We start from the raw sequence: 57,671 nt of genomic DNA on the forward strand, positions 1-57,671 counted from the left end.
GAGCAAAATCCTGTGCACATTTACTCTACAGCAGGAAATTACACGGTCAGGCTTACAGTAAGCAATGTACATAATACGAATTCAACTTTCTCTTCAATCACTGTCCTGCCACCGTCTCCTCCTGCAGCAAACTTTACAACTAACCTCACACTCGGTTCGGCTCCATTAACAGTGCAGTTTATTGATTTCTCCGAAAATGCATCAGAATGGAACTGGGACTTTGGAGATGGATCAACCTCAACTGAGCAAAATCCTGTGCACATTTACTCTACAGCAGGAAATTATACTATTACTCTGACTGCGTTCAATGTAGATGATCAGAATGTAAAAACAGGTGAGATTTCTGTATCTAAACCTCTAGATAAAAATGGGGATAATAACTCTAGAACGGAAACAGAATAATGAAAGAAATAAAAATTCTCCAGATAGCAATTTTTCTGCTCATTATAGTTTTTTTAGTCAGTGCTTTAATTCCATTCTTTACAGGGTCAGAGAAACCCATGATTGTATTGAGTGGAAGCATGACCCCGATAATGCTACCTGGAGATATGGTTATTATAAGATCCGTAGATCCAAATGACCTTGTTGTCGGGGACGTTATAGCCTTTAAAGATCCAGGGGATAAACCCAATAGTTTCATCACTCACCGAATAATTTCCTTAGAAGAAGGAAAAAAGCGTATCTTCCAGACAAAAGGGGATGCAAACAATGTAAAAGACGATTTTAAGGTGCCTGCATCAGATGTTGTGGGAAGACTAACATTTGTTATCCCATTTGTAGGCTATCTTCCCGAGATCTCAAAAAATAATCATATTTTTCTCTTGACAATCATAATGCCTGCAAGTTTGCTCGTCATCGAGGAAATAAGAAATTTGATTCTGTACAGCAACCCTGCACGTGCTAGAAAATTCGAAATCGAACAGAAGAAAATGGCCAGGAGAATCTATTATATGATAAAAGGGAAAAGACTGGCAGCAATCATTCTTATAACCGGGCTTATTTCTACAGGGATAGTCATACCCAATCTGGGAACGAATGGATCTATAATTCTTGAGAGAGAAAACACTATAGAGAATTCCAGATCTCTTCCTATGGTATACGTTTTCACACCTGAAGATTCGGGACAGAGAATTGCGATTAATTCCTGGTACGGAGTGGTTACTCCGGATAATGAGACTCAGGTTATCGCGCCGGAAAACACACCTTCAACGATCAGCTCGGTACCTTATGTTTTGCCGGTCTTCTGGATAGTTAAGCTTGCAGAAATAAACCCTTACTTTCCTGCTATTACAGGGGTTGGATTATATACTTTTCTATCTACACTACTTTTAGTTCCCCTCTGGTACCAAAAATCGAGTATTGGCAAAAAAAGTAAAAAGAGAAAGCTCCGCCGTTTGGTCGCACAGTGGAAGATGGCATTCCATCTGGAATAAACCTATGGAATCCATGCTCTAATGGAATTTGACGCTTATAGCCTTGTGAGTAATATAAACTTACCTGTCTGCAGGAATCAAAACGTGTACACTGTAAAACTAAGGTATCGAGTAACGAAAGTTTTCAAGTGTATGGAAAATGTCGCCTATCAATGATGGAATATCTGCATAACACATATGGAATAATCACTAGAAGATGGTGGTAAAACGGTAGAAACTGTACTCTTTAAATTAAAAAACATTTTAATAGACAATGCGAATATGCTCATCTTTATATCTTTTTTGGGAATGATTCTTTCTGGTCTCTGGATGCATGAGGAATATACCAGGGCATCATATGAAGAAAAGAATGTAACTTCCTATACGCAGCTTGGCAGTTATACATATTCAGCCCCTGTAACAAAGTCCAACCCTCTCTACCCGAAAGGTACTAGGCTTGAAATGGGAAATCCGGCTTATTTTTATTCAGTATCTCCTACCGCAGACATTTCTTTCGTATACAGCATTGAAGCCGAAGATTCTGCCGATCTCAATGTAAAAGCTAAGACAATGATTGTGGCAAAATGTGGGGAAGGGTTCGGAGAAGAGCAGGAAATTTTCTGGCAGAAAAATTTCCAGGTTGGCGATTCAATAACCACTAAGATGAAAAATGGAGATTCTCTGACCTCGCATTTTACCATTGACGTGCCTGAAATCCAATTAATGGTAAAGGAAGTGCAGGATCAGTTGAACTATTCCTCAAGTCCAACGACAGAAATTGTTACCATTATCCAGTATGAAGGGAAAATAAACGAAGAAAACGTTAAAGGTGTGAAAAATTTTGCTATACCTGTCAATATCAGTTCCACATACTATCAGATGCCTGAAAATCTAAGTTTCAGCGAAGATAAGTATAAAAGTATCATGATTAAAAAACCTCCTTCACTATCAAAGATCAAATTTCCTCTGTTTTTATTTTTGTTAAGCGCAATTTTAGAGGGCATGCTCATTCCTATCCGGAAAATGAATAAAATTGATCGGGCATACATAGAAAAATTAGAAAAAGAAAGCAAAAATTCGTCTTTTAAAGAGTTCATCAGCAAAGGAGAACTCCCAGAAGACAGGAAATCTTTTCTTCAGATTAAGATTTCTTCACTTAAGGACCTTGTGGATGCTGCTGTAGATATGAATGAAAGGGTAATTCATGATGCAAAATCGGGAGAATATTTCATAATTCATAATGGTACATTATATATTTTCTTTGACACATCATCAGAATAAAATACCAAAATGAGTAATTCAAGCTTGATGCTGTGAGTTTACTTAAGCTGAATACCTGCAGTTTGCTGTGAGTAGAAACTTGCCTAAGAATAGTTGTTAATCTGCATTCGAGAGCAAGTATCTTTAAATTATTTTTTAAACCCATACTGAGTTTTTGACAAATAGTTTAAAAACAAAAAATTAAAAGAGTATATGTGATGGTATATAAACCAATCAAGATAGAATTCAAATTTCTTATATTTTTATAGGTGGTATGGGAAAAAGATAAACTAATTACAAATAGGTCTTACTTAACAAGTTTTCCAATCATTCAACTATTGTTGCGCTGGTAACTTCAAATTGGAGCCAATCTTACCCTTCCCCTGCTTATTTCAAGCCTGAATTTTTTGTTTATATATTCTTTTGCAGGTCCTTTTCCATGTATGAGAAGTTCTACCAGATCTTCGGGCTCATCGATATCGGTACCTGCGAAGAAAGAGTCATATATCTCAAAGTTCTGCTCGAATTCGGCTGCAATTGAACAATGATTCAGAAAACTCGAACCATAATACCTTACCCTATAGCTCGAGGGATTCTTTATAAAAAGAGCATTGGTACCTCCCCCTTTCCCAGGGACGATACAGATATCCTTTTTAGTCGAAATTATTTCTTTTACGTGCTCAGAAGAAAGAAGGGGAAGATCAGCCATAACAATCATAACCGGCTCTTCAGCCTGCTCAAGATACCTGTTAAGAGCCTCGTTCAGATCGTCTTTGTCAAGAAGCACATTGGCTTTCTTCATATTCTCAAGTCCATACATCGAAGGACTGAGAATATCGATTTTTTCTATACCGGCTTCCTTAAGGGTGTCTATTACCTGATTCAGCATCAGTTCCACGAACTCTTCTCGCTCTTTCCGAGTCAAGACAGGGGACAATCTGGATTTTGCACTGGATTTTTTATAGGGGATTACAGCTTTCATCTGAACTCCTGAAAATCTAAGTTAGAATAAGTAAACATAAACCTTAAATTTAATTCACTGAAATTTATATAATTGATTAAAACCCCTGTGGCCGAAAATTCATTTTTCTTCTGGTTCCGGCTTGCAGGCGATTTTACTGGCTCTGGCTCATTTTAGATCATTAAGTTTACTGAAAAGGGAACATGAAAAGTCAGTAACTTTACAAAACTTGCCATCTCAGGCAAATTAACCTTATTCTATATGTCAGCCTTCTTGGCTCAGCTTAGTATCTTTTCATTATAGTTCAGCCCTCTTGAGCGAACGAAGTGAGCGAAAAGGGCTCCGTCCTCCCGAGACGGGACTCGGGTGACGGAACTCGGGCGGCAACTCGGGTAGGTTACTCTTTACTGCCTATCTTTGTTTTTCCTAAACTGGGAAGGGTGCCTACTCTATTAGGGAAGTCTGGTTCTACCTTTCTGTAGAGAGTATCTCTATGCATAGGGATTCTTCCTGCCCCTTTTATCATCCATTCGAATTCGGCGGGAGACACATATTCTCCGTGATTTCCTCCGGACGCTGTTGAGATCTGGTCTTCCATAAGCGTGCCTCCCAGATCATTTGCTCCGCAGTGCAGGGCGAATTGAGCAAGTTTTTTACCGAGCTTAACCCAGGTGGCCTGAATATTGTTTACATAAGTGTGGAGGATTATCCGGGAAATGGCAATGAGCTGCAGGTCTTCAAGTCCTGTGCTTGCAAACTTTCCGGATGCCAGTAGTTTTTCTCCTATCCTGTTATTATAGGGCAAAAAGGACATCGGAATAAGTTCTGTGAATCCTCTTGTTTCTTTCTGGATTTCTCGAATAGTGAATACATGATCCAGACGTTCTTCGAGCGTCTCCACATGACCATACATAATAGTTGCATTCGTGGAAATTCCGGTTTTATGAGCGGTTTTTATAGTATCTATCCATTGCTGAGTATTTATTTTTCCTGGACAGATTATCTTTCTCACCCTATCTGATAGAATCTCGGCCGAGGTTCCGGTAAGCGAATCAAGACCGCTTTCTTTAAGTTTACGCAGAGCCTCTTTTACGGGCATGCCTGAAATTCCCGCCGCATAGTTTACTTCCATCGGGGACAGAGCATGAATGCAGATTTCAGGAAACTCGGCTTTTATTGACTCTACAATCTCAAGATAGAACTCCATGTCGATTTCAGGGATATATCCTCCCTGGATACAAACCTCGACAACCCCGGCTTTTCTGGCCTCACATACCTTTTCCAGGATTTCTTCCACACTCAGTATGTACCCTTTTTCAGTTCTGTAAGCACAGAATCCGCAGTTTCCTACGCATTTATTTGTGATGTAAATATTTTGGTTGGTGACATAACTGACGGTATCGCCTACGGCATGGGCTCGCAGGGTGTCGGCAAGTTCGAATAACTCAAATGGGCTTCCTTTGAGCAGGATAAGCGCATCCTCTTTGGTACAGTTTCCCTCATATGCCCTCTCAAGGACATCATCGGGTATTGCTGTCGGTTTTTTCATGTACATCCCGATCATTCCTGTTTAAGCTAATATTTCTACCCCAATGGATAAATTCTCATTTGGCTCTGCACCCTGATCTCTTCGGATTTCGTGAGACCAGCTCATTAACTCTTCCGTACAGAGTGTTTCTCTCTTTTGGAACTCTACCGGCTCCATAGATCATCCATTCAAGTTCTTCTACAGATATCTGTTCTCCATTAGAAGCTCCTGCAGATCTGGAAATGCTTTCTTCCATAAGCGTACCCCCAAGATCGTTAGCGCCGCAGTGAAGGGCGAATTGAGCAAACTTTTTCCCTAACTTCACCCAGCTTGCTTGAATATTATCTACATGTCCGTAGAGTAGAATACGAGAAATTGCATAAGTTTTCAGATCCTCAAGTCCAGGAGTGGCATATCGACCTTCTTTAATCATCTTTTCCCCTACTGGATTATTATAGGGCATAAAAGGCAGGGGCACAAATTCAGTAATCCCGCCTGTTTCTTTCTGGATTTCCCTTATAATCAACATATGATCGATTCTCTCCTCTAGGGTCTCGATATGCCCATACATCATTGTTGCAGTTGTTGGAATGCCTGCAGCATGTGCCTGCCTAACTACCTCAATCCATTCTGCTGTCTTTAGTTTCGAGGGGCAGATTATCTCCCGCACCCTGTCTGAAAGAATTTCGGCTGCAGTTCCTGGCATTGTGTCAAGCCCACTTTTCTTGAGCCTGAAAAGGGCTTCTTTTACCGTGATTCCACTATTACGGGCAGCGTGGTATACTTCCATTGGTGAAAAAGAGTGAATATGCATTTCAGGAAACTCGGCTTTTATAGCTTCTACAATCCCAAGGTAAAAATCCAGGCCTACCTCAGGAAGAAGCCCGCCCTGAATACATACTTCTGTAGCATTTGCCTGTTCTGCCTCTCTGACCTTTCCCAGAATTTCCTCAAGGCTGAGAACCCGGCCTGTATTTGTCCGGAATGCACAGAATCTACAGGTTCCTACACATCGGCTGGTAAAGTTAATGTTCCGGTTTACTACGTAAGTAACTATATTTCCTGTTGCAAGGGAGCGGAGTTCGTCCGCAAACCTGAAGAGTTCTAAAGGAGGGAGCTCCAGGAGCAGAAGCCCATCTTCTTTTGTGCTTTTCCCCTGGTATGCACGTTCTATGAGATCTTCGGGAATCCTGTTATTCATTTTTCAATTTCTCCGCGTGCCCTTTTCAGGGTTGTTTCCTGTAACCGTCAGTATCCGCGAGTAGTTCTATAAGCTCGCCTATTCTACCCATATACCACCCTTTTTTTACATACTGAGGATAAATTGGCAGGCGTTCCCTGAGCAAAATAGGACCAAGTTTCTCTTTCAGGTTCTTTACATCCGGCCATTCGGCTTCAGGGTTAATCCAGTCAATTGTCAGTGGGGATATACCTCCCAGATCACCTACCCCTTTTGCGATAAGGGCTTTTGGATCTATAAGGTTTGGGGCAACCTGCACTGCCACATCAGGAGGGAGAATCTGCCTTGCCAGGACTATAGTATCAATCATCTGCTCTACCGTAGGTGCGGGAAAGTTTTCCATTGCCGTTCCGGGTTTTGGGGCAAAATTCTGGATTATAACCTCTTGGATATGCCCGTATTCCATGTGGAGGTCCGCAATAGCCTTAAGGGACTCTATTCTGTCCTCCCTTTTCTCCCCAATCCCTACAAGGAGGCCTGTAGTATAGGGAATCTGGAGTTTTCCGGCTTCACGGATGGTCTCAAGCCTGAGTTCTGGAACTTTACCAGGGCAGTCTTTATGGGCGTCCAGGATTGCCGTGCTTTCAAGCATGAGGCCCATGCTTGCGTTGAGAGGCTTTAAAGCCTTCAGCTCCGAACGCGTCATGATTCCTGCATTCGTATGAGGGAGGATTCCTATCTCGATTGCAGTTTCACAGAGAAAACAAAAGTATTCCAGGGTGGAAGAATAACCAAGTTCTTCAAGCCACTTCCTGTATTCTGGAACTTCCTCAGCATCCTCTCCGAAGGTGAAAAGGGCTTCAGTGCACCCCGCCTTTACCCCATTTTCAAGCACAGGAAGGATTTCTCTGGGCTTCATGAGCCTGGCACCCGGTTGTCCGGGTTCCCGCCTGAAGCCGCAGTACCCACAATGGTTCCTGCAGATGTTGGTTACAGGGATGAAAACATTTTTCGAGTAGGTTACAAAACTGGAATTTTTTGGTGGAATGGTAAAACACCTGCTGGGGTTTGTTTCTGAAATTTCAGCCTAAGACTTTCTTCATGGTTGAAGCTACACCGAGAGTTAAACCTTCGACTTCGATGCCTCCTCTACCTTTGGCTCCGTCCCCTACAACGTAGAGCCCGGGAATCGGAGTTTCATTGCCAGGGTCGGTACCTGAGGCTGCCCTGTTTACCGGCCAGTTGTCATGGTATGACTGAATGAGCAGAACTTCGTATTTTTTGTCGGGAAAGATTTCTTTAAGATCCTGAAGCCCTAATTCTATTTCGGCTTCGAGATTTTTCACATTCTCTGGAGCTACGTATTGATGGGACATTGTAAGGTGCTTGCCAGGTGGAGCGAGTTTAGGATCAACATGCGTAACCTCATCGATCCCATTTACCCTTCTTGCGTATGGGGTCAGAAGGACACCCGAGTGCCCTACTAGCGGTTCGTCTGCAGAAAGGCAAATCTTTATGCCGGCCGAGGGTTTCAGGGTTTCAAGCTTTTTGAGGTATTCTGAGTCTTTCTCTACTGCAAGAGCTTCCCTGCAAAGACAGGCTGTTGCAACATGTCCCAGATTGCTGATGACCAGATCTGCTTTATAGGCTTCCTCCCCAATGAGCACGCCTGCAGCTTTGCCGTTTTCCAAAAGGATTTTTGAAACCTCAGTTTTAGTATGAATCTCTCCGCCGTTTGCAGTAATTACACTTTCCAGAGCATCGATCACTCCTTTGCATCCTCCAATAGGAATGCCTGGACCACCGAATCTGTACATGTTTTCGATAATCTCGAAGATTTCCTCTACAGGGACTTCATCACTTCTCATGCTCAATGCCCAGCCGCAGAACGAATCTGCAAATTTTACAAGCCATTCGTCCTTAAACTGGGTTTTGATCCAGGCCTGCAGACTGCTTCCTGTCGGGTGGTTCTTTCGTGTACTTACTATAAGAAGGGCGATCTTCAGGCGGTCTTTGTGTGAGAGAAGTGTGGAAAAATCAGAAAAAGAAATATCTTTGAAGCCTTTAGCATAATCTAGACTACCCTTTTTCAGGGGTACGCGCACGGTTGTTAAGTCTGATCTCACGATCTTCACATCAGCCCCAACCTCCTTAAGAAACTGGGCCAGAGGGCCTGAAGGTCCGTGAGGTAGGATATGGAAAGCTCCGCTTGAAAGCTGGAAGCCTTTGTAACTGAGGTTTGTAAATCTTCCTCCGGTTATAGGAAGCCTTTCAAAAACGTCTACCTGGTATCCTGCCTTTGAGAGCCTGGCAGCACTTAAAAGCCCTCCAAGTCCCGCACCAATTACAATCGCTTTCACGCTGACACCTCTATGGCCTTAACAGGACAGTAGAGAACGCAGATTCCGCAGTCTACGCAGGCGTCAGTAGCTCGTGCCTTTCCTTTTACCTCTATTGCTCCTTTTTTGCAAAAAGAAACACACTGGCCGCACCCTACACAATTATCATTAATCTTCATGCGATTCCACCAGCTTTTCTATCATGAAAGGACTTATTATAATGTATTGGTACTGTGTGTTCTCAGGATTATACTCAGCAGATTATATTAAGAAGTGTTATATTCTCTTTGCCGTAAGTGCGGCGACTTATTTCGTACTCGGTAACATAATTTTTTCTGTTTTTATACTATGTTGCTGCGGACTTTGCTATCAATTTTAATTATATCTCGCAATAAGTAAAAATGGACTCTTTCATTTCAGATTCTGTGGCAAGAGAATCTCGACTATTTTTCAACCTTTTATTATTTTTGTTTTTGGCGAGGCCTGAAAAGCTTTTTATTCTAGGAATTCTCACGATTATTCTTATTATATTACGAATGCTTTATTCAATTTAAAATAATTATAATGTATATATATTTAATTGTACACACATGGAGCCCACTTATATCTACTATATATTATATTTTACTATGAATTATATTTTATCTGTTATATTATTGATGTTTTGGATGTCTCGGAGGGAGTAGCATTTCTGTAATTAATATCTAACTTAGTAAGCGGACAGTGATTTTGCTCCAATTTTTTAAACATATCTATATTTTTAAAGACGAATTTTTAATTATTTATACTTAATATTTATATATTTATATATTATTCATTATCTAGCAAATATCTGTAGACAACGCCTTACTCATTTGCAGGACTAAATATGGAGTTCTGTAATCTTAATTATTAATCATATTAATTTCACTCAATTATACCTATGCTGCCTGATGCAGGATCTCTCCTGCACTTCTGGCAATTTATTCCATAATTTCCGGGCAAATGAACCTATATTTTCAGAGCCCGGAAGCAAATGTCTGTACGCAGGAATCCTGTTCATTAAAAATGAGGATCTGTGGATTCAGACATTTCTAAGGGCCTGTGTCTGGACTGAAAACGATTTTCCTCAAACCAGGGTGCTCGGACACAGTTTTTTGTCCAAACCCACAATCCATGTCATGTAACGCTTCAATTCAGGTTGCCACACTTTGACAGGTGATACTAATGTCTGGAATAATTGATAGCTACATACCAGTTGCAATATTTCTGGTCATTGCAATTCTCATGCCACCAATGACAATGTTTATGGTAAAGAAACTGAGCCCGAGGAGCAAGGCAGCTAGCAAATATACTACATACGAATCGGGCTCGGTTCCCACAGGAACTGCAAGGATCCAGTTCAATGTTGAGTACTACCTTTATGCGATTGCTTTTGTGCTCTTTGACGTAGAGGTGCTTTTCCTTTATCCCTGGGCTACAGTCTATAAGGGGCACGGGATCACCTCAATTGCATTAGTTGAGATGTTTGCCTTTATTTTTATACTACTATTTGGATATATTTATCTCTGGAAGAAGGGGGCCCTTACGTGGGTGAAGTGAAGGAGCAAAAAACGAGTACATCAGATGAGACCTCTGTAGAAGAAGTCCCTGGTGTTATCACAACGACGGCGAGTGCGATCAGTGACTTCCTCAAGAAAACTAAGGCTCAGGATCTTATCAATTGGGGAAGGAAAAACTCAATGTGGTTCATGACCCAGCCTATGGGCTGCTGCGGGGTAGAGATGATTGCTATGGGCTGTGCCCACTATGATACTGACCGTTTCGGGATTATTCCGAGAAACTCTCCAAGACAGGCCGATGTCATGCTCATCAGCGGTTACGTGACAAAGAAATACCTGCCCGCTCTGAAGAGACTCTGGGAACAGATGCCTTCTCCCAAGTGGGTCATCGCTATTGGAGATTGTTCGATTAGTGGTGGCCCGTTTTATGAGTCTTACAGTACGGTTCAGAACATTGATGAGATATTTCCAATCGATGTTTTCGTTCCAGGATGCCCTCCAAGGCCCGAAGCCATGCTCCAGGGCTTTGTGGAACTCCAGGAAAAAATAAAGGCCAAAAAAGACCTTGGCACGGAGTATTAAGGTCATTGAATTAAGGTTATTGGGTTTTTTCTGAAATTTCAGAATTAAATTTCAGAATTATTTGGGGGAAAATTATGGATGTCACAGAAATTCTCAAGTCATTAACAGGTAGATTTCCTGAGGCAATTTCCGAAGCAATTGTCGAATCCGAAATCCGCGCCAGGGCATACGTGGATAAGGACGGAGTAAAAGAAGTCTGCCAGTACCTGAAGGATTCTCTTCAATTTGATCATCTCTGCGTAGTCTGCGGGGTTGACTACATAAAAAGGAATGAGATCGAGGTTGTCTATCATATCGCTTCATACAATCATCCTGTCGTTCTGATGCTGAAAGCCATACTTCCGAGGGAAAATCCGGAGATCGAATCCATTGTATCGGTGTACTGGAACTCAAACTGGTACGAAAGGGAAACTTACGAACTTTATGGGATTGTATTCAAAAACCACCCGAACCTAAAGCCACTGATACTTCCGGAAGATATGCTTGGAGAATGGCCCCTCAGGAAAGACTACAAGGGCTTTCCGAATAAAACGGCCAGAAACTTGGTGTGAGGGTGAAAAATGGAAGAACGTCTTGAACCAAACGAGATGATAATACACCTGGGGCCTCAGCATCCCATGCAGCCCGGTCCATTCAGGCTAAACCTGAGGTTAAAAGGGGAAACAGTCGTTGATGCTGACATCGAACTGGGTTACATTCATAAAGGCATTGAAAAGATTCTGGAGAACAAGACTTACCTCCAGGGAATCACAATCGTGGACAGGATCTGCTACCTTGTAGCTCTTGTAAACGAAGAGTGTTTTGTAGGCTGTGTCGAGAAATTACTGGATATAGAACCGCCTGAGAGGTCTAAATATATCAGGGTTATTCTTGAAGAACTTACAAGGATTCAGAGCCACCTGCTGGGTATAGGGGAATTTGCAGAATTTATCGGTTTTGTCTCTATGTTCATGTACGCGATCAGGGAAAGAGAAAATGTCGTGGGCCTGATCGATATGGTAACAGGGGCAAGGATTACTCACAGCTACCTGAAGTTCGGAGGAGTACGCGACGATCTTCCGGATGGATTTAAAGAAAAAACCCTCTCTGTCCTGAATGGCCTTAAAAAAGAAATCGATAACTTCGAGCAAATGTTCCACACTGACAGGATCTACAGGGAACGTACTGTAGGAGTCGGGGTTCTGACTGCAGATGCCGCAAAGAATCTCGGGGTTTCAGGGCCTGTTTTACGTGCAACCGGCGTACCCTTCGATATCCGGAAAAACGAGCCTTATCTGGTTTACAAAGATCTGGATTTCAAGGTCTGCACCGAAACCGCAGGAGACTGTTTTGCAAGAGTTCAAGTCAGGCTTAACGAGATCCGGGAAAGTATCTATATCCTGGAACAGTGCCTAGACCAGATTCCAGAAGGCCCTCTCTTCCCGGAAAATAGTCTGTATGGCAGGAGAACACCTGTAATGAGAGTTCCAGCAGGAGAAGTCTTCCATAGAGTGGAAGACCCCAGGGGAGAAATGGGGATGTACATGGTATCTGACGGTTCGGATAGGCCTTACAGGGTAAAAATCCGGGGCCCTTACTATCCCACCCTTCAAGCTCTGCCTCCACTTATCATAGGCACGACTGTTGCCGATGTAGCATCAATCTCGGGCAGCATGGACGGCTGTACCAGTGAAGCGGACAGGTGATTCTTATGACAGTAGTAATTCCTGATTATATAGCTCCTTTAATTCCCTGGGTCCGTGGAATAATCGGCCTTGTTCTCATCGGAGCTATCTTCATCGCAGCAATGGGAGCTGTCTGGATCGAGAGAAAGCTTTCTGCCGATATCCAGTCAAGGGTGGGCCCCTGCCGCGTAGGAAAATACGGGATTTTTCAGCTTGTAGCCGATGCAATCAAACTCTTTACTAAAGAAGACATAAAGCCACAAAATGCTGATAGTTTACTTTTTAATAATGCTAACATTTTCATGATAGGCTCTGTTTTTCTTGTGCTTGTTGCTCTTCCAGTGGGTGCGGTCTTCATTAATGGGGTTGAGTATCCGCTTGCGGTCACCGAGATGGACATCAGCGTACTTTACATCGAAGCAGTATCTGCATTATCCATTTTCGGAATTTTCATGGTTGGTTACGGCTCGAACAGTAAATATTCCCTGCTTGGGGCTTTTCGAAACTTCGCCAGGATGGTAGGGTATGAAGTGCCTCTCGGAATCTCCATCATAAGTGTGGCTGTCATGACAGGCTCCCTTAACATAGTAGATATTACGAGTGCGCAGGGCTTGTACTGGAATATTTTCCTCCAGCCCCTTGGGTGCTTTGTATTCTTCGTATCCCTTATGGCTGATATGGGAAGACTTCCCTTTGACCAGAACGAGTCCGAAGAAGAGATCATAGCAGGCTGGATTACGGAATACAGTGGAATGCGTTTCGGACTCGGTTTCTTTGCCGAATATATGCATATGGTGCTTGGTTCTTTCCTCGTAGCCCTTCTTTTCCTTGGCGGCTGGAACGTACCGGGCTTTATTGCAAACAATTCTTTCCTTGGCCTTATTGCCCCGACAGGTTTCCTGCTTATAAAAACTATCTTCGTGCTTATGGTAATTGTAGGGATCAGGTGGGTTGTTCCGAGATTCAGGATCGATCAGGTTGTTGACCTGAGCTGGAAGAAGATGTTTCCGCTTGCTCTTTTAAACCTTGTCTGGGCAGTTGGACTTGGACTTTACCTGGGAGCGTGAAATCATGGTTCTTAAAAACATTAAATATGCTATCAGAAACATTTCAAGGCCTCCCGTAACCAGAATGTATCCGGAAAAACCCAGCGAACTTTCCGACCGGTTCAGGGGGCTTCAGATACTTGACAAAAGTAAATGCATAGGCTGTGGTATCTGCGCCAATACCTGCCCCAATGCCGCAATCAAGATCGTAAAAGCTCCGATTGGGCCAGGCAGTGAGAAACAGCGTTGGTTCCCTCAGATTGACATAGGGCACTGCCTTTTCTGTGGGCTATGTATCGACCAATGTCCGAAAGGCGCACTTTCAAGCGGTAAGGAATACACAAAAGGTCTCGTTAAATGGCACCACAAAGACATGCTTATGACCCCTGAAAAACTCGCCAGGGAAGTCGATCTTGAGAAAGGTGACGAGAGATGATCGGACTTGAAACAATCGGATTAGCTCTGGAAATGGCCGTATTCGGGATTCTTGCTATCGCTACGGTATTCTTTGCAATCTTCGTGGTAATTGCAAAAGATATTGTGCGGGCCGGGCTTGCCCTAATCATGTGCATGTTTGGAATTGCAGCTCTCTACATCCTTTTGAATGCCCAGTTCCTGGGAGTTATTCAGGTGCTCGTTTACATCGGAGCAATTGGAGTGCTCATTCTCTTTGCGGTTATGCTGACAAAGCACGAGATAGGAGGTGAACCCGGTGAGGATTAATCAACCTTTAGCCTTTTTCGTAGCTCTGCTCTTTACAGCGGTTGTGGTAGTCGGGGCTTTTGGGACCTCCTGGAACACAGTTTCCGAACTCCCCCAAAACCCGGCTGACCAGAGTAATATAGAGGGCATAGGCATGCTGATTTTTACTCATTACGTAGCGCCTTTTGAGGTCCTTTCAATTGTCCTGCTCGCCTCCCTCATAGGAGCGATTTACATGGCAAAAGGGGAGGGTAACCGGTGATTCCTTTAAACTTTTACTTGGGGCTTGCAGCCCTACTCTTCTCAATCGGGCTCTATGGCGTAATGACACACAAAAACGGCATCAGGATGATTATGTGCATTGAGCTCATGCTCAACTCCGCAAACCTAAACCTTGTAGCTTTCTCAAGTTACACGAACACACTTGACGGTCAGGTTTTCGCCATCTTTTCAATTGCCCTTGCAGCCGCCGAAGCAGCGGTCGGGTTTGCAATCCTGATGGCAATCTACAGAATGCATGATAAGATTAACCTTGATGAGCTCAAGATCCTGAGGTGGTAAAAACGGCTCTGGAAGAATTTGCATTATTAATTCCACTGCTTCCGGCACTGGCTTTTGTGATCACCTTCTTCTTCGGTAGGAAAATGCCTTCGGGTGGGGCAATAGTCCCTATACTGGCAATTGCCACCTCTTTCGTAATCTCTTTAATAATTACTCTCAGGTTGCTGGCAAACCCCAGCGAGGTTATAAGCCAGTCCTATTCCTGGTTTGCAGTGCTCAACATCGGAATATTAATTGATCCTCTGGCTGCGGTAATGCTGTCAATGGTTTCTTTCGTGAGCCTGCTGATCCATATCTACGCGGTTAGCTATATGTCCGGTGACCCGGGAGAGTCCAGGTATTTTGCAGAAACCGCACTCTTTACTGCGGCAATGCTTTCCCTGGCGCTTTCGGACAACATCCTTCAGCTCTTTGTTTCCTGGGAACTTGTAGGACTGTGTTCTTATCTTCTGATCGGCTTCTGGTACGAAAGACCCTCGGCTGCAGCGGCTGCTAAGAAAGCTTTCCTGACAACCAGGGTAGGAGACGTAATGTTTCTTACCGGAATAATCGTACTGACTTCCGATCTCTTGAAACTTGCAGGAGGATTTTCGGACGGAACGTACCTGCTCCGCTTTGATGAAATCTTCAGCTATATCCCTCAGCTGTCTACACTTCAGGCAAACATTTTCGGTTTTGAAGTAAGCCACCTTACTATTATCACCCTGCTCTTCTTCGGAGGAGCCATAGGAAAGTCCGGTCAGTTTCCTCTGCATGTATGGCTGCCTGATGCAATGGAAGGCCCGACAACGGTTTCAGCCCTTATCCATGCTGCGACAATGGTTACTGCCGGGGTCTATCTGGTCACAAGAACCTTCCCGATGTTTATTGCGGCCCCTGACTCCCTTATGGTAGTCGCCTACCTCGGAGGCTTTACCGCGCTCTTTGCAGGCACAATGGGCATCGTAATGAACGACCTCAAGCGTGTGCTTGCTTACTCAACCATAGGCCAGCTCGGATACATGATGCTTGGCCTTGGCCTTGGTTCGGCAATAGGACTTGAAGCTGTTGGAATCTCCATTTTCCACCTTGTTAACCATGCTTTCTTTAAGGCGCTCCTTTTCCTCTGTGCAGGTAGTGTAATTCATGCAGTTGGCACCCAGGATATGAGAGAACTCGGAGGCGTAGGAAAGGTAATGCCAATTACTGCAGTTACCATGACAGTTGCAGCCCTTGCACTTGCAGGATTCGGGATTCCCGGAACCTCAATAGGAACAAGCGGTTTCATGTCAAAGGACCCGATTATTGAAGCTGCATATCTTTTTGGAGAACACAGCAGCAACTGGATCCCCTATATATTCTCAATTGCAGCCGCTCTTCTGACATCCATTTACATCTTCAGGCTGATCTTCATGACCTTTACAGGAGAGCCGAGAAGCAACTATCACGGGCACGAATCTCCTGCCATTATGACTATACCCCTGTCCATTCTTGCACTTTTTGCCCTTGCTTTCGGCTCACTGACAAGAACCGGTTTCATGAATTTCCTTGAGGAAACCTTTGCCAACAGCTTTGTAAACTTGGATATAGGAGACCTTGCCGGCATAGGCGGAAACAAGCTTGTAGAGGCAGCAGGGCACGAACCGCTCTTTGTCCTGTGGCTTCCGTTATTGGTCGCTGTTGTAGGTCTTGCAATTTCTTTCGTTATCTATTATTTGAGGATAATTAAACTCGGGTCGCTTGCTTCCATGAAGAATCCGGTTTACAGGCTGCTTTACAAGCGCTATTACCAGCATGAAATCTATACTGAGTTCTTCTCTCTCGGAATCGTATACGGAATCATTGCTTTCCTTTCGCAGGTGTTTGATGTGATCATTGACAGCATCGTGGAAGGAATCGGAATCCTTACAGTTGGGGTAAGTGAGGAGCTCCGGAGAGTTCAGACCGGGGTTATCCAGACTTATGCTACTGGAGTAATTGTGGGTGTAAGCCTGCTGATAATACTTATTAAGTTAATTCTGGAGGTGCTCTGATGCTGCCGGTCGCATCACTGTTGATTCTGGTGCCGCTTATTTTCGCAGCAGTGACCTTTTTCACAAAAACGAAAACGCAGGCTGCAGGACTGGCCTTTTTAGGGTCCCTTGCAACTCTCGGGCTTACTCTATATGCCTACCTGAAATTTGACAGCAGTACGGCTGCCATGCAGTTCTTTGAGTCGATAGAATGGATTCCATCGCTAGGCGCCAAATATTCCGTTGGAATTGATGGCATTTCCATGCCTCTAATTCTCCTGAACGCGATAGTTATCCCGTTCCTGATCCTTTACAGCTGGAATGAAGACAGGGAAGCTCCTAACAGGTTTTACGGTCTGATCCTTACCATGCAGGCTGCCGTTATAGGGGTCTTTGTAGCCCTTGATTTCCTGGTCTTCTATATTTTCTGGGAGCTTACTCTCATTCCTCTCTTCTTCATGGTGAATATCTGGGGAGGAGAAAAACGGGTCCATGCATCTTACAAATTCTTCATTTACACACATGTTGCCTCTCTGGTAATGCTGCTTGGGATCTTTGGACTCTTCTATGCCTCCTGGCAACAGACCGGGATTCCCACTTTTGATATCAGAGAGCTGGTCTCACAGTTCCAGTTCTTCGAATCAGGTCTGCTAAGGGATGCAATCTTCCTTTCAATAATCTTCGGATTCCTGACAAAGCTGCCTACCTTTCCCTTCCATTCCTGGCTGCCGGATGCCTATACCGAAGCCCCTACAGCAGGCAGTGTACTCTTTATCCTGCTTAAGATCGGAGGATACGGGCTTTTCAGAATCTCACTTCCAATGCTCCCAAACACTGGCAGTCCCAGGCTGATAATTATGCTGTTGGGCTTCCTTGGGGCTTTCAGCATCCTTTATGGGGCTCTTGTGGCTCTGAGACAGAAAGACCTCAAGCGCATGATCGCTTATTCCAGCTTGAGCCATATGGGATTTGTAATACTGGGTTCAGCAGGCCTTGTTACTCTGTCTGTTTCAGGCGCTATGTTCCAGCAGTTTTCCCACGGGCTTATTATGAGCATTCTGTTCATGTCCGCAGGAGCAATCCAGACAAACACGGGTACAAGGATAATCAATAACCTTGGCGGGCTTGCAAAGAAGATGCCGAACCTGGCTGTGATTATGATGCTCGGGTTTATGGCATCCCTTGGCCTGCCAGGACTAACCGGCTTTATTGCTGAATTCCTGGTGCTCGCCTTCAGCTACGTTAACCTGCCACAGTTTGTCCTGCTTGCCCTGCTAGCAATAGTGATTACTGCAGGTTACCACCTCTGGGCAATGCAGCGGGCAATGTTCGGAGTTTATAATGAGAAGCTTGGAGATGTCAGGGACATCAATTCTCTTCAGGTCTTTTCGATGGGAATAATTGCCCTGCTTGTGGTCTATTTTGGCTGGAACCCGAATCCGGTGCTTAATATGATGATTACGAATTCGGAAGCAATAGTAAGCCTCGCGGCTGCCCTGGGGGTGTAAGAAATGGAGAATTTAATGTTCCTTGCACCTGAAATCACAGTCGCTGCAACCGGCCTGATCATACTGTTTATAGGGGTCTTCATGTCCCCTCGGGCCAAGAACACGCTGGGTTACCTGGCAACTCTGGGAATCCTTGCAGCCCTGGGCCTGACAGTACAGAGTTTCGGGATCGAAGCTACAATGTTTTCCGGCACGGTCAGCATTGATGCCCTTTCCCAGTTCTTCAAATTGGTCTTCCTGGCAGTTTCCCTGATCGTTTCGCTTGCTTCAATCAAGTATAATGAAAACAGTGACCATACTGAAGAGTTCTATGCCCTTGTGCTTTTCGCAACCCTCGGGATGATGGTTGTTGCATCTTCAAATGACTTTATTCTGCTTTTCTGCGCCTTTGAGCTGGCAAGTTTTGCTACCTATGCCCTTGCGGGCTTTGAGAAACAGAATCCAAAGTCTCTCGAAGGAGCCATGAAATACTTTGTAATAGGCGCGGTTTCTTCAGCGCTTATGCTCTTTGGGATCTCTTTTGTGTACGGAGCAACAGGCACTACCAGTATTCCCTTGATTGCTGAAAATGCCTCCCTCCTGGCAGCAAACCCGATAGGGCTTGTTGCAGTCGTGTTGCTTATTGCAGGCTTCGGCTTCAAGATGGCTCTTGTGCCTTTTCATATGTGGGCTCCGGATGCCTATCAGGGTTCCCCTTCAGTTGTTTCTTCTCTGCTTGCAGCCGGGTCAAAGAAGATGGGTTTTGTGGCAGCTTTCAGGGTTTTCCTCATAGCCCTTGCTGCCCTTCAGCCTGACTGGCAATTCGCTTTTGCGCTCCTGGCAGTTGTAACCATGACTTTCGGAAACGTGGTTGCAGTATCCCAAACTAGCGTAAAACGTATGCTTGCTTACTCTTCCCTGGCTCAGGCAGGATATATTGCAATGGCTTTTGTAGTAATGACCCCAATGGCGCTTACAGGCGGAATCTTCTATACCCTTGCCCATGCCTTTATGAAAGGAGGAGCCTTTATTGCAGCCGCTGCAGTTGTCTGGATGATAACTACTCAAAGAACAGGGGATCTGGAAGTTCCCGACCACCTGAATAACTTCAGGGGCCTTGGAAAGAGAATGCCGCTGGCAGCCCTTTGCATGACGGTTTTTGTCTTTGCCCTTGCAGGGATTCCCCTGACTTCCGGTTTCATGGCCAAGATCGTGCTTTTCTCTTCAGCCATTCAGGCAGGCATGACCTGGCTTGCGGTAATTGCAATCCTGAACAGTGCCCTTTCATTGTTTTATTATGCACGGCTTGTAAGGTATATGTACTTCCTTCCCCCTGAAGGCAAAAAGATTAGTTTGCCTTTCCCATACGCAGCAGCCCTCCTGCTTGCAGCTGCAGGCGTACTGGCAATGGGACTCTGGCCCGAACCCTTTTTACAGTGGGCAATGGATGCGGCACATGTACTTATATAAGGAGGAACGAGAAAATGACAGACTGTGATCTTTGCGGACGTGCACTCCCGATCGTTATTCCGATTAGGACCTTTCCTCCCCTTCTCAAATTCGCCTATCCCGAGGGTCTATGGAAAGGACTTTGCGAGATCTGCCTCGATTCCGCCCAGAAAACCTATTTAAGCATTAACAAAGACGAAATATCCTGCAGGAGAAACAAATGCGTTCTGTGCGGTAAGAAAGGCAGAGTTTACCCTGTGGAAATTCAAATTCCCGATTTTTCAAAAGGAGTCATAAAAAGACAGGTAAACGTCTGCACAAACTGCCTGGAATCCATAAATGAGGCTTATACCTGGTTCAAAAGAGAACAGATAGAGCGTTCGGGTTGTGGGCACGGGCATGAGCATTGAATTTGAGTAAAGCTGCGTTTTGTGGCTTTATTTTTACTCTTTTGGTTTCTTTGGCAGATTGCTTTTTTTCAGTGGGAAGGCACTTTCACTGAGTTTTACTTTTTCTTGTTACTGTTTATTTTGTTTCCTACGAGCAGTTTTATCCCACTTTATTTGAGATAATCTTCCTTTCGAAACTATATGCATGAATAGATTTTGAAAACTTGGTCATCATATTTAGTTCACAGGTATTTTCTCGAAGTATATTTAGTTTTTAAAAACCGAAACATTTATCTATCCTTCTAACTTTTTAACTATATAAAATAATTTCTATATTTATAGACATATTTTATATATGTCTATAGTTTGCACGATTCATAAAAATAAAAGGATGAGAGTGAAGTCACTAGATGAGTTTCAGCAAATAAATTTCTGATATACGTAAAAGTGATCTAAACTACCCAAATCACTCGCGCCGATTTGAGGCATATCTTCTGATTTCCATACCGTTTTTTTCCATGAAAACTTCCTCGATCAGGTGGGTATCACTCCATTGCTGAAACCTTTAGAAACTATGGTGATTCTCATGTATCAAGTTGACAATACAAGGTACCGCTTAGGGTGGTTATCGGTCTTTCTCTTTATCGGGATAGCAATGCTCTTACGATATTTTGGTCTGGAGTTAATCCCATCGGTGGGTACTTTCTTACTCGGCGTTGGTCTTACGTGCAGCATACTGGCTTATTTTGTTGGAAAAAAAGAGACTACCCTTGCAGGTTTTGGTCTATTTCTCATGATAATAGGAGTCGCAATATTGCTCGTAACCTTCACCGAGGCCTCGCTGACCTTGGTTGTCGCGGGCATAGTAATCTCAGTTGCACTCGCAGGCATCATTGGTCTCTTGTATAGAAAGAAAAGCGGAATGAAGTAACGTAAACTGGAGTTGTTGACTGTGGTTGACGTAAGAGAACAGATTGAAAGGGAGCGTGGATTGCTCAAGAAAATTCAACTCGCGATTCCTTTTTATCGTGGTTACCGGCTTGAAGAGGATGCGCGTGCATCTGATATCGAACTGCGTAAACAGCTTGGAAAAGAGATCGAAACAAGGGTTCTGGCAAGACTAGGTGAAGCACAAGCGGACCTTATCCAAGAACATGGGTTTCTGCTTGCAGGTGATATTAAAGCAGCAATTGATCCGGTCCGTAGACTCCAGAATGCAATCTCCAAACAACAAACTGGAGGCTGGGGTTATGGAGTAACTCAAAACTTCTACATGACGTATCAACGAATGTTTTCATTATACGATTATGACAGAAGGTTGATTGAGATTGTTGAAAATCTCGCAGTTATTGCAGAAAAAATTCAAGATAGTGCCAGAATTGGCGACCTCTCGCAAATGGGGACAGATTTACGAGAGATACGCAAGAATGTGAGTAGCTTTGAAAAGGCGTTGATTGAAAGAATGGACATTATTCTGAATAAGAAAGTATTCGCAGATGAAGGAATGATGTAATATGGGATTCTTTGGTCTTTTTAAAGATGTCTATGTATGGGATGACATCGACAAACCCATAACTGTGGTAAAGAGAGTATATCCCAAAGGTAAAAGTTTCAATTTTAATGATGAGATTGTTATAGGCCCTACCGAAGCAGCTGTAGTTGTCCACAATGGCGCCGTCAAACAGGTCTTTATCGGTCAGGAGAAAGTGATACTTAATAGTGATAATGTTGGTATTATCAAAGAAATCACTGGTGCTATCAGTGTGATTGACGTATATATGGTAAATACAAGGAGATTCCTTGCCCGCTATGGCGAAAAGGGTACGTTTTTGGACCCAACATTAAAGGGCGGGGATGCCCCAGTTGAGATCGGCATAAATTTTGATTACACATTTGCTCTTAAACCCGATGAAATTAGTATCCAGACATTCTTCAGTCATTTTGGTTATGCGGGAGATATCTCACAACGCGAGGTCGAGGAAGTCTTAAATAAAAACACTTCATCTCAGATTAAGCTGTTATTGACAAAGGAACTGGAAGCAAAAGATGAGAACGGTCACCGCCGAATGTCCGTCTTTTCTATAGATTCGCATCGTGACAGGCTATCTAATGCTTTCGCAGCGGCATCCGATGCAAACTGTGTTGAAAAATTCGGGATTAACATTATTGACTATAACAATTTCAATGTACGCGTCGATCCCGAGTATGTAGCAAATAGAAAGAAGCTGCAGGTCAGGCAGGCAGATGTTGACTCTACTAACCTGATGGCAGGCCTCGACCCACAGGCAGTAAAGAATAAGCAGATGCTGGGTCAGGCCAATGTTCTCCATGGAATTGCACAAGGCGCAGCAACTGGCAGCAGTGGCGTGGCAGGCTTGGGAGCTGAGGTGGCCGTAGGTCTTGGTCTTCTGACACAGAGCATAATGCAGGACCAGCAGGTACCAAACCAGACACCACAGAGTACTGCTTGTCTAAACTGTGGGGGCATCGTTCCTGCAGGTTCAGCATTCTGTCCTGCCTGTGGAACACCAGCCGCCAAGACATGCCCATCGTGTGATAAGGAAGGCCCTGCTGGTGCTCTATTCTGCCCATATTGCGGGAAAAAGATGGACTGAGGTGGGAAGTCATTATGCCAATAATAAAAACTGATTCGTATGGTGGCGGATCAAGAGGAGGAGTTCTCTACTTATACGGTGAGAAAAACCAAAATCTTTCCCTCTTTCTCTCACCTTTTTATTTTTGTACCGAGTCCGCGGTCAAAATCAATGACAATGAAAACCCGGAGTTACATCAGTTTATAAGAGGGATTGATGGCATATGAAAGTAGAGTGTACAGGGTGTGGTAGAGAAATAAAAGTCAGTCATGCTATAGATAAGTTTACCTGTATATATTGTGGCACAACTACAAGCCTGAACAAAGCAGACAAGCTCTACATCTACTTCATGCCTATTAAGATCACAGCTCTACGTGCTGAAGATATATTTAAAAGGTGGGCTACAGGGCCTGGGAAAGCACCAGATCTTCTAAAAAATCTCACTGAAAAGACGCGGAAGATATATTATTTGCCTGTTGCAAAGATTGTCCGCCTTGTAGATGGTGAGGAAAAGGTCTCCATATTTTCATTAATAGAGGATAATAAAATAAACCCGGATTTGAAACTTGAGAACATTCCTTCTGGAGATATGGAATTCTACAATGAAGAAGAAATGTCAGGAGAAGTGGTTCCCTTAGACGATTATGTTCTTGAGGGTATTCGGGATAAGTTCCCTGGTAAACCAAAAGAACAAGCGATTGTATATGTTCCTGTCCATCATTTTCTGTATCAATACAGAGATCAAACCTACTCTCTGGTAGTTAATGGGATCACCGGTTCAGTTTATGCCACAGATTTCGCCGGCGAAACCAGTGAAATCTATACTCAATGTGCAAAAAAATGGCTTCATGCTGGTATAGCAGGCGGTATTGTTGCGGGTTTAAGCCTGCTTTTGCCTGAACATGGGTTTACTGTTGCCTTTATCATTTTCATTGCAACCATTGGAGGAGTCTTTTATAAGTCACGCCAGGATGGGCTGGAACTACTGATAGATTTAGAAAAACTCAGAGCTGCAGATCTGCCCAGAGAGGTTTCAAAATGAATACAGAAAGCATTAAATATGCTTCTCCTGAGATGCATAAGAACTTGGAGGAGTACAGCTGTCAATTTTGTGGCGCTAAACTTGTTCTAGATATCTATGAGCCGGTTATTTATTGCGGTCATTGTAGAGGAGCATACGTCTCCACCACATTCTATGGAGTGGAAAAGTATGTTGCTCCCGCAAAAATATCTGATGATGAAGCATGGGAGAAGATAAAGCGCTGGTTTCGGCATAAAGGCGGAGCAAAAGATCTGGAAACCCATGCGAAACTTTCTGCACTACAGACTGTCTACATTCCTTTTTGGAAGACTGTTACTGAGGTCCGTGTCGTTGTTTGTGGTTACAACGTAAGAACGGATAGTGATGGCAACGAGAGTCATGATCTCGTCAAGTATATGTACAAAAACTCTTATCCCTGGAATAGCATAGCCTGCGACCAATCCGAATATGGTCTATTCACTTATGATACCGACGTGGATGCGAAGCCAATCCTTGAACTGGAGAGATCTATCCCGCTTGTTCCTGTCACTCTCTCTGAAACCGATGCAAAAGATATCAGTTATGAAGATGTTACCGGACGAGCCAAAGACGATGCCATGTCAAAAATGGATGAGTGTACGTTCTGTCAGGTTTTCCTGAAAATAAAATCCTTTAAACTGATTTACCTTCCCTACCTGCAAGTCAGTTACAACTACAAAGGAAAGGAGTATTCTGTCGTGATGAATGGTATCTCAGGCAATATCGAAGTCGGTAATATGCCTGGTGACAGAGGTCGTCAGGCAAACGGATTTGGATTCCGGCTTGGTGCAGGTAGTGCGGTTATGGGAGTCGGTGCTGGAGTAGCTATTGTTTTTATTATCAGTGGCAGTGTTCTGGGAGCCATCATCGGGTTAATTGTTGGAGGAATCCTTGCCGCATGGGGATACTCTTATTATGAGAAGAGTCTCCACATACTGCAGTATGGGTCTGAAGTGAGAACAGGTGATCAGATTACTGAAGTTGTCACAGCAAATGAGGTGAACTGAATGGGGTTAAAACCGCTTAGCTGCCCCGAATGTGGGGAAGCATTGAAAGGAGAGGCTGGAAACGGCCTAGTCCTCGGATGTACAAATAACCATTATGTTGGCGTCAAAGTGGATACGCACAATGTCTATTCAGTTCCAGCACAACTTGTAAAACCGAATCAGGTTGATCCAAAAAGAAAGCTGGTGTTTCTTCCATTCTGGGTCTTTAATCTGTTCATTGATGTATCTGACCGGAAAATTAGGGGGGGAGGTGTCTGGAGATTTATCACTGGTCAGAAGCTTCTAAGTGGTGATAGTACTATGTACGTCTGTGCTGCCAATCTTCCTGAAAAAAATGTGGATGAATTGAGTAAACATTACTCAATAAATAACCTTCCAGCAGATTCCATAATCAGCGATATTTTCAGGGAAGATTTCAACAAACTTCCTGTCATCATGGATGAAGAGACAGCATACCAGCATGCACACTATATATTCCTGAAGAACGAATTTGATGCATCCGGGACCCTCCAATGGATAAAATATAAGTTTGATTTAAAAGGCTGGAGACTTGTTTATCTCCCATTTTACATGGATCAACGCAGTGGTACTTACGACAGGATTATCTGAAAGAGTGTCTGGAAAGGGCCTTTGCGAGATCTGCCTCGATTCCGCCCAGAAAACCTATTTAAGCATTAACAAAGACGAAATATCCTGCAGGAGAAACAAATGCGTTCTGTGCGGTAAGAAAGGCAGAGTTTACCCTGTGGAAATTCAGATTCCCAATTTTTCAAAAGGAGTTATAAAAAGAAAAGTAAATGTCTGCACAAACTGCCTGGAATCCATAAATGAGACTTATATCAGGTTTAAAAGAGAGCAGATAGAGAGTCCGGGTTGTGGGGACGGGCATGAGCACGTTCATGAGCATTGAATTAGGATAAAGCTGCTTTTGTGGTTACTACTCTATTTTTTATTCTTTTTTGAAATAACTACTTAAAATTCAATAGAAAAACTTCTGTGTTGAATTCTATAATTGTCGGTTGTTGAGATTTTTTCTTTTTTGTAATTTAGTAGTTATACTCATACCATGTCAAAGTCAATGTCAATAAGCTAATTTTGGGTAGGTTGAATAATATCTTTTTTGTCTGTCTCTTATTGTATCTCTTTTGATTTAAGGCTCAAGTTCCACTAAGTAATTACTTAATTTTGTCATAAATATTTTATATCAAAAAATTTATACAGTACAAAGAAAATCAAATTTTTCTTACTACATGGGAGCTTCAAGAAATTGAGGCCCTTACAGAACTTCCATATAGACCCGAAGGTAAAGTAGGTGTTTTTGAAAAATATAAAAATATAAGAGTGAATCGTCAGGAAGGTGATATAGCTGAGAATTAAAATTTATCTCGTTATAATATGTTCTCTTTTGATTATAAATACAGTTACTGCTGCAGCGAGTACGATTACTGTCGATAACAGTGGAGAAGGAGATTATACTTCCATAAAGCAAGCTGTAAACAACTCTGTTGATGGAGATACATTACTTGTTAATAAAGGAGTTTACGTAGAAAACGTGGTCGTAAATAAAAAATTAGCAATAATCTCAAAGTCGGGAAATCCGGAAGACACAATCGTTCAAGCTCTTAATCCTGGCGATCATGTCTTCCATGTAACTGCCGACAATGTAACAATTAGCGGGTTCAATGTAACAGGAACAAACAAGTCAGGCATATATTACACTGGATCGGATGGCACTATCGCTGGCAATAAACTGGTTTCTGACAAATATGGAATTTATCTGGAAAAAGCTGAAAACATTACAATTGAAAACAACAATGCATCTCAAAATGGGTGTGGAATTTACTTGAAAAACTGCAGAAAAAATAAACTGGTAAATAATGAAGTAAATTATAATTGGTTCAAGTGGGGAAAATATAGAAACGGGGTTCTTCTCAAAAATTCAAGTAATAATAAGCTAACAGATAACAATATATCAAGAAATTGGGATGGTATATGCCTCGAAAATTCTTCAAACAATGAACTGAGCAAAAATGCAGTTATAGATGACTATTTCTGTATTAGTCTTAGAGATTCAAATAATAATAAACTTATTGATAATACCGTCAGATCAATTGGATATTCATTTGATATTACGCTGGGGAAATCTCATAATAATACTTTGCAAGGTAACAGTGCAGGCTTTATGGCTGAAATTAGAGTATCATCTGGCCCAGAGAGCACAAATAACACACTTGAAGGCAAGCAACATATTAGAAGACAAAATAGCCAGTTTTTTTGTCAAAGATTACTATTTAACTTAGCGAATCGGTAATTTAATTTTAGATCACTTATAGACTTTGAAACCTTTTATGTTAATCTAATTTCCCAAAATATATTCCAGAATTAATTGCCATAGCACTAACATTCGCAGATATGTTTTAATCAACAGAATTTCTCGCAAAACCTACTTATCTACTATATTATTTTTAATATATTATCTATTTTGATTATTTTAACTGTAACTTCTAAATCAAAAATCGGATTGTATACTTATAGAGTTTTTCCCTCTTCCATTAATTATTCTACCCCAACGGTGTCTGGAAAGGTATTTGTGGGACCTGCCTGGATTCCACCCAGAAAAATTATTTAAGCATCAATAAAAACAAAATCTCCTGCAGGAGAAACAAATTCGCTTTGTGCGGAAGAAAAGGCAGGGTTTATCTTGTGGAACTGCAGGTTCCCGCTTTTTCAAAAGGAATCGTGAAAAAAGAAGCAAACGTCTGCCCAGTTTGCCTGGATGAAATCAATGAGGCGTATATCAGGTTCAAAAGAGAACATATCGAGCAATCCCACGAAGAGGGCCATATCCACGGGCATAAGAGCGTTTACAAGCATTGAGTTTAAGTAAAGCTGCATTTTGCGACTTTATTTCGATTCTTTTTTCTATATTATTAGCTTCAATAAATATTTCTTGATAAGGGTAACTTTTTATCCAAGTATGTTTGATCTCTATAAAATTCAACATTTTGAAGCATTTAATGGGTTTAGATCCAAAATAGAATCAATTTTACCATTAGTAACTCTGATTTTGCTTAACTAATTAATTATAGGTTAAATAATTCAGGCCTCATAAAGAAAACAAAAGCTCACAAACTATAAAACAGGCTTAATATAATTATCTACATTTTTAACTAACAATCACCTAGATGTTGATATATATTGATAATTAGGAAATTTTATTCTAATACTTTTATATATTTTAAAATTATATGACTATTTGTACTCACTGGCATAGCCACCTTTGGAAAAGTTATGGACAACTATCTTTAATTCGTTTTGTTCTAAACCGGTGACTGCGTAAGAGTACGCAAAGAAGAAAGAGTACGCAAAGAAAAATATGAAATCTACTAAACGAGTGGAGGAAAATAAAATGTATATTGGCAATATTGGCAACTTTGACATTCGCTGCAGCCGGGATTTCCAAGTAATTAAGAATGGTGTAGTAGTGTGGGATGGATAACGAATCATAAGAGTTGTCTTTAAAATTAATTGACAGTTCCATAGATCCGTTATATTTTGAGCTGGCGGCTGCATAAAATGAAAAACATACAAAAAATAGTATAAGCTTGGAGAAAGGAAAAACTGAGTATATCAATAATTTCTTATGCTGTCTGCCAGAGACTCAAAGCAATTTCAAATGATCTTTTCTAAACAGCTTGAAAAAAATATATCTATAGATATCTCTCAAGATTAACATCTGATCCTATAGATTCACTTTACCTCGAGCCGATATCTCGATATCTATCTATTTTTACTGGTATCCTTGAGTAATTGATTTATTTTTCTAAATTTATGGTTCTATTATTGTTTAAGGAGATTGAAGTCACTTTCAAGTAGATGCCTCATAGTTTTGTTGCTTGAAAACTTACTCTGGATACAGAAAATGGTTTCATATAACTCTACCGATGGCGAAAAAAATTTTGAATTCGTAAAATGGGAAAAAATCCGCTAGTGAAAGTTTTTGTGAAGTAACTTCTTATTAGGAGTAATATAGGAAAATCTGCCTCTTTAAGGGAAATTTTCGACTTTACCAGTTTTAACTTTAATCAAATTTCATTTTCTAAAAATTGGTTTCTTATTTCTCAACATACTCCAGCACAACTCTGAATTCCTCATAATCTTCCAGTCTTTCTTCCTCATAATCTTCCAGTCTTTCACTCAGGAATTCTTCAGGCCTCTAAGGTCTGCTTCTTCACATATAGACAGGTAGATTTCTGAACCCGGCCAGGTGAGAATCTCTATACGAAATCTTTTAGGTTTCTTGTAGAGACAAAGAGATATTTAAAAACGAGAAAACAATTGATATATAAATTATTAATTTCATCTGTATATTAACAAATTAATCGCATATTAACAAATTATGTTCATTATACGCGATAATTGTCGGCTCGAAGTTATCCTATTCTAAGCCGGAGGGGCTATGTAAAGTTTCTGGGGGGTTTGGTTCTGAGATTCGTGCTTATCGGAGATTGTAGCAGTAGGCGGAGGTTCAGTACCGCGCTGATTGTCATTTTGATTGTTGTTTTATCTTTGCTTTCGGCAGGCATCGGAAGTGCAGAGGTTATTTATGTAGAACCCGGTAATTCGATCCAGGCTGCAGTAAATAATTCTACGGCCGGAGATCTCGTCATTGTGAAAGCCGGAGAATATCAGGAGAATATTGTTGTCAACGTTTCAGGAATAAAGATCAGTTCGGAATTTGAGAACCCTGAAAATGTGCTTGTAAGGGCCAGAGATATAAATTCCAGCGTATTCCGGGTTAAGGCCGGTAATGTAACTCTCAGCGGCTTCAATATAACCGGATTAGGGGAGGTTTCCAGTGTATTTAACGCTTCAAGCTCTACAAACTCTTCCGATGTCGGCAATAATTCCAGTGATTCCGAGAATGCAGATCTAGAGCAGGTTTCCAGTTCAGGGCCGAGTATGTCTACCCAATGGGATGAGTTCGGTTGTCCTGCAGCAGGAGTTTGCCTTGAGCAGGTTAACAACTGCACAATCGAGAACAATACATTTTTTGATAACAGGTACGGGATTTACCTGCAGGCATCCAGGAACAGTACACTCTTAAAGAATACTTTTTTCCGCAACGGAATATGGCTTGATGAAGGGTGCGGTGAGAACCTAATGATAAATAATACTATAGAAGAGAGTAATCTAGTTCTTGGGGCTCATTGCTGGGACAATATAATGTTCCAGAACCGGCTTTCGAACGGTGAAGGAATAAGTATTGCTTGCTGCGGTGGAAACAATCTCGTGTCAAGGAATGAAATTATAAATTGCAGTACCGGCATTGACATTTATGATGTTCAGGCAAGAACTATCCTGCGTGACAACCGGATCTCTAACTGCGAAAATGGGATCTATCTAACTTTTGTCTTCGATTCCAGGGTTTATAATAACACAATTTCAAACGGCAGCACAGGCATATTTCTGAGAGAGAACTGTCAAAACAACGAGTTATCTAATAATACAATAATAGAGAGTAACGAATCTGGAATTTGTCTGCAGGATTACAGCGCAGATAACCGTATTTATAATAATTACTTCAATAATAACTTAAACGTGATAGCCGAGAATTCCGAAGGAAATATTTGGAATACTACACAGTCACCAGGGACAAGTATCATAGGAGGGCCAAACTTGGGAGGGAATTTCTGGGCAAATCTAAAAGGAACAGGCTTCTCTCAGGTCTCGAACGATTCAAACTCCGATGGGATCTGCGATTCTCCGTTCAAGATTAATGGAAGTGACTTCGATTATCTTCCGCTTGCCAAACCTCCTTCCTCAACCGAGCTGGACCTTACGGTCAACAGTCGAAATGCCTGAAGCAAACAATATTTATCACATTTCTTGAGATTGATATGGATCCCCTCAATTTTATTTATTTTGGAGCCCTGCTCTCAGGGCAGTCAACATGACAGGCAAGTAAACCTCAGGTTTTGAAAGTAAGGGACACAGGAAAAAGTAATGTCAGTGTTTCCGCTGAATTTAGTAATTCTTCAGGTTCGGTTTTCCCTGAAGGCCTCTATATTTCTTCCATTTTCTGGCACTTTTCCAGTTGCGATGATTCTGCAGCGGATTTTTATATATTATTCCTTTGGAAGAGTAAGCTGGGTAAAAACAGCTGCAGCGGATTTCTCTTTGTCCACAACTTATTGAAGCTCACCATTAATCGTGAAAGTCAACAGTAGTGTCATGAGAGAACTTTCAATGTTTAGTTCTTTTAATTAATATAAAAATAAGAATTAAAAACCGTTGAAACCCAAAACTAATGGATTTTAACCTTTTAAATGTAAAATAAATTCTCAACATGCTGTACATTCTTTGGAGAAATGATTAAGATTATATATAGGTCCTAAAATAAGGACTATTGACTCTTAAATAGCTAAATTTTTAGGTCTTTGTAAGAGCTCTATAATTTGATATTTCTGGTTTAAAGGGGGAAGTATGGGTGTGGGTAAATAAATTCACAATTTTTTTAGCGGTTGCTATTTTTCTTATAATTTTGGCTTATAGCCCTGCATCCGCCAGGGAGATTACAGTAGATAGTAATGGCTCAGGTGCAGATTTCAAATCGATTCAGGAAGCAGTGAAGAATTCGTATCATGGAGATGTAATTTTAGTTTGTCCAGGAAATTATAACGAAAGTGTGGATGTAACGAAAGAAAATATAAGCATTCTTTCTGAATCTGAGGATCCTGAGAACACTATTGTTCGGGCATTTAAAATGGGTGCAAACAATACTACTATAAGTGGATTTAGTATACAGGAAGGTTTAATTTTACGGAAATATATACCTACTGGTGCCTCTACTGGTTATAGTTATCAAGACCCCATTGAAAACTGTACTGTTAAAAATAACATTTTAAAACTGGGCATTGATGCTAAGGTGTGTCATAATTTCACAGTTGTGAAAAATGTAATTTTGAATTCAGGTATCCTTATATCTGCCCCTGAAGACGCCGTGATTTCTAATCTTAGAATTTCTGACAATCTAATTGTTGACGGAAGTATTGATAATTCAGGTATCCTTATATCTGCCCCTGAAGGCGCCGTGATTTCTAATCTTAGAATTTCTGACAATCTAATTGTTGACGGAAGTATTGATGTTTCTCAACAGCGAGGTAGTTGTTTTTTACTTAATTCAGGTAATTTTATTTTGCTTAATAATACTATTTTAAAAGGTATGATAGCGTTGAATAACTGCTGCGGCTACAAAATTCTCGAGAATTATATTTCAAATGATCCGAATGCTGGCTCGGGAGGTATGGGAATTGCCCTTTATGGATCTAATTCTACTAAAATAGAAAATAATACAATTGTAAATTGTAGTTCAGGTATGCATATGATGTCAGGGTCTTGTACAATTAGTAATAATACCCTGACTGATAATGGTCAAGGAATTATGGCTGGGTCATCGCTAAAGGGGAACTCATTTTTAAATAATACAATCTTAAATAACAATATAGGGATATTCTTGAGCGGTCCAGCTTATGTTCCCGCTTATATTGGAGATTCGACAGGAGGAGACTCACTTTTAAATGAAGGAAACTCACTATTAAATAATAATATTTCAAACAACAATATAGGTATATTTTTCGAAAGCGATTCGTCTGGCAATCTGGTAGCTAGTAACAGGGTGGAGCTAAACAATCAATATGGAGTCTATGTCGAAGATGTCAGCTATGAGGTTCCATATAATGGGACTAATTGGTTTTATAATAATATATTCAACAATACTGTCAATTTCTTTAACGGTGACGGCAACTACAAGAGCAACTATTATACTGCAAAGACAATAAGCAATAAAACCGGAATATTTTTTGCTACCTGGAATACCACAAAAGTCTCAGGTACTAATATTGTATGCGGCCCTTACCTTGGTGGTAATTACTGGGCAAAACCTAATGGAACTGGATTTTCCCAGAACTGTGTAGATTCGGATGAAGATGGAATTGGAGACTTACCCTATAAAATTAATGAGAATTATACGGACTATCTCCCACTCGCATCTGTATCAACATCACAGGAATCAATAATTCCCATCGCAAACTTCAGCACCAATATAACACAGGACCTTGCCCCAGTTGCTGTCCAGTTTACAGATCTCTCGAAAAATGCAATTTTATGGGAGTGGGATTTTGACAGTGATGGAATATCTGACTCTACAAACCAAAATCCAGCTTATACATACACGACCCCTGGAACTTATATTGTCAATTTAACCGTGAGTAACGGAAAAGATAGGTCATCAAAAAATATGGAAGTAGTTTTACAGGAAGCTGAAGTTCCTCCGTTAGCAGACTTCAAAACTAATGCCACAGCTGGCCAGGTTCCTCTTTCAGTTAAATTTACACAACTCTCGGAAAACGCAACATCATGGGTATGGGATTTCAACAATGATGGAACTGCTGATTCTATAGAAAAAAATCCGGTTTATGTATATGCTTATCCTGGAACCTATACTGTTAACCTAACAGTAGATAATATAAAGGGCACTTCCTCAAAATCGTCTATTGTAACAGTATCTCCTGCACAACGCATAGATGGGGAGCTTATTCTCACCGAATATCTGATTACAACAAACAAATCAATCACGGGTGGCCCTGCTATCTACAATGACTGGATAGTATGGCAGGATAACCGCAATGGAAACCGGGATATCTATATGCATGATCTCAACACTCGCAAGGAAATGAAAATAATCACCGGTGAAACTAGTCAGTACGATCTTGATATTGGCAGTGGCAATATAGTGTGGTATAATCTGCGTAATGGAAATCAAAGTGAGATCTACGTATACAATGCCTCCGCTTCTAAGGAAACTCAGATAATCACTAACAAATCATTTAAGTGGCTTCCTGCTATCTATAAGGATAAGGCTGCATGGATTGATTTCCGCAATGGAAAATCCGATGTATACATGTATAATCTTTCTACTTCCAGAGAGATTCAGATTACTACCAGTGAATCCGACCATAAGTATTTTCCTAGTATATACGATGATAGAGTAGTATGGGTAGATGGAGATATTTACATGTACAATCTGTCTACTTCCAAAGAGACACAGATAACTTCCACTGAATCATGGAAGCAGAAGCCTGTAATTCACGGGGACAGAATTGTATGGCAGGATGAACACAATGGGTATTTCGATATCCACATGTATGATCTTTCCACTAAAAAGGAAACTCAAATCACTAGCGGACGAGTAGGCTGGCCTGCCATTTATGGTAACAGAATAGTATATACCGATACTCGCAATTGGAAAACTGATATCTATATGTACGATCTACCCACTGGAAAGGAGACTCAGATCACTACCAGCGGATCAGCGTCGGGTCGTGCAATCTACGGGGACAGGATTGTATGGGCAGATTCTCGCAATGGACTTGAAAACTCGGATATCTACATGTGCACTATTTCGAAGAAGGAATCCGGATCAAAAAGACCTGATGCAGACTTTTCTGCATTTCCAAATTCAGGAACAGCACCGTTAAAAGTATTGTTCACTGACAATAGTACAGGTGCACCTACTTCCTGGCTGTGGGACTTTGGGGATGGAATTAATTCAAAACATGCAATGAATGCGACGCACACCTTTACAAATCCTGGAACTTATAACGTTACTTTAAATGTAACTAATGCCGCTGGCAGTAGTTCGATAACCAGACAGGGCTATATTACAGTAAAAGGCAAGTAAAGTGTCTAAAATAGTGAGACAGTTGTGCTTTAAGAGTAACGAAAACCGTCAAGGCTGAAATATAGTAATAAATTATTAACCAAACCTAAAAAACGGACAAGATTTAATAAATCTTGTCAGATCTCAGGGTTATATTTTGGTTTGCAGTATTCAGTAACTGACCCTCTAACTGATTAATGAATAAAAAAGATTAGTGAGTCTTAAGAGAAAGATTAGTAAGTTCTTTTGAACAAAACCACGCAATATGAGGTTGTCGGTCATGAAAATCTTGATTGTCTACCTCTTTCAGTTTCTCTCAATCGGTGCTTTGGGACATGAAGATCCCATCGTTCAGGATTTTTCCCCTCCTTCTTAATACTCTTTCTAAATACTATACTCTTATTGCACTCTTACAAAAAATTCATGTGGAATTAACTCCTATTTATAGCTATTATGAGACAGTCAGCGGGAATATGGTTATTTATAGCACTGGGTCTGCTCTTCGGCCTGTTTGCAGATTTGGGAGCTGCAGATGAGACCGTTACTCTGGGTAGCGAGGAAGTAAATCTTTCGGAATTCAGGGCTTTTGACCTGCTCTGTAAATGTGAAACAGGATGCATAGTTAATACGGTTTCTCTTTCTTCCAGTGGGAATTGTCTTGCAGTCGGGGATTTTAATCATAATGTTTCTCTTTTTAGTTCCGATGGGGAGAAACTCTGGAATTATACCACTGGAGATATTGTTTACACCGTATCAATCTCTTCCGATGGAACTCGTGTAGCTGCAGGAAGCAACGATAAGAAAGTCTATTTTTTTAACAGGGAGGAAAAATTACTCTGGAGTTACGAAACAGGGGGAAGTGTGAACAGTGTTATGATCTCCTCCGATGGTTCATATGTGGCAGCGGGCAGTGAAGACGGCAAGATTTACTTCTTTAATCGAGAAGGCAAGCTTTTATGGAATTTTGATTCCGGAAATTCCATCCGCAGTATAGCCATTTCCAAGGACGGCTCTTATGTTACAGCCGGAGGGTCCAATCACTGCATTTACCTCTTTGACAGTGAAGGAAATAAAATGTGGGAACAGAGGACAGGCAGTGTAATCAATAGTGTGTGCATCACTCCACAGGCCAATTATGTGGCTGCCGGAGGTTCCAATTATAACGTTTATCTTCTTAATCAGAAAGGGGAGTTTTCCTGGATACACCATCCTGCTTACTGGATTAGCAGTGTTTCTCTGACAAACAATGGCTCCTATCTGGCAGCAGGAAGCTTTGACGATAAAATTTACTTGTTTAACAGCACAGGCACAAAACTCTGGGACTACAAGGCAAAAGACGACATCTACAGTGTTGTCATTTCGCCGGATTCTTCATTCATTGCAGCCGGAAGCTGGGATGATACGCTTTATGTGCTCGATCTCGATGGGAATGAGTTCTGGAACTGCAGTTGCGGAGGAAATATTAATGACGTATACATTTCTCGTGATAGCTCGGTCATTGCCGCAGCGAGCGATGATGGAGCAGCGTATCTTTTTGAGCGGAACTCGACAGTTTTTGCACGGCTCTTTGGGGATCGTTTCCTTTTAGAAGAAGGACTCGGACTGCCGTTAAAAGAAGATATGGCAGCAGTTGTAGGCATTGAAAATGTGGTTGAGATTGCTTCGGCCTCCAAGGATTCAGATAGTGTAAAAAGTGAAGGCAATCCTGCAACAGAAAACTCCGCCTCCACAGAAAGTTCACCAAGGTTTTCGGGACTGCTTAATTTCTTTAAATATCCAATATTCCTTTTACTGGCGGTTTTTATAGTAGCGATTTACCTGAAGAATCAAACCTTCAAAAAACGGCCAAGAGAGGAAAACTTGGAAGACTTTGAGAACCTTGATGATGAAAAACACAGGTCTGGAAATTAACACAAAAATTCGGAAATCTGAAATTTCAGCTCTAGAGACGTAAACTTCCATTTCTGTAATATGTAGAGAAAATTACTATATATCCCACTTTCCGCAGTAATATTTCACATTTCATAATTTTTCCTGCTATCGATTTTTAATCCAACATGAATTTCTTGGACTTTTATGCAGGAGGTGAAAGCAACTATATGGTGTATTTAGAAACCAAAAAACGATATCATTCAATTTTCACCAAATCTTTTAAAGAGTCAAAATTATTTATATCTGTTTCAAAAACGTTATCAGAAAAAATATTGGTTTTCGAAAAAATACTGCGGAATGTGGGATATATTACGGAACTGATATCATAATATTTTTGCAGTGGTAGTTATGAATAAAGGAAATAAAAAAATCACATTCTTTATCGTTTTTCTGATTTCCATAGTCCTTATTGGATTATTTGTAAAGATGACAATTTTTACTCCAACAATAACCCCACATGAAGGCAATATAGGTGGCTTAGTCGTTCAATTTAGAGAGGGGGTTACCAAAACAGAAGCAAAAAATATCCTTGAGAACTACAACTTGACTATGTATTATGTAGATTATAATTATTATGCAATGCCAGACACGTATTACATAGTGGTAGATAAAGACAAAGTGGTGGATGTTAGGAATGAATTGGAAAAAATAGAAAGTTGGACTAATTATACAACATCTATCGAAAAAGGAAATTATTGTATAATTACGGTACCTGATCAAACTATTAATGATAAGAATTTTATTAAGATATTAAATAAACATAACCTTCAAGTAAAAACGTTCGTCTATTGCCATATTCGATTTGGAGAGCATCCTTTGAGTGGGATTTCTGAAGAACGCGCGGATAAGTATGTAAGCGAACTTGAAATGAATGAAAACATCTTTACTGTATACATTGAGTCTTTTCAATCTTAAATTCCAAAATAAAAAAGGGAAATCTTGACTGTTGATTTTCATATTTTTGTAGTATAATTAAAATAAGTAATTAAAATAAGTAACAAAAAAATGAAAAAGAACTTTTGTATTTATTCAATATTTTGTACAGTCGTTTGGTAACCTTATTTTTATAATAAATTTTTAGATAACTAAATCCATTATGTTTTCTTATGTTGAATCAAACAGAAATATAATTTACTCAGTATAGGTCTTTTCGTTTTTATACTCGCGTTCTGTAAGTATAATCTACTTGTTACCTCCTGCTAATTCTAGTCATATTGCTGAAAATTTATTAAATATTTTACTTTTAACAGCTTTCAGATTTCTTTGCTTGCAGCTTCGGATAAAACCCTTATATGAAAACCAGAATCAAGCTCCTCTGCAAGCCTTTTACATTTTTCCAGGTCAATTTCGGGCACATTAACTACTGTAACTCTTGTACTGATTCCTGCCTTCCTTGCTCCCTTAACAAAATCAAGTACTGCAGAATAAGCATTTTTATGAATAGGCCTGCAAAGTTTGTTATATTTTTCTTCGGACTCGGCATTCAAGCTTACGGAAACAGAGTCTAATCCTGCAGTTTTCAGTTCTGAGACCACATCTCTTCCCGGGTTTATCAGGGCTGCCTGTCCATTGGTATCTAGCCTGACTCGAATATTCCGGTTTTTCAGCCAGCGGGTTACTGCTAGCACCACATCAAATCTGAGGGTTGGTTCTCCAAGGCCTGTGAATACTATTTCTCTATATTTTGAAAGATCCAGTCCTTCAAGGGCTCCGATAACTTCCTCTGTTGTCGGTTCTCTTGAAAGCCTCAAGTCATATCCGTAAACCCCGTCTGCAAAATTACGGATGCAAAAAACGCAATCTGCACTGCAGCGGTTTGTAAGGTTAATATAAAGATTTTTGTGAGCTTCATAGTAGACCGTGTCCATGAAATCAAAATTTCTCACATTCCTTATAACCATGACGTATTTATTCCGTTTTTATCCGGGAGCTGAAAACAGCTTTATATATACGAACCTCTTATCAATTTACTTCTGCTTTTCGGTTATGACTTGCGTTTTCAAGCAGAAAGTTTATAGGTGATCATGTACTTCTAAGGTTCGATCTGCAGCATTTAGCTAGCAGTATCTATGTTTCAACTCATTTACTCTCCGCATTGAAGTCTCTCATGTTTCAATTAAATATCTGATTTCAATGTTGACAGATGTGTGTTAAAAAACCTATGATTGATGAAAAATTGCGACACTCGCAATTTCGAAGGAGAATCTTATATGGCACAATTAGCTAAATTCGACGTTCCAGAAGAACTTACAAACAAAGCACTTGAAGCTCTGGAGCTTGCCAGAGACACTGGAAAGATTAAAAAAGGCACCAATGAAGCCACAAAAGCAATAGAAAGAGGCAATGCAAAGCTCGTTCTGATCGCAGAAGACATCGAGCCTGCCGAGATTGTCGCTCACATCGCTCCTCTTTCCGAAGAAAAGAAAGCACCTTATATCTTCATCAAAAACCAGAAAGAACTCGGTGCAGCCAGTGGGCTTGGTGTGTCCTGCGCAACTGTCGCAATCGTAGATGCAGGAAAAGCAGCTGAAATCGTCCAGGACATTGCTCAGAAGCTTGAAGCTCTTAAATAATCCTGATAACAAGAGGTGCTAATTATGGCTGATGAAAGCATAACCGGCGGCTTTGCTGCTGAGGTTATTGACGTTATCGGGAATACAGGTATGCATGGTGAAGCCAGCCAGATCCAGTGTAGGGTTCTGGAAGGCAGGGATAAGGGCCGTGTTATCACAAGAAACTGTGTGGGCCCTGTCCGCGTAGGCGATATCCTGATGCTTCTTGAGACCTCAAGAGAAGCAAAGAAACTGACCACCAGATAAGAAAGCGGTGAGATTGATGGAACAGAGAAAATGCTATTTCTGCGGGAAGATGCTGGAGCCCGGAACTGGTAAGCTCTATGTCAAGAAAGACGGTTCTACCTATTACATGCACTCTTCCAAGTGTATGAGCAACTTCAAATTAGGCAGACTTCCAAGGCGTACCGAATGGACCGAGAAGGGCAGAATCCAGTTGAAGAAAGCATAAAAGTAGAATTGCCAGTTTTATTTGTTCGGATTATTAAGGTGTGCACATGGAACAGACATACGTTATGGTAAAGCCTGACGGAGTCCAGCGCGGGCTAGTCGGAGAGATAATTTCCAGAATCGAGAAGCGAGGTCTGAAGCTCGTTGCCCTCAGGATGAACGTTATCAGTGAAGCCACTGCAAAAGAGCATTACGGTGAACATGCAGCCAAGCCTTTCTTCCCAGGCCTTGTCGAATTCATCACTTCGGGACCTTCAGTCTCAATGGTAGTTGCAGGAAAAGATGCAATCCGGGTTATGAGGGCTATAAATGGGGCTACAAACCCTGTAGATGCAGCTCCCGGAACAATCCGTGGGGATTTTGCTCTTGATGTAGGCAGAAATGTAGTTCATGCCTCCGACTCTCCAGAAGCTGCAGCAAGGGAAATTGCAATTCACTTTAAGGACTCCGAAATTGGAAACTATTCCAGGGTCGATGAGGTCTGTCTGTACGAATAAAGCAGGTGCATCAAAGCCTTTTTGTGTTCCTGGAATTTCAGGACACGATTCCAGGCCTTTGTTTATCCGACCTGCAATTATGGGTCCGTCAGGGTAAACCCGGACCCTTCTGGACCTGCAGCAAATAAGACGCGGGAATGAGAGAGGTTTTGCATATGGCCGACAAGAAAAATTTGAGGACTCCTATAGTCTGCGTGATGGGGCACGTTGACCACGGGAAAACGACTCTGCTAGACAAGATCAGGGGTACTGCAATTGTCAGTGGAGAAGCTGGCGCAATCACTCAGCATATCGGGGCAACCGAAGTTCCAATAGATGTGATTATCAACAAACTTGGAGATCCAAGGCTTCGGGACAGATTCATAGTTCCAGGGCTGCTCTTTATTGATACTCCTGGACATCATGCCTTTACAACTTTAAGAAGCAGGGGAGGTGCCCTTGCCGATCTTGCAATTGTTGTAGTTGACATAAACGAAGGCTTTAAGCCTCAGACCTACGAAAGCCTGCAAATCTTAAAGCGGTTCAAAACTCCTTTTGTTGTTGTTGCTAATAAGATCGACAGGATTGGCGGCTGGGTCTCACAAAAAGACCTGCCTTTTGCAGCTACTTTCAAAAAACAGTCAGAAGACGTCCAGGGCAAGCTTGAGACAAAACTCTACGAAGTAATCGGTGAATTATACAACCAAGGTTTTGCAGCAGAACGGTACGACAGGGTTACAAACTTCCAGAAAACCCTGGGCGTAGTGCCTGTAAGTGCTATGACAGGCGAAGGAATTCCTGATGTCTTGATGGTACTCCTTGGCCTGGCCCAGAAATTCCTTGAAGCAAACCTACAGTACAGTGCCAAAGGTCCAGGAGTCGGAACTGTGCTTGAGGTCAAGGAAGAAAAAGGTCTTGGTGCAACTCTTGACGTTATTCTCTATGACGGCACTTTGAAAAAGGGCGATACCGTTGTTATCGGAAGCCTCGGAAAACCAATCCAAACAAAGGTCCGGGCTCTCTTAAAGCCAAGAGAACTCTCTGAGATGCGTTACGAGAGCAAGTTCAAACAGGTGAATAAGGTTACTGCCGCCGCTGGTGTAAAGATTTCGGCTCCTGGTCTAGAAGGTGCTCTTGCAGGCTCTCCAATAAGGGTTGCTACCGAAGAAACCCTTGACGAGGTTGTAGCCCAGGTAAAATCCGAGGTCGATGAGGTCAGAATTGATACGGGCTCAGTAGGAATCATGATCAAAGCCGATACCCTTGGCTCTCTTGAAGCCCTTGTCTATGAGTTCCAGAAAGATGATGTCCCTATCAGGAAAGCAGAAGTTGGGGATATCTCACATCGGGATGTAATAGAGGCTTCTACGGTTGAAGACCCGTTATATTCTGTGATTATAGGTTTCAATGTCAAAGTTCATCCTGACGCTAGAGATTTCCTGCAGAAAAGCAGTGTGAAGGTATTCACCAGCGATGTGATTTACCGCCTGGTTGAAGATTACCAGGAGTATGTAAAAGAGCAGCAGGAACAGGCTGAAAAGAAGATTTTCGAAACAATAATCCGTCCTGGAAAGTTCAAAATCCTTCCCGGATGTGTATTTCGCCAGAGTAAACCCGCAGTTGTCGGCATAAGAGTACTTGGTGGAGTCGTGCGGACAAACGCGGATGTTATGCTTGAAAACGGAAACGTTGTAGGCAAGATCAAAGGTCTGCAGATTGAAGGAGAAAATATTCCGTCTGCAAGGGTAGGCAAAGAGGTTGCAATGGCAATTGAAGGCGCAACCGTAGGCAGGCAGATCAAAGAAGAGGACGTGCTCTATATCAATGTGCCTGAGAGGCATGCCAAAATTCTTGAGCACGAGATCTATGATTCCCTTTCAACTGATGAAAAGGAAACTCTTGAGATTTTCCTCTCCCTGAAACGAAAAGATAATCCTTTCTGGGCAAAATAATGCTTATATGATAACTATATTCAGAATTATGTTCAGAATTTATGGAAGGTTCAGGTAAGAATTCAGGAAAAATCCGGGTAGAGTTTCGGATGGAAAGGCAAAGGAATATATTTAAAATAAATCTGATATTGGAGGATTTCACATGGCTAATTTCAAAGTTGTAGTTTCTGACCCAAAGGAAGGGCGTGCTTACCAGATCGATTTAAAAGATGCTGGAGCAAACGCATTAATCGGAAAGTCAATAGGCGATGTTGTTGACGGTTCAATTTTCGGACTGGCCGGCTACAAAGTCAAGATCACCGGCGGCTGTGATGGTAGTGGTTTTGTTATGAAACCCGACCTTCCGGGCTCCAGAAGGCAGAGAATTCTGATGGCAGTAGGTGTGGGATACACCCCCAAGCTTCCAGGACAGCGCAGGAGAAAGATGGTACGCGGCAAGGAAATTACCTCTGACGTCGTCCAGGTTAATGCAAAAGTCGTTGAGTATGGAAGCAAATCCATGAAAGCTCTTCTTGGTCTTGAAGCCGCAGAAGAAGCTCCAGCAGCAGAGTGATTTTTCAAGTTCCGCCTGCGGGCGGGCTTTAAACACTTTTTATTTAGTTTTTGATTTTAGTTTGATTTTATTTTGTTTTTATTTTGATTTTGGTTTGACTTTTTTCATCTGCTATTGGTTTTAATGTTTTTCTACTTCTTGTTTCCTTTTTCCTCGTCTTTTTTCTATTATCTCCTCCCCTATAACGAACCCAATTCCAATGAGAGTTCCAGTGCGTATTCCATTCATTAAGTCATGAGACAAGTATCCCAATAACATGCATACAATAAAGGCCGTAGTGAAATGTAAAAATCGCTCTTTCATTAGAGATTTTTCCATATTTACCATCTCCTTATTATATTCAAAAAATATGTATGAGGTTAAAACATATATATTTTTATCTCAAGTTTCAACAATCACTTTACAGTTTTATGAACGGCTGTTACAAAGTGGTTGATATAAAATTACATATATTACCTAAAAGCGAGAATAAAGGCATCCTTTGCCAAGAATGTTCCTTCAAAAAAGAGAAGTTGCGAGGGTGTTTTCCATCCTAAATATCAGGGAAAAATCACTAATTGCCTAAAACCATAGGAAAATCTCCAATGAATAAAAGTAAAAGCCAGAGGGTTATTACAGAGAAATTATTACAAATAGATTCAATGACGTAAAATCCAAATCTAGCCTTTTTCACTTGTATCTATTTTCTCAATCTCTCTCAATCTCCACATGACTTCCATCGCAGAATGGTTTATTTCTGGATTTTCCGCACCTGCAGAGAGTGACTCGATTCCTGATCTCATACTCTTTGCTATCGGCGGATTTTATCGGGATGCCACCACGTACCCAGAGAGGACCGTGCTCGCCGTGGCGAGGTCCTTCCTCGACGACAATAGACTTCTCAAGTTCAGGCTCAATCTCTTTTCCTGTGGCATTGTCAATGATTACCAACCTTCCTGAAGGGCAGTTACATGCTTCTTCGATAGCAATGTCTCGAGCTTCCGGGTTCTCGGATTGCTGGACAAGGTTCCATATTCTTCCTGCCCGTGTGCAGAATCCCGCGTGGACACATAGATGCTTATTGTCAATGAGAGTCAGTAAAGTGCCAGGGATAACGTTTGCACCTGCGCTGAAGGGCTCAAAGTCCCCTGCTTCGGTTCCATCAAAATGAGAATTTGCATGCGTCCCGTCACAGAATGGTTTATTCCCTGAGTGGCCACATCGGCATAGAGCATACTGTTCCTTTATAGGGTATTTCTTGACTTCACGCCATATTAGGCGGTCAGTTTCTTTATCTTTGCAAATCTCCATGGTGATAAGGGGAACTCTACCGGTCACTTTATAGGGACCATTTATAAGCACAGTGATCTTGGAGTTATTTGATACATTTGATTTTCTTTCCGCTTCTTCGATCATCTTGCAATCTCTCCATTTTGATCTTCTCAAAGCTTTTATGTGGCAGTTCACCATAGCAAAAATATCTCTGCAAGTACGTGTTTTTGCGCTCTTCTCTTCCGCTGATGGGGTTACAATCTAGTCTCTTTCAATGAAGAGACCTACAAGCTAGTAATGAGTTTTTCGAACTCTGACAGCCTTTTTCAAAGGCTACGACCCCATTATACAGCATCTAAAATAAATTGTGAAGATTTTTCATCTTCAAGGCTCGAAGAAAATAATGAACTATAGATTTGACTAACTTATGGACTAAGCTTTGAACGCGGTCAAAGCAGCCTCTCTCCAGGCTCGGTCCCGGCCCCGGGTTTGCACTCATAAACTTCAGTAATTTTCATAACTACAAGGGCTTTTGCAGGGAACCTGTCTCCTCTGCTCTTGACCATTTTGTACATCTTTTCGTAATCATCCCCTTCAGTCTTAATCTCAATATCTCCCTTTATCTGGTAACAGTCTCTTATTTCCGGGCCCCAGACATAGATTGCTCCCCTCGGGTTTTCATCAAGATTGTTGCGGGTTTTATGAAAATAATTGTCTGCAATCCAGATTGTTTCCCCGTCTTCCTGCAAATTACACATGCCTATTGGGATTACATTTGGATCTCCGCCTTTAGACGCCGTTGCAAATGGGAATATTTTCATTTTTGCAAAGTCTTCTTTCATTTCGTCAGTTAATTTCACCATTTATTTTACCCCTTATTGAATTGGTTTTTACTAATATGGCTGTAATCCTTATATAACTTTGAATGTTTCAAAAATATAAAAAGTCAAGAACTGCGTTCTATCTTTTTTCTTATTGGGTAATCCATATAAAAAGAATATAGATAGAGATAAGAAGGATGATAAGCCGAAAATAAAGAGAATACTAAGAATAGAAAGAAATCTATACCGAAAATAAAGAGGATTAAAGATTAGATAAAGAAGGTGCCAGAAAGTAAAAATGAATGGAAGCTTTAGAGAAAAAGTACGATAAACAAAAATGTGATAAAGAAAAAAAGCCCAAGGAAAAGAGCCGGAAATATAATTGGCTCCCCATTTGAGTTTCAACAGTTGAACACTTTATCCAGGAAGTACTGGTGAATTCGTAAATCTTCGGTTAATTCCGGATGGAAAGCAAGAGCCAGCACATTTCCCTGTTCTGCAGCAATAATCAGGTTATCAAGCCTAGAAAGTACGCGAACCCCAGGCCCACAGCTCAAGATTCCAGGAGCCCTTATAAACACGCCGGTAAAAGGAGAATCAAGGATCTCTAGCTCAAGTTCGGCCTCAAAAGAATTCCTCTGCCTTCCGAAAGCGTTTCTGTTGACCTTCGTATCCATAATTCCGAGCAGTTCCTGGTTGGTTTTCTCAACTTGCTCGTCGCCTTCCTTTGCAATTACAATCAAACCTGCACAAGTCCCAAGAATCGGAACTCCTCTTGCAGCCGCAGCTTTAATTTCCTCTGCAATCCCCTCGCGGGCAAGAAGTCTGCAAAGTGTGGTACTCTCCCCGCCAGGAATCACAATCCCACTGCATTCCGGGACAATACCCTTATGCTTTATTGCAACTACTTCTGCATCCACTCCTCTTTCCTTAAGGGCTCTCCTTAAAGCATTAATATGCTCAGAAACCGCTCCCTGAATAGCGATTACACCTATTTTCATGAAAAACACCATTTTCCAGAATTAATTCATTACCTGTTAATCCGAAAATAAAAAATTGAAGTGATTTATTCTTACAGGCCCGTAAGAAAGAATCCATTTTTAAAAATTAAACTTCAACCGGTGAGCTGCAACCTTTGCGCCGGTTTATCACGTCGTTCACATCGTTTTTGATCAAACTTTTTTCTAAAACGTTTGCGATCAAGCCTTTTTTGAAAAGGCTTGTGAGCAATCATATTTAAAAATGTTTGTGATCACATCCTATACTGACACGAAACGAAATTCTGGTAAATCAGCCCTCCTGAGAGGGTTGAAAATATAGCCTTTCTTGCCCATCAGCTCTTGACTCAGCTCAGTATCTTCATCATGATTCAGCCCTCTTGAGCGAAGCGAAAAGGGCTTCGTGCTCCCGAAGCGAAATTCGTGGAGCGAAAAGGGCACCGTCCTCCCGAGACGGGACTCGGGAGACGGAACTCAGGCAGGTTTTACCACCCGCGTTCCTGAAGGGCTTCTTGGGCAGGGATCATGTCTGCGCTGATGCCTTTCATGCCGGCACCGACGCCTTTTGAGATTTCTGCGAGCTTTGCAGGGTTGTCAAAGTTGTTTACGGCTTCAACAACGGCTTTTGCCATTTTCTCAGGATTTTCGGCTTTGAATATACCTGAACCTACAAAGACCCCGTCTGCCCCGAGGCGCATCATAAGCGCTGCATCTGCAGGGGTTGCAACTCCGCCGGCTGCAAAGTTTACTACAGGCAGACGCTGCATTTTTGAGGTTTCGACTACAAGTTCGATTGGAGCTTCTATTTCCCTGGAAACCAGAATCAGTTCTTCTTTTGTCTTCCCGGCAAGGGCACGGATTTCGCCCTGAATCTGTTTCATGTGCTTGACTGCCTGGCTGACGTCCCCTGTTCCAGCCTCTCCTTTTGTTCGGATCATGGCTGCCCCTTCGTTAATTCTCCTGAGGGCTTCTCCGAGGTTTCGGGCTCCGCAGACAAAAGGCACGGTAAACTGTGTTTTGTCTATATGGAAGTAGGGATCAGCAGGGGTCAGGACTTCAGATTCGTCCACCATGTCAACGCCCAGGGCTTCTAAAATTTCGGCTTCGACGAAGTGCCCGATCCTGGCTTTTGCCATCACAGGAATTGTAACCGTATCAATAATCTGCTGGACAATCTCAGGGTCGGCCATCCGGGCAACCCCACCCGCCTTTCTGATATCTGCAGGAACAGCCTGGAGGGCCATAACAGCAACTGCTCCAGCTTCTTCTGCGATCCTGGCCTGTTCTGGATTTGTAACATCCATGATCACACCCCCTTTCTGCATTCTTGCAAAGCCCCTCTTGATAAGTTCTGTCCCGTGTCTTAATTTTTCAAAGTCCATGAATGTCGTCCTCTCTGTTTTGATATGATTATAAGCTCTATGCCGTGGGAAACCCTGTCCACGCTGAAAAGACCTTAAGGTCTTTTCCATTGATTACAACCGACAGGTTGCGGTTTTCAGTTAGTTGTTTCTCCGGTGAATTATGAATACGCTCAATAGTCAAAAGCATTATTTAAGTTATTCCTTATGAATAAACACAAAGCAAATTAATTTCTAATGATTTAATGTTTTTCCTTCAACAATTTTTATTTTTTAATTTTATATGTTTCATCTTGCCTCTTTAGATAATGCAATATAGAGCCTTACTGTGGTTTATTTGTCTGCCTCTATATGCTTGCCTGAAACTTATTATCACTATTTCTGTCTTCATATAATATATATGATCTTCTTTCAGGTTCTGAAATATATAGTTTTCCTGGGACATAAGGCAAACAGGACTTGAAAAATCCTCTAAGTTAGTTCCTGATATCAAAACCATTGATTTATTAAATTCTATAGGTTTCAGCCAGGATTTGACAGATACTATCTGAGAATATAGTTATAAGGAGTATCTGGATCATTACATTCACAGGGGATTTTTTCCGGGAATAACTTCTGGATTTTAGAATTTATTGATTTTTTTTATTATTTGGGGGAATCTGGTTGAATTTCTACTTTATTCTTTTTTGTTGAATTTCTACTCCATTCCGTTCTTTTTTAATGTATTTCTACTCCATTCTGTGTTCTGGCTGCTTAGGAGCTCTTCTCTTCTATACAGGTTGAGCTTTGTGCAGACGACTACAGATACCCAGATCGTAGATGCAGGTATGAAAGCTTCTAAGAATTCGATGAGTTTAAAACTGAAATAAGCTGTAGTTTCGAGAGTCTCGAACCCGACACCAAGAATAAAACTGGAGACTCCAAAGAGTAGAAGTGCAGTAGCTATTCTCAAAACTCTCTGTTCAACACTTCCCTCATCATTAGGAAGCCCTTTTCGTATAATCAGAACGTATGCCGCATTCGTGCCAAGGAAGAAACCTGCTACATCAGCACTTATCAGAGATAAGGCTGTCAGAACAGGAGGGATAACAAACAGAATGAAGTACAAAATTAGGTTCTTATGCCTGAATGCGAGTTCAAAATTCTCTTTCTTGAAAAATTCTTCTTTCAGGGAGCTTTTGAGAAAGAGAGTAAAAGTAATCAGTAAAAATAAGCCTATAATAGCTCCTCCCATTATGTCTCCCAGAAAATGTCTTCCCAGGTACATCCTCGACAAAGCTACAAGAAATATCATAACAGGAGCCATCAATTTAATTATCCGTCTGTTGAAAATCTCGGAGCTTCCTCCCCAAAGTGCAGTTGTAATTGCGACATGCCCGGAAGGGAAACCGAAAGGAGAATGGTTAAGCGTTTCTTGAAGGCGGAAGGTCTCAAGGACTTCTTTGTCGGGAAGTTTAAATATACCTTCAGATCCTTCCCCACTGAAAGGCGAGGTATTTTTCACTCCATATTCAAGGTTAAGGACTTTATTATCTACATAATCCGGCCTTGGAAAGGCGACCACTGTCTTAATGATTTCGGTAATCAGACCTGTCCAGATTAAGAGCTGGAACAGAAGAAAACCTTTCCGGAAATTAATCCCGAAAGTTACGATAATTACTATGGCAGCTAAAAAAGCCGACGATCCCATTGAAGTTATCAAAATCATGAGGGATGTAAGCCAATCGTTTCCAAGTGATTGCAGATAGAGTATAGGTTCAGTCTGAAACAAGGGCTCTGACTCCTTATTTAAACATTTGCCTGCAGATATGCTCAGTTTTATCCAAAAAGTCTCGGGTTAAACTGCATATCTGGAATCAGTAAAAAATCTAGTTCTATTTCGTATAATTGAGTTTATGACGATGTATTCTAGAAAACTATTTTATATTTATATTGTTTTGTACCTATGTATAGCTGGAATCCTCTTCAGGGTTGGATACTTATTATTTAATTTACTGAGTATAATTACCTGTAAGATCTGAGTAAAACTACTCTTGTAAGATCTAAGTAAAATTACTCTTGTAATATTACTGTTCCGCTCTTCTGTTTCATTTTACTGTCCTATCTCTATGGACTCTGGAAGTTCCAGCTTAAAGTCACTGATCGAGAACCTCTTTTCAGGGCACCTTTCTTCACATCTTCTGCAGGCAGTACCGAGACATCTTTCGTTGTTGATCTTAAAACTCTCAGATTCTCTTGAAAGTGCCTCTTCTGGGCATTCTTTCACACAGGTATCACAACCGCTGCACTGAATGGTAGCGGTAAAACCATATTTTGACTCCACGATCTCCAGGCTTTTTCCAAGTTCGTGGATATCCGTTTCAGATTTTTTTTCAATAATGACTTCATGATATTTTTGCGGAACAGGCTGGATGCCTGATCTTTCGAGGTTTGAGTTATACTTTTCAAGCGGCATCCCTTCATTCCAGAGGGCTATTTCCTGGACGTAGATAGCTTCAAAGGTTGGGGATGAGGCAAACATTACATGATTTGAAAGTACCGATTTCTTCATTTCATTAAGGTAGGAGAGGTAGTCAGGGTCGAGGGCAAGGTCTTTTGCAAGTTCCAGGGAAGTATTTCCGCACTGGATAATCCGTTTCGGTGTTGCAGGCACAATGCCTGTAAAGCGGGCTTTTAGAGGGTCCACATACGTTCCACTTGCCCCGCATATGTACATTGTTTCCAGATCTTCGTATGCTATCCCTGCCTCATGCATCAGGGTCAGTTGACCTGCTCTCAGGGCTCCGAAGGCTTTTCCGGCTTCTATTACATCTTCCTCTGTAAACGTAATTCCCTTTCCTAGCCGAATTATACCGCCTTCAATATGAGGAGGCTTTATTATGCCAGTTACAAGCCCTGCATACATAAGGGCAATTACACCCGTACCTGTAATTCCCTTTGTAGGATATCCGGTGGCTTTAAAAGTCCTGTTGCGCAGATCTATTCTTGGCCCTTCTACCAGCCTGAGTTTTTCATCAAGGACAAGCGCTTGCCAGCCTCCGGAAAGCTTCAGGTCGGCAATCGCTCCAGGCGTTGCCAGCATCCCTTTGCTGATCTGCTGTCCTTCGATAACAGGGCCTGCAGCAGCCGATCCTGTGTATATTCTGTCGCCTACTCTCAGGGCCATCTCGGCATTTGTCCCGTAATCCGTGACCATACACGTTTCGGGAGTGTCCAGAAACCCGCTCTTTATCATCATAGCAAGGGCATCAGCTCCGATTTCATGCCTTACCGAAGGCGGGATAATCACATCAACATCGGCATAAAGCCCGATCTCATTTCCTGAAACTATATGCCCGTTCCTTTCCAGAGGCTTTACATGTATTTTCTCGAGGGCGTTTTTTCCCGCAAATGCAAGGTCCCTGATTTCTATTCCTTCAAATAGCGACAATTGGATCGGATTTCCACAAACGGCTATACGCCTGAGGTTTTCTGGCTTAAGGTTACTTACCAGGGAGTTTATGGCTGAAATAAGAATCTCATGGGCTATACCCTGCCCATAACTAATCGCAAAGTCCATATGGTCAACGACATTTGCGCCAGGGAGCGGGTTTCTGGACAAAATTGCAGTCCTGAGAACGGAAGAATCCGTAAGATTTAGGAGCTGGGCTCTAATCCCGCTGGTACCAATATCGATATTTATTGCCTGATCCATATTTTATCCCAGGATTTTTTATGAAGTTTTTGTTCATCCCTTTACAGTTTATGCTTTCTTACTTTTCTTGTTTTTTCGTTTTCATTTTCTATTCCTGATCCTTCTTTTCACTTTTCATCATTCCTTATTTGTTTACCTTACAGCACTTATTTTCTGACCAGCATTTATTTCACAATTTATGATTTAATATGAGAGATAAAGCTCGAAGAAGAAAAATAAAAAGAGAACTGGAAAGTAGAATAAAATCAGTATAGTTCCTTGCGGGCTTCTTTCCAGCTCTTTCCTGCACAGATTTTCTTTGCAATTTTTACTGCGTCAAGCGGGGTTTTTCCATATATCGAGTTGCCAAAGGTGTCGACAAAATGCCTGTCTATGGCAGCCCCGCCACAGGCTACAGGAACGTCCTCAGAGTCCAGAATCTCTGCAAGGTCTTTAAGGCCTCCTTTGGTTGTGCTCATAAGGGTCGTTCCGGTAACAAGGTCAGCGTTTGTTGCTTTTACAGCTCTAACGGCTGCTTCCACTGTTATGTCTCTTCCAAGATCAACTACTTCGAAACCGTTTGCCCTGAGAATAGCAGCTACAATATTCTTGCCTATGTCATGTACATCTCCTTCGATAACGAGGGATACTACCTTACCCTGGGAGGGGACTTCTCCTATTCTTTCCTGGCAGAGTTCCACTCCTCCTATAAGGGCTTCGTTTGCCAGCAGGATTTCAGGCACGTAGCTCTCTCCCATGTCGTAAAGCTCACATACGGTCTGAATTCCGGGCATAAGAGCATTTAAGACCAGGTCTGTAGGATCTTTTCCTTTTCCAAGCAGGGTAACTGTGAGGTTTATTGTTTCGGCGCGGTCTCCCGCTATCACTGCTTCTGCCACAGCTGTGTATTCGGGGTCTTTCGGCTTGTTCTGTTTCTTTATCTGGTCAGCGACAGTCATTTGTTTGTTTCTATCTCCAAGGTCAACCCCGAGGCCGATCATGATCCCTTCTTCAATGAGTCTTTTAAACTTTGCAGGTTCTTTTTCTTTCATTTCGAATATCTTCTGAACTGCAACGTCGATGTGCCTGATCATTCCTGCATCCCTCCGAGCACATTTTCTTTCATATTCCTACCAATACCGACTCCAATCTGCCTGACAAGATCTTCAACATCGTCGTATTTCGGAATTGGGGTCTCTTTACAGGCCCTTACATATGCTCTGAGATTTTCAAGGGAGGTTCCAAATGAGACCCCACATGAAGTTCCTACAATATCAGTTCCCTGCAAGATGCATTCCCGGGTTCTGTTATAAACCTGTTCGGGAGTGCCGTTTGGCATCAGGTTTATGACGTCCAGGCTTCCTAGAATGGACATATCGTTGCCCATTACCTGACGGCAGTACCAGACTGGAACGGCATCAAAGGAGAAACAGTCAATTCCACTCTGTTTTATATAAGGCAGGAGTTTACTGGTATCTCCGCAGATGTGTAGGATCTGGGGACAGCTGATTTCCTGTGCTATTCTTTTATGGGAAGGAAGTATGAACTCCCTGTATGTTTCCGATGAAATCAGATCACCGGAAGCCGAAGGATCAGCGAGGAAGATGATATGTCCCCCGTAAATAATCTGCAACTTCCCGTAAGCTATCACGAAATCAGTTGCTGCTTCAATGAAGGCATGGGCTTTTTCCGGGTCGGTCTTTGTCCACCTGGCCATATTCTCAACACCTGCTATGTGACCTGCTACCGTAAATGGTGATGTAAGTACCGGGATGATAGGGAGCATGCCGTCGTAGCGCTTCCTCAGTTCTTCAATTGCTCCGAGCACTACTGGTATTCTTCCGGCTTCTTCCAGGTTATCTGGCCAGGTTATATCTGAGGGGTCTGTATAAGCAGGGCCAGTTACGGGAGGCCTGTCCGGTTTGTCCCAGTCAAGTTTGCACCCAAGAACTTCCGCCTCAAGAGAAATATCAAACTGGGGACGTGCAGCCTCAATGCCGCAAACCTCATAAGGAGAGGCTGCAAGGTCTGCCATCATCTTGCTGTCAAAGTGGGCTTTTGGCCAGGAGGCGTTGCATACCTGCATCAGTTCGGTTGTGGTCTGAGCGAGGGGATTTGCAGGGGGTACATAGTCAACCCTGCCTCCAAGCACTGCTGCCAGAACTCTTCGGGTTGGAGTCATTTCACTTACCATGCTATACATCTCCTTTTAATCTGCATCTAATATACTTTAAATTATATATTAATATGTTTGACTTTGCAGTCAGATCACCAAAGAATTCGTTTTTGAATGCCACCCACAGGGTAAAAGAAGTAGTGATCTGTTGTCAGGTAAAAGCCTGAAATGTCTTGTTTTCACGAGCCCTTTTGCAAGTTTTTTCCGAGTCCCTGAAATATATAAGAAAACTATCCTTTTTTGTGTAAGAGCCCACAGTTTTTACATTTACATCTATTAATATGAACTTTTGAATATTTAACTGAATGCTGTTAGCACAATAAAGAAAAACTTATATATTTCTCAAATCTACACTGTATTAATTTATTTATAAACAGGGGTTGCCTAAGTAAACCTAACGGGTTCATGATTAAAAAACTGAAAATTTTCTGAAAGTTTATTGCACAGGATGCATATGACAAGATGATTGCTTTTTTGACAGGACATTGAAAAATTAGGCCTTGTAAGGATATTTAGCTCTTCAACCCGGTAAGTTGAGAGGATATTATTTTCTAATTAGTCCGTTTTCTTTTTAATATAAAGATAGAGTTTTTAAAAATGGTATTACTTTTACCCGAGAGCCTGGGGATTTGTTTTTAACGTTTACTTTTATTTTTTATCATTTTCTGAAGTAAATACAACTTTGCAACTCCCGAACACGTTTTTTAAAAAGAAGAAATATATCCTTAATTCTCTATATTATTAATTATAAAAGTCAAACACAAAATCTCCCCTCAGGAATACAGTATCATGGTAAATGTAATTTCCCACCTCGGAGTAGGTTTTCTCATTGCTCTGGCTTTAGGCTTGAAAGAAAACAAACTGAGAGTTGTGGCCTTATTATCCACACTACCTGATCTGGATTATGTCCTGTACTCAACATTTATCTATGCCAATGACAGCCTGAGCCCTGAGGTAAGAAACCAGCTTTTTTACCTGATCGGACACAGAGAGTTTATGCATTCTATTCTTTTCATTTTTCTGATTACTTTTATTCTCTGGTTTAAGACTAAAGATTGGCTTTTTACGGTTGGAGGGTTCCAATCCCTCTTCTTTCATTCGTACCTGGATTATGTTACAAGCTGGAAAATGCGTCCCTTCTACCCGTTCAGTACAGATGCTTCCATTATGAGTGCGGCTTATTTCTTTGACCCTTTGCTAAATCTGCTTCCTCTCTTGCCTCCCTTCATTGTGATTATAGTAAATTTGAGTCATAGAGGAAAGATAAACGGAAAAATAAAGGGCTTTTGCACTTACATATCAAACATTGACGATAAGCTCTATGCCTCGCTTATTCTTTTGTTACTTGTCTGGCTTACCTTCATACCGGTCTCAAAAGCTTTCCTGATCAAGCAGATTTCTTGGACCGAAGAAGCTGAAATAAGCTATCAAAATACCTATCCAGAATCTATGAATAAATTCCTGACGGCGTACTCTTATAATTCCACTCATTATAAAGTCCTAGAAATAAGTTATCTTTCAGGAATAGAGAAAAGTTCGTATGTTGAAAAAGTTTCTGTAAAAGGAAATGTCTCTGATGATGCTGCTTATGTTAAAAGAGCAGAAAACTTATACAGGGCAGGTGTTCCTCAGGAAATTGATTATCCGGTCTACGTGGTTTCCGAAACGAACGATTCTGTAACTGTTATTCTCAGTGATGCCAGAAATCCTTACATTAGAGAACTGGCTTATTTTAAATCATTTTATAGGTTCGTTTTTGACAGGAAAAACGGAGAGGAATATGAAGTTTATGCAAGTATGCACGGAGGACAGGAGGAGAGATTAGGCAGAAACTGGTTTGGATGATCTTACTTTGATTGGCTTTCGAGATCAATTGATTTTATTTTGATAAGACGAAGCTCAATTCAATAAAAATGAGTTAAGTCCAACAAAAAAATTTTCCGAAATTTCCTACATATCCTTAAACTGTCCCTAATAAATAGTTGTTAGTCCGATTACTTATTTTTCCATAGCTGGTAAACTGTAATCGGACTAGCGTGAAACCTTTAAAAAATGACTTTCTGGTTATTTCTGGATTTTCTTGAAATATTTGTCGATTTCTTCCCAGTTAATTATATTCCAGAATCCTCCTATGAACTTACCCCTATCGTTCTTGTAATCAATATAATAAGCATGCTCCCATACATCAAGAGCCATAAGTATCGGGTAATCCGGAACTATATTCACATTGTGCTTTTCTATCTGCATGATCATAAGTCTCTTTGTATCATTACAGAAAGTTAAGGCTGCCCAGCCGGAACCTTCAACACTGGATGCGACCTGGGTAAACTCCTTCTTAAATCTCTCAAAACTTCCAAAGTTATCTTTAATCATCTCAGACAGTTCACCCACAGCTTCTTTGCTTGCATTGCTTTCAGGAGTCATCTCCCACCAGAAATAGTCATGAAGGACATGCCCACCAAGGTTAAAAGTCAGAGCTTTTGCACTGGCCTTATAATCGAAGTCAGTCCCTTCTTTCCTCGCCTTGTCCATCATCTCTATAAGTGAGTTTGCATTGGTCACATAAGCCTGATGATGCTTGTCGTGGTGAATGCGTAGCTGTTCTTCGGAAATGTAAGGTTCAAGGTCTGAATAGCCATATTTCAAATCCGGTAGTTTGTATAACCCTTTAGCCATGTTGTTTTCCCCTATTCCTGGTTGCTGGTTTTGCCAAATTTGTTTGAAACTTGCCCCCGTTATTTGCTTGGCCGTTATTTACTCAACATAGAGTTCATGTATCGGACTCAAGATTTAAGCTTCGGTTCAAGAAAATTCAATTACAAATTCTGCTAACCAGTTTCCCCTTAACAATATTAACAGAAATTTGTCACTTATATGATCCTGCCTGGCGATTTTAAGGTGAATCTAAAGTGACTCTGTTGTTTTATCTTTTCAATTACATATTAGATTGCCATATGGCAATTCTAAATGCAGAATATAGTTATACACCCCATCTATTTAAAGGTAAAAGATGCAAACTATAATAAATTTTGCAAAAATTCGTTCAGGTTATTCGTCAGAAGATTTGCGTTTCATCAAAAATAAAAATAAAAGGTTATTCAGGGATAAAGCAAATGGTAAATTCACTTTCTCACTTGGGAATCGGTCTTCTGATTGCGCTGACTTTAGGCTTTAGGGGAAAAAAGCGAAACACTCTGGGATTTCTAGCAATCCTTCCTGACCTGGATTTTATCCCATACATCCTGTTTGCTCTCGTCAGCGGCAGCGTAAGCCATGAGGCTAGAAATCAGCTTTTTTATCTGCTTGGCCACAGGGAATTCATGCACTCGATCCTTTTCGTTCTGCTTGTCACGCTTTTTATCTGGCTTAAAACCAAAGACCTCCTGTTTACAGCAGCCGGATTTACAGCTATTTTTTCTCATGTCTACCTTGACTATGTGACAAGCTGGAAAATGCGTCCCCTTTATCCTTTCAGCACAGAAACATCCACTCTCGGAGCCGTTTATTTCTTCGATCCTCTGGCAAATATTCTTCCTTTGCTGCCTGTTTTCGTTTTACTTGTAGCCTATATGAAAAGCCATGGTAAATGGAATGGAAAATTCAATAATTTCTGTTCTTTTGTCACGAATAACCGGAGCAAACTCTATCCTGCCCTTTTAATTGTGCTTGTGGTCTGGCTTGCAGTCCTGCCGGTGGCTAAAATATTTCTTGTGAATTATATTTCCGGCGCTGAAGGCGCAAAAATCAGCTATCAGGATACATATCCCTCGTCCTTCGGGAAGTTTCTTGCTGCTTATCCTTATAATTCTACCTATTACAAGATTATGGAAGTGAGCTACTGGTCTGGAATCGAAAAAAGTGATTATATCGAAAAAACCAACGTGACCGGCGCCGCTCCCAATGCCTCCGCATATGTTGAAAGAGCCAGAAAACTTTACAGCACAGCCCTTCCTCAGGAAATCGATTATCCTGTCTACAGCGTTTCGGAAGAAAATGGCTCGGTAACTGTTACGCTGAGCGATGCGAGAGATAAGTATGTTAAATATTGGGCTTATTTCAAAACGGTTTATAGGTTCATTTTTGATACGAAGAGCGGGAAGTATGCGGCTTATGCGAGTGAGCAGGGGAGAAGGGAAGGGAGGTTGGAAGATAACTGGTTTGAGTAAATTTTGGATTATTTTAAAATTAGTTTAAAAATCAGTTTAGTTTGATTTCGTCACATCTTCCAAAAATTTATTATTCATTTTCACTTTTTGATAACAAATCGAAATCAAGATGATGAATGTAACAATTTATTTATTTTTAACAAGTGTGTAGTATCAAGGAGATGATGCTTTGGAGGATATAATCTTAGATAAAAGTGATTTTAATAAATCTAACTGGCAGGAAGTTATTTCAAGTTGTGATAAAAAAGAATGCTTGCAATATAGCACAATATTCTTTAATCGAGCAAAAGAAGCGGAATCAAATGGTGACTCAAAAAATAAAACAATATTCCAGATCTTAGGACTCATTACTTCTCCAATTTTGAGGGAAAGCAAGGAAAAACCATTCGTCTTAGAAGAAAATTTTGATAATATCAAAGATCTATATCTTGGAATTCTAGTAGATCTTACTCCCGACATTTTTGACGCAGAAATGAGAGCAAGGATCTCAGATCTACTTTGGATAAAAAAGAAGGATTACAAATGCGCACTCAATGCAATTGATTCTTATATAGAGTCATCGAAGATATTGGAAGATCCTGAAAGCTGGACATCATCTTTTTATCGAATTAGGAGAGCAGTTGATTTAGCTGCATCGCTTGGGAAGAAATCAGAGAAGTTTGAAACTACTATTAAATATATGGAGGCTATTCTTGAGACTTATAATGGTGAAGACCCAAAATTCCTATCTATAAAGATAATGGAACTGCTTCAAGAATATAAGAAGGGAGATACTGAAAAGTACTCATTGCTTTCAGAAAAAATAGCTTTAAAAG

Annotated in this window: 58 protein-coding genes and 1 pseudogene (1 of these 59 running past the window's edge); 41 read left to right on the forward strand and 18 right to left on the reverse strand. The window is 41.4% G+C overall.

Features of this window, described 5'->3' with window-relative positions; genetic code table 11:
- From BP549_RS12970 to BP549_RS12980, 3 genes are all read left to right on the forward strand, one after another.
- On the forward strand, positions 1-402 hold a 402-nt coding region (locus BP549_RS12970), incomplete at its 5' end, for a PKD domain-containing protein (RefSeq protein WP_292381256.1).
- The gene (locus BP549_RS12975) at positions 402-1,433 is read left to right on the forward strand and encodes a signal peptidase I (RefSeq protein ID WP_292381258.1); all 1,032 of its coding nucleotides are present in this window, start codon (positions 402-404) and stop codon (positions 1,431-1,433) included. The genes BP549_RS12970 and BP549_RS12975, both read left to right, overlap by 1 nt.
- Positions 1,434-1,694: 261 nt before the next feature.
- Entirely contained in the window at positions 1,695-2,693 is a 999-nt protein-coding gene (locus BP549_RS12980) for a DUF5305 domain-containing protein (RefSeq protein WP_292381260.1), read from the forward strand.
- A gap of 334 nt (positions 2,694-3,027) precedes the next feature.
- Here BP549_RS12980 and cofC read toward each other — a convergent pair whose 3' ends face one another.
- The 4 genes from cofC to cofG form a co-directional block, all read right to left on the reverse strand.
- Positions 3,028-3,654, reverse strand: coding sequence for a 2-phospho-L-lactate guanylyltransferase (gene cofC, locus BP549_RS12985; RefSeq protein ID WP_292381263.1), 627 nt, complete (start codon positions 3,652-3,654; stop codon positions 3,028-3,030).
- Positions 3,655-4,030: 376 nt separating this feature from the next.
- The gene (cofH, locus tag BP549_RS12990; protein ID WP_292381266.1) at positions 4,031-5,188 is read right to left on the reverse strand and encodes a 5-amino-6-(D-ribitylamino)uracil--L-tyrosine 4-hydroxyphenyl transferase CofH; all 1,158 of its coding nucleotides are present in this window, start codon (positions 5,186-5,188) and stop codon (positions 4,031-4,033) included.
- A 49-nt stretch (positions 5,189-5,237) separates the two neighbouring features.
- On the reverse strand, positions 5,238-6,362 hold the full coding sequence (gene cofH, locus BP549_RS12995) for a 5-amino-6-(D-ribitylamino)uracil--L-tyrosine 4-hydroxyphenyl transferase CofH (RefSeq protein ID WP_292381268.1): 1,125 nt from the start codon (positions 6,360-6,362) through the stop codon (positions 5,238-5,240).
- 25 nt (positions 6,363-6,387) lie between these two features.
- Entirely contained in the window at positions 6,388-7,341 is a 954-nt protein-coding gene (gene cofG, locus BP549_RS13000; protein WP_292381529.1) for a 7,8-didemethyl-8-hydroxy-5-deazariboflavin synthase CofG, read from the reverse strand.
- Here cofG and BP549_RS13005 point away from each other — a divergent pair.
- Positions 7,276-7,419: a hypothetical protein gene (locus tag BP549_RS13005; protein WP_292381271.1), complete on the forward strand. Its 144-nt coding sequence runs from the start codon at positions 7,276-7,278 to the stop codon at positions 7,417-7,419. The genes cofG and BP549_RS13005 overlap by 66 nt on opposite strands.
- 4 nt (positions 7,420-7,423) lie before the next feature.
- On the opposite strand, the gene BP549_RS13010 is transcribed toward BP549_RS13005, so the two are convergent.
- Complete coding sequence (locus BP549_RS13010; protein ID WP_292381273.1) at positions 7,424-8,701, reverse strand: phytoene desaturase family protein; 1,278 nt, start codon at positions 8,699-8,701, stop codon at positions 7,424-7,426.
- Complete coding sequence (locus tag BP549_RS13015; protein ID WP_292373091.1) at positions 8,698-8,859, reverse strand: 4Fe-4S binding protein; 162 nt, start codon at positions 8,857-8,859, stop codon at positions 8,698-8,700. Before BP549_RS13015 ends, BP549_RS13010 begins: the two co-directional genes overlap by 4 nt.
- 753 nt (positions 8,860-9,612) lie before the next feature.
- Here BP549_RS13015 and BP549_RS13020 point away from each other — a divergent pair.
- From BP549_RS13020 to BP549_RS13155, 28 genes and pseudogenes are all read left to right on the forward strand, one after another.
- Positions 9,613-9,846 carry a hypothetical protein gene (locus tag BP549_RS13020; protein ID WP_292381276.1) on the forward strand — a complete coding sequence of 78 codons (234 nt, stop codon included), beginning with the start codon at positions 9,613-9,615 and terminating at the stop codon, positions 9,844-9,846.
- A 40-nt stretch (positions 9,847-9,886) separates the two neighbouring features.
- Positions 9,887-10,261: a F420H2 dehydrogenase subunit FpoA gene (gene fpoA, locus BP549_RS13025; protein WP_292381531.1), complete on the forward strand. Its 375-nt coding sequence runs from the start codon at positions 9,887-9,889 to the stop codon at positions 10,259-10,261.
- The gene (fpoB, locus tag BP549_RS13030) at positions 10,249-10,803 is read left to right on the forward strand and encodes a F(420)H(2) dehydrogenase subunit B (protein ID WP_292381277.1); all 555 of its coding nucleotides are present in this window, start codon (positions 10,249-10,251) and stop codon (positions 10,801-10,803) included. Before fpoA ends, fpoB begins: the two co-directional genes overlap by 13 nt.
- A 74-nt stretch (positions 10,804-10,877) precedes the next feature.
- The gene (gene fpoC / locus BP549_RS13035) at positions 10,878-11,354 is read left to right on the forward strand and encodes a F420H2 dehydrogenase subunit FpoC (RefSeq protein WP_292381280.1); all 477 of its coding nucleotides are present in this window, start codon (positions 10,878-10,880) and stop codon (positions 11,352-11,354) included.
- Positions 11,355-11,363: 9 nt separating this feature from the next.
- Complete coding sequence (fpoD, locus tag BP549_RS13040) at positions 11,364-12,488, forward strand: F420H2 dehydrogenase subunit FpoD (RefSeq protein WP_292381283.1); 1,125 nt, start codon at positions 11,364-11,366, stop codon at positions 12,486-12,488.
- Between the two features lie 5 nt (positions 12,489-12,493).
- The gene (gene fpoH, locus BP549_RS13045; RefSeq protein ID WP_292381286.1) at positions 12,494-13,534 is read left to right on the forward strand and encodes a F420H2 dehydrogenase subunit FpoH; all 1,041 of its coding nucleotides are present in this window, start codon (positions 12,494-12,496) and stop codon (positions 13,532-13,534) included.
- Positions 13,535-13,538: 4 nt separating this feature from the next.
- Positions 13,539-13,949 (forward strand): F420H2 dehydrogenase subunit FpoI, encoded by a 411-nt coding sequence (fpoI, locus tag BP549_RS13050; protein ID WP_292381288.1) that lies wholly within the window; start codon positions 13,539-13,541, stop codon positions 13,947-13,949.
- Positions 13,946-14,236 (forward strand): NADH-quinone oxidoreductase subunit J, encoded by a 291-nt coding sequence (locus BP549_RS13055; protein ID WP_292381290.1) that lies wholly within the window; start codon positions 13,946-13,948, stop codon positions 14,234-14,236. Before fpoI ends, BP549_RS13055 begins: the two co-directional genes overlap by 4 nt.
- Entirely contained in the window at positions 14,226-14,477 is a 252-nt protein-coding gene (gene fpoJ / locus BP549_RS13060; protein WP_292373076.1) for a F420H2 dehydrogenase subunit FpoJ, read from the forward strand. Before BP549_RS13055 ends, fpoJ begins: the two co-directional genes overlap by 11 nt.
- Positions 14,474-14,776, forward strand: coding sequence for a F420H2 dehydrogenase subunit FpoK (fpoK, locus tag BP549_RS13065; RefSeq protein ID WP_292381292.1), 303 nt, complete (start codon positions 14,474-14,476; stop codon positions 14,774-14,776). The genes fpoJ and fpoK overlap by 4 nt, the downstream gene beginning before the upstream one ends.
- Positions 14,770-16,788, forward strand: a complete 2,019-nt coding sequence (gene fpoL / locus BP549_RS13070) for a F420H2 dehydrogenase subunit FpoL (RefSeq protein ID WP_292381294.1) — start codon at positions 14,770-14,772, stop codon at positions 16,786-16,788. Before fpoK ends, fpoL begins: the two co-directional genes overlap by 7 nt.
- Positions 16,788-18,275, forward strand: a complete 1,488-nt coding sequence (gene fpoM, locus BP549_RS13075) for a F(420)H(2) dehydrogenase subunit M (protein WP_292381295.1) — start codon at positions 16,788-16,790, stop codon at positions 18,273-18,275. Before fpoL ends, fpoM begins: the two co-directional genes overlap by 1 nt.
- A gap of 3 nt (positions 18,276-18,278) precedes the next feature.
- Positions 18,279-19,724 carry a F(420)H(2) dehydrogenase subunit N gene (gene fpoN / locus BP549_RS13080; RefSeq protein WP_292381297.1) on the forward strand — a complete coding sequence of 482 codons (1,446 nt, stop codon included), beginning with the start codon at positions 18,279-18,281 and terminating at the stop codon, positions 19,722-19,724.
- A 14-nt stretch (positions 19,725-19,738) separates the two neighbouring features.
- Positions 19,739-20,113, forward strand: a complete 375-nt coding sequence (fpoO, locus tag BP549_RS13085) for a F420H2 dehydrogenase subunit FpoO (protein ID WP_292381299.1) — start codon at positions 19,739-19,741, stop codon at positions 20,111-20,113.
- A gap of 634 nt (positions 20,114-20,747) precedes the next feature.
- Positions 20,748-21,023 (forward strand): hypothetical protein, encoded by a 276-nt coding sequence (locus BP549_RS13090; protein ID WP_292381301.1) that lies wholly within the window; start codon positions 20,748-20,750, stop codon positions 21,021-21,023.
- Positions 21,024-21,044: 21 nt separating this feature from the next.
- Positions 21,045-21,605, forward strand: a complete 561-nt coding sequence (locus tag BP549_RS13095; RefSeq protein ID WP_292381304.1) for a hypothetical protein — start codon at positions 21,045-21,047, stop codon at positions 21,603-21,605.
- A 1-nt stretch (position 21,606) separates the two neighbouring features.
- Complete coding sequence (locus BP549_RS13100; RefSeq protein WP_292381306.1) at positions 21,607-22,707, forward strand: double zinc ribbon domain-containing protein; 1,101 nt, start codon at positions 21,607-21,609, stop codon at positions 22,705-22,707.
- A 14-nt stretch (positions 22,708-22,721) separates the two neighbouring features.
- Complete coding sequence (locus BP549_RS13105) at positions 22,722-22,913, forward strand: hypothetical protein (RefSeq protein WP_292381308.1); 192 nt, start codon at positions 22,722-22,724, stop codon at positions 22,911-22,913.
- Positions 22,910-23,728, forward strand: a complete 819-nt coding sequence (locus tag BP549_RS13110; protein WP_292381311.1) for a hypothetical protein — start codon at positions 22,910-22,912, stop codon at positions 23,726-23,728. The genes BP549_RS13105 and BP549_RS13110 overlap by 4 nt, the downstream gene beginning before the upstream one ends.
- The gene (locus tag BP549_RS13115) at positions 23,725-24,753 is read left to right on the forward strand and encodes a hypothetical protein (RefSeq protein ID WP_292381314.1); all 1,029 of its coding nucleotides are present in this window, start codon (positions 23,725-23,727) and stop codon (positions 24,751-24,753) included. Before BP549_RS13110 ends, BP549_RS13115 begins: the two co-directional genes overlap by 4 nt.
- Positions 24,754-25,362: a hypothetical protein gene (locus BP549_RS13120; RefSeq protein WP_292381317.1), complete on the forward strand. Its 609-nt coding sequence runs from the start codon at positions 24,754-24,756 to the stop codon at positions 25,360-25,362. It begins immediately after the preceding gene.
- Complete coding sequence (gene fpoO, locus BP549_RS13125) at positions 25,337-25,663, forward strand: F420H2 dehydrogenase subunit FpoO (RefSeq protein WP_292381319.1); 327 nt, start codon at positions 25,337-25,339, stop codon at positions 25,661-25,663. Before BP549_RS13120 ends, fpoO (BP549_RS13125) begins: the two co-directional genes overlap by 26 nt.
- 495 nt (positions 25,664-26,158) lie before the next feature.
- On the forward strand, positions 26,159-27,064 hold the full coding sequence (locus BP549_RS13130) for a right-handed parallel beta-helix repeat-containing protein (protein ID WP_292381322.1): 906 nt from the start codon (positions 26,159-26,161) through the stop codon (positions 27,062-27,064).
- Positions 27,065-27,327: 263 nt separating this feature from the next.
- Positions 27,328-27,630: pseudogene (fpoO, locus tag BP549_RS13135) on the forward strand (F420H2 dehydrogenase subunit FpoO); the annotation flags it as partial.
- Positions 27,631-29,232: 1,602 nt separating this feature from the next.
- A complete protein-coding gene (locus BP549_RS13140) occupies positions 29,233-30,618 on the forward strand; it encodes a right-handed parallel beta-helix repeat-containing protein (protein ID WP_292381325.1) in 1,386 nt (461 codons plus the stop codon).
- A 625-nt stretch (positions 30,619-31,243) separates the two neighbouring features.
- Positions 31,244-34,495, forward strand: a complete 3,252-nt coding sequence (locus tag BP549_RS13145) for a PKD domain-containing protein (protein ID WP_292381328.1) — start codon at positions 31,244-31,246, stop codon at positions 34,493-34,495.
- A 432-nt stretch (positions 34,496-34,927) separates the two neighbouring features.
- Positions 34,928-36,385 carry a WD40 repeat domain-containing protein gene (locus tag BP549_RS13150; RefSeq protein ID WP_292381330.1) on the forward strand — a complete coding sequence of 486 codons (1,458 nt, stop codon included), beginning with the start codon at positions 34,928-34,930 and terminating at the stop codon, positions 36,383-36,385.
- A gap of 369 nt (positions 36,386-36,754) precedes the next feature.
- Positions 36,755-37,321, forward strand: a complete 567-nt coding sequence (locus tag BP549_RS13155) for a UPF0228 family protein (protein ID WP_292381333.1) — start codon at positions 36,755-36,757, stop codon at positions 37,319-37,321.
- A 338-nt stretch (positions 37,322-37,659) separates the two neighbouring features.
- Here BP549_RS13155 and BP549_RS13160 read toward each other — a convergent pair whose 3' ends face one another.
- Complete coding sequence (locus tag BP549_RS13160) at positions 37,660-38,307, reverse strand: TatD family nuclease-associated radical SAM protein (RefSeq protein WP_292373057.1); 648 nt, start codon at positions 38,305-38,307, stop codon at positions 37,660-37,662.
- A 309-nt stretch (positions 38,308-38,616) separates the two neighbouring features.
- Here BP549_RS13160 and rpl7ae point away from each other — a divergent pair, with 309 nt between their 5' ends.
- From rpl7ae to BP549_RS13190, 6 genes are all read left to right on the forward strand, one after another.
- Positions 38,617-38,979: a 50S ribosomal protein L7Ae gene (gene rpl7ae / locus BP549_RS13165; protein WP_292373055.1), complete on the forward strand. Its 363-nt coding sequence runs from the start codon at positions 38,617-38,619 to the stop codon at positions 38,977-38,979.
- A 24-nt stretch (positions 38,980-39,003) separates the two neighbouring features.
- The gene (locus BP549_RS13170; protein ID WP_292373053.1) at positions 39,004-39,225 is read left to right on the forward strand and encodes a 30S ribosomal protein S28e; all 222 of its coding nucleotides are present in this window, start codon (positions 39,004-39,006) and stop codon (positions 39,223-39,225) included.
- 16 nt (positions 39,226-39,241) lie between these two features.
- Positions 39,242-39,430, forward strand: a complete 189-nt coding sequence (locus tag BP549_RS13175; RefSeq protein ID WP_292373051.1) for a 50S ribosomal protein L24e — start codon at positions 39,242-39,244, stop codon at positions 39,428-39,430.
- Between the two features lie 46 nt (positions 39,431-39,476).
- Entirely contained in the window at positions 39,477-39,926 is a 450-nt protein-coding gene (gene ndk / locus BP549_RS13180; protein WP_292373050.1) for a nucleoside-diphosphate kinase, read from the forward strand.
- A gap of 155 nt (positions 39,927-40,081) precedes the next feature.
- On the forward strand, positions 40,082-41,857 hold the full coding sequence (gene infB, locus BP549_RS13185) for a translation initiation factor IF-2 (RefSeq protein ID WP_292381335.1): 1,776 nt from the start codon (positions 40,082-40,084) through the stop codon (positions 41,855-41,857).
- 142 nt (positions 41,858-41,999) lie between these two features.
- Complete coding sequence (locus BP549_RS13190) at positions 42,000-42,410, forward strand: 30S ribosomal protein S6e (RefSeq protein ID WP_292381337.1); 411 nt, start codon at positions 42,000-42,002, stop codon at positions 42,408-42,410.
- Positions 42,411-42,530: 120 nt separating this feature from the next.
- Here BP549_RS13190 and BP549_RS13195 read toward each other — a convergent pair whose 3' ends face one another.
- The 10 genes from BP549_RS13195 to BP549_RS13240 form a co-directional block, all read right to left on the reverse strand.
- Positions 42,531-42,728 carry a hypothetical protein gene (locus BP549_RS13195; RefSeq protein ID WP_292381340.1) on the reverse strand — a complete coding sequence of 66 codons (198 nt, stop codon included), beginning with the start codon at positions 42,726-42,728 and terminating at the stop codon, positions 42,531-42,533.
- A gap of 369 nt (positions 42,729-43,097) precedes the next feature.
- On the reverse strand, positions 43,098-43,805 hold the full coding sequence (locus BP549_RS13200; RefSeq protein WP_292381343.1) for a CDGSH iron-sulfur domain-containing protein: 708 nt from the start codon (positions 43,803-43,805) through the stop codon (positions 43,098-43,100).
- 305 nt (positions 43,806-44,110) lie between these two features.
- Positions 44,111-44,524, reverse strand: a complete 414-nt coding sequence (locus BP549_RS13205) for a pyridoxamine 5'-phosphate oxidase family protein (RefSeq protein WP_292381344.1) — start codon at positions 44,522-44,524, stop codon at positions 44,111-44,113.
- A gap of 359 nt (positions 44,525-44,883) precedes the next feature.
- Positions 44,884-45,483, reverse strand: a complete 600-nt coding sequence (pdxT, locus tag BP549_RS13210) for a pyridoxal 5'-phosphate synthase glutaminase subunit PdxT (protein ID WP_292381347.1) — start codon at positions 45,481-45,483, stop codon at positions 44,884-44,886.
- Between the two features lie 482 nt (positions 45,484-45,965).
- The gene (gene pdxS, locus BP549_RS13215; protein ID WP_292373025.1) at positions 45,966-46,862 is read right to left on the reverse strand and encodes a pyridoxal 5'-phosphate synthase lyase subunit PdxS; all 897 of its coding nucleotides are present in this window, start codon (positions 46,860-46,862) and stop codon (positions 45,966-45,968) included.
- A gap of 37 nt (positions 46,863-46,899) precedes the next feature.
- Positions 46,900-47,031, reverse strand: a complete 132-nt coding sequence (locus tag BP549_RS13220; RefSeq protein ID WP_292381349.1) for a hypothetical protein — start codon at positions 47,029-47,031, stop codon at positions 46,900-46,902.
- 507 nt (positions 47,032-47,538) lie between these two features.
- A complete protein-coding gene (locus tag BP549_RS13225) occupies positions 47,539-48,612 on the reverse strand; it encodes a phosphatase PAP2 family protein (protein ID WP_292381352.1) in 1,074 nt (357 codons plus the stop codon).
- A 321-nt stretch (positions 48,613-48,933) separates the two neighbouring features.
- A complete protein-coding gene (locus BP549_RS13230; RefSeq protein WP_292381356.1) occupies positions 48,934-50,535 on the reverse strand; it encodes a methylamine methyltransferase corrinoid protein reductive activase in 1,602 nt (533 codons plus the stop codon).
- A gap of 245 nt (positions 50,536-50,780) precedes the next feature.
- A complete protein-coding gene (locus BP549_RS13235; protein ID WP_292381357.1) occupies positions 50,781-51,608 on the reverse strand; it encodes a cobalamin-dependent protein in 828 nt (275 codons plus the stop codon).
- Positions 51,605-52,708, reverse strand: a complete 1,104-nt coding sequence (locus BP549_RS13240; RefSeq protein ID WP_292381358.1) for an MtaA/CmuA family methyltransferase — start codon at positions 52,706-52,708, stop codon at positions 51,605-51,607. The genes BP549_RS13235 and BP549_RS13240 overlap by 4 nt, the downstream gene beginning before the upstream one ends.
- A 771-nt stretch (positions 52,709-53,479) precedes the next feature.
- Between BP549_RS13240 and BP549_RS13245 the strand changes: the two genes are divergently transcribed.
- Positions 53,480-54,535, forward strand: a complete 1,056-nt coding sequence (locus BP549_RS13245; protein ID WP_292373016.1) for a metal-dependent hydrolase — start codon at positions 53,480-53,482, stop codon at positions 54,533-54,535.
- Between the two features lie 219 nt (positions 54,536-54,754).
- Here BP549_RS13245 and BP549_RS13250 read toward each other — a convergent pair whose 3' ends face one another.
- Entirely contained in the window at positions 54,755-55,366 is a 612-nt protein-coding gene (locus tag BP549_RS13250; protein WP_292381361.1) for a superoxide dismutase, read from the reverse strand.
- A 437-nt stretch (positions 55,367-55,803) separates the two neighbouring features.
- Between BP549_RS13250 and BP549_RS13255 the strand changes: the two genes are divergently transcribed.
- Both BP549_RS13255 and BP549_RS13260 read left to right on the forward strand, forming a co-directional pair.
- Positions 55,804-56,856: a metal-dependent hydrolase gene (locus tag BP549_RS13255; protein ID WP_292381364.1), complete on the forward strand. Its 1,053-nt coding sequence runs from the start codon at positions 55,804-55,806 to the stop codon at positions 56,854-56,856.
- A 169-nt stretch (positions 56,857-57,025) separates the two neighbouring features.
- Positions 57,026-57,671 carry the 5' portion of a DUF4209 domain-containing protein gene (locus BP549_RS13260; protein WP_292373013.1) on the forward strand. The gene runs 1,142 nt beyond the window's last position, so the window shows 646 of its 1,788 coding nt (coding positions 1-646); it begins with the start codon at positions 57,026-57,028; its stop codon lies beyond the right edge, outside the window.

Origin of the sequence: Methanosarcina sp. UBA289 (genome assembly GCA_002496565.1) — an archaeon.
Taxonomy (GTDB): domain Archaea; phylum Halobacteriota; class Methanosarcinia; order Methanosarcinales; family Methanosarcinaceae; genus Methanosarcina.

Coding starts and splice junctions, on each gene's coding strand:
- BP549_RS13150 (WP_292381330.1), top strand. CDS start 34,928: ATGAGACAGTCAGCGGGAATATGGTTATTTATAGCACTGGGTCTGCTC.
- BP549_RS13170 (WP_292373053.1), top strand. CDS start 39,004: ATGGCTGATGAAAGCATAACCGGCGGCTTTGCTGCTGAGGTTATTGAC.
- pdxS (WP_292373025.1), bottom strand. CDS start 46,862: ATGGACTTTGAAAAATTAAGACACGGGACAGAACTTATCAAGAGGGGC.
- fpoM (WP_292381295.1), top strand. CDS start 16,788: ATGCTGCCGGTCGCATCACTGTTGATTCTGGTGCCGCTTATTTTCGCA.
- cofH (WP_292381268.1), bottom strand. CDS start 6,362: ATGAATAACAGGATTCCCGAAGATCTCATAGAACGTGCATACCAGGGG.
- BP549_RS13120 (WP_292381317.1), top strand. CDS start 24,754: ATGGGGTTAAAACCGCTTAGCTGCCCCGAATGTGGGGAAGCATTGAAA.
- BP549_RS13110 (WP_292381311.1), top strand. CDS start 22,910: ATGAAAGTAGAGTGTACAGGGTGTGGTAGAGAAATAAAAGTCAGTCAT.
- BP549_RS12975 (WP_292381258.1), top strand. CDS start 402: ATGAAAGAAATAAAAATTCTCCAGATAGCAATTTTTCTGCTCATTATA.
- ndk (WP_292373050.1), top strand. CDS start 39,477: ATGGAACAGACATACGTTATGGTAAAGCCTGACGGAGTCCAGCGCGGG.
- BP549_RS13195 (WP_292381340.1), bottom strand. CDS start 42,728: ATGGAAAAATCTCTAATGAAAGAGCGATTTTTACATTTCACTACGGCC.
- fpoO (WP_292381299.1), top strand. CDS start 19,739: ATGACAGACTGTGATCTTTGCGGACGTGCACTCCCGATCGTTATTCCG.
- rpl7ae (WP_292373055.1), top strand. CDS start 38,617: ATGGCACAATTAGCTAAATTCGACGTTCCAGAAGAACTTACAAACAAA.
- BP549_RS13200 (WP_292381343.1), bottom strand. CDS start 43,805: ATGATCGAAGAAGCGGAAAGAAAATCAAATGTATCAAATAACTCCAAG.
- BP549_RS13235 (WP_292381357.1), bottom strand. CDS start 51,608: ATGATCAGGCACATCGACGTTGCAGTTCAGAAGATATTCGAAATGAAA.
- fpoC (WP_292381280.1), top strand. CDS start 10,878: ATGGATGTCACAGAAATTCTCAAGTCATTAACAGGTAGATTTCCTGAG.
- BP549_RS13155 (WP_292381333.1), top strand. CDS start 36,755: ATGAATAAAGGAAATAAAAAAATCACATTCTTTATCGTTTTTCTGATT.
- BP549_RS13190 (WP_292381337.1), top strand. CDS start 42,000: ATGGCTAATTTCAAAGTTGTAGTTTCTGACCCAAAGGAAGGGCGTGCT.
- fpoA (WP_292381531.1), top strand. CDS start 9,887: ATGTCTGGAATAATTGATAGCTACATACCAGTTGCAATATTTCTGGTC.
- BP549_RS13105 (WP_292381308.1), top strand. CDS start 22,722: ATGCCAATAATAAAAACTGATTCGTATGGTGGCGGATCAAGAGGAGGA.
- BP549_RS13175 (WP_292373051.1), top strand. CDS start 39,242: ATGGAACAGAGAAAATGCTATTTCTGCGGGAAGATGCTGGAGCCCGGA.
- fpoH (WP_292381286.1), top strand. CDS start 12,494: ATGACAGTAGTAATTCCTGATTATATAGCTCCTTTAATTCCCTGGGTC.
- BP549_RS13115 (WP_292381314.1), top strand. CDS start 23,725: ATGAATACAGAAAGCATTAAATATGCTTCTCCTGAGATGCATAAGAAC.
- cofC (WP_292381263.1), bottom strand. CDS start 3,654: ATGAAAGCTGTAATCCCCTATAAAAAATCCAGTGCAAAATCCAGATTG.
- BP549_RS13160 (WP_292373057.1), bottom strand. CDS start 38,307: ATGGTTATAAGGAATGTGAGAAATTTTGATTTCATGGACACGGTCTAC.
- BP549_RS13090 (WP_292381301.1), top strand. CDS start 20,748: ATGCTCTTACGATATTTTGGTCTGGAGTTAATCCCATCGGTGGGTACT.
- BP549_RS13230 (WP_292381356.1), bottom strand. CDS start 50,535: ATGGATCAGGCAATAAATATCGATATTGGTACCAGCGGGATTAGAGCC.
- BP549_RS13055 (WP_292381290.1), top strand. CDS start 13,946: ATGATCGGACTTGAAACAATCGGATTAGCTCTGGAAATGGCCGTATTC.
- BP549_RS13100 (WP_292381306.1), top strand. CDS start 21,607: ATGGGATTCTTTGGTCTTTTTAAAGATGTCTATGTATGGGATGACATC.
- BP549_RS13205 (WP_292381344.1), bottom strand. CDS start 44,524: ATGGTGAAATTAACTGACGAAATGAAAGAAGACTTTGCAAAAATGAAA.
- BP549_RS13020 (WP_292381276.1), top strand. CDS start 9,613: ATGCAGGATCTCTCCTGCACTTCTGGCAATTTATTCCATAATTTCCGG.
- BP549_RS13015 (WP_292373091.1), bottom strand. CDS start 8,859: ATGAAGATTAATGATAATTGTGTAGGGTGCGGCCAGTGTGTTTCTTTT.
- BP549_RS13220 (WP_292381349.1), bottom strand. CDS start 47,031: ATGCTTTTGACTATTGAGCGTATTCATAATTCACCGGAGAAACAACTA.
- fpoN (WP_292381297.1), top strand. CDS start 18,279: ATGGAGAATTTAATGTTCCTTGCACCTGAAATCACAGTCGCTGCAACC.
- BP549_RS13255 (WP_292381364.1), top strand. CDS start 55,804: ATGGTAAATTCACTTTCTCACTTGGGAATCGGTCTTCTGATTGCGCTG.
- pdxT (WP_292381347.1), bottom strand. CDS start 45,483: ATGAAAATAGGTGTAATCGCTATTCAGGGAGCGGTTTCTGAGCATATT.
- infB (WP_292381335.1), top strand. CDS start 40,082: ATGGCCGACAAGAAAAATTTGAGGACTCCTATAGTCTGCGTGATGGGG.
- fpoD (WP_292381283.1), top strand. CDS start 11,364: ATGGAAGAACGTCTTGAACCAAACGAGATGATAATACACCTGGGGCCT.
- BP549_RS12980 (WP_292381260.1), top strand. CDS start 1,695: ATGCTCATCTTTATATCTTTTTTGGGAATGATTCTTTCTGGTCTCTGG.
- fpoI (WP_292381288.1), top strand. CDS start 13,539: ATGGTTCTTAAAAACATTAAATATGCTATCAGAAACATTTCAAGGCCT.
- BP549_RS13245 (WP_292373016.1), top strand. CDS start 53,480: ATGGTAAATGTAATTTCCCACCTCGGAGTAGGTTTTCTCATTGCTCTG.
- BP549_RS13250 (WP_292381361.1), bottom strand. CDS start 55,366: ATGGCTAAAGGGTTATACAAACTACCGGATTTGAAATATGGCTATTCA.
- BP549_RS13240 (WP_292381358.1), bottom strand. CDS start 52,708: ATGGTAAGTGAAATGACTCCAACCCGAAGAGTTCTGGCAGCAGTGCTT.
- cofH (WP_292381266.1), bottom strand. CDS start 5,188: ATGTACATGAAAAAACCGACAGCAATACCCGATGATGTCCTTGAGAGG.